The organism is Microbulbifer guangxiensis, assembly GCF_021729075.1.
Lineage (GTDB): Bacteria > Pseudomonadota > Gammaproteobacteria > Pseudomonadales > Cellvibrionaceae > Microbulbifer > Microbulbifer guangxiensis.
Genome location: NZ_JAJSAQ010000006.1, coordinates 1 through 57239 on the forward strand (window position 1 = coordinate 1; position 57239 = coordinate 57239).

General features: G+C 61.8%; 51 protein-coding genes and 1 tRNA gene (1 of these 52 running past the window's edge). 31 read left to right on the forward strand and 21 right to left on the reverse strand.

Annotation, left to right across the window (positions count from 1 at the left end; translation table 11 throughout):
• The first annotated feature begins 160 nt into the window (after positions 1 to 160).
• The 3 genes from LVD12_RS13200 (at position 161) to LVD12_RS13210 (ending at position 2413) form a co-directional block, all read left to right on the forward strand.
• Complete coding sequence (locus LVD12_RS13200; protein WP_237068204.1) at positions 161 to 691, forward strand: hypothetical protein; 531 nt, start codon at positions 161 to 163, stop codon at positions 689 to 691.
• 226 nt (positions 692 to 917) lie between these two features.
• Positions 918 to 1919, forward strand: coding sequence for a DUF1214 domain-containing protein (locus LVD12_RS13205; RefSeq protein ID WP_237068205.1), 1002 nt, complete (start codon positions 918 to 920; stop codon positions 1917 to 1919).
• Between the two features lie 80 nt (positions 1920 to 1999).
• The gene (locus LVD12_RS13210; RefSeq protein ID WP_237068206.1) at positions 2000 to 2413 is read left to right on the forward strand and encodes a hypothetical protein; all 414 of its coding nucleotides are present in this window, start codon (positions 2000 to 2002) and stop codon (positions 2411 to 2413) included.
• A 96-nt stretch (positions 2414 to 2509) separates the two neighbouring features.
• Here the strand turns inward: LVD12_RS13210 and LVD12_RS13215 are convergent.
• A tRNA-Ile gene (locus tag LVD12_RS13215) sits at positions 2510 to 2601 on the reverse strand.
• 480 nt (positions 2602 to 3081) lie between these two features.
• A complete protein-coding gene (locus LVD12_RS13220) occupies positions 3082 to 3516 on the reverse strand; it encodes a GNAT family N-acetyltransferase (RefSeq protein ID WP_237068207.1) in 435 nt (144 codons plus the stop codon).
• A gap of 2 nt (positions 3517 to 3518) precedes the next feature.
• Between LVD12_RS13220 and LVD12_RS13225 the strand changes: the two genes are divergently transcribed.
• On the forward strand, positions 3519 to 4112 hold the full coding sequence (locus tag LVD12_RS13225) for a tRNA-uridine aminocarboxypropyltransferase (protein ID WP_237068208.1): 594 nt from the start codon (positions 3519 to 3521) through the stop codon (positions 4110 to 4112).
• A gap of 45 nt (positions 4113 to 4157) precedes the next feature.
• On the opposite strand, the gene LVD12_RS13230 is transcribed toward LVD12_RS13225, so the two are convergent.
• Positions 4158 to 5276 (reverse strand): MipA/OmpV family protein, encoded by a 1119-nt coding sequence (locus LVD12_RS13230; RefSeq protein WP_237068209.1) that lies wholly within the window; start codon positions 5274 to 5276, stop codon positions 4158 to 4160.
• Between the two features lie 489 nt (positions 5277 to 5765).
• Between LVD12_RS13230 and LVD12_RS13235 the strand changes: the two genes are divergently transcribed.
• Entirely contained in the window at positions 5766 to 6839 is a 1074-nt protein-coding gene (locus LVD12_RS13235; protein WP_237068210.1) for an efflux RND transporter periplasmic adaptor subunit, read from the forward strand.
• 3 nt (positions 6840 to 6842) lie between these two features.
• Complete coding sequence (locus LVD12_RS13240) at positions 6843 to 9926, forward strand: efflux RND transporter permease subunit (RefSeq protein ID WP_237068211.1); 3084 nt, start codon at positions 6843 to 6845, stop codon at positions 9924 to 9926.
• On the opposite strand, the gene LVD12_RS16180 is transcribed toward LVD12_RS13240, so the two are convergent.
• From LVD12_RS16180 to LVD12_RS13260, 4 genes are all read right to left on the reverse strand, one after another.
• Positions 9884 to 10867: a CLCA_X family protein gene (locus tag LVD12_RS16180; RefSeq protein WP_237068212.1), complete on the reverse strand. Its 984-nt coding sequence runs from the start codon at positions 10865 to 10867 to the stop codon at positions 9884 to 9886. The genes LVD12_RS13240 and LVD12_RS16180 overlap by 43 nt on opposite strands.
• 127 nt (positions 10868 to 10994) lie before the next feature.
• Positions 10995 to 13523 carry an ATP-dependent DNA helicase gene (locus LVD12_RS13250; protein ID WP_237068213.1) on the reverse strand — a complete coding sequence of 843 codons (2529 nt, stop codon included), beginning with the start codon at positions 13521 to 13523 and terminating at the stop codon, positions 10995 to 10997.
• A complete protein-coding gene (locus LVD12_RS13255) occupies positions 13508 to 15178 on the reverse strand; it encodes a VRR-NUC domain-containing protein (protein ID WP_237068214.1) in 1671 nt (556 codons plus the stop codon). The genes LVD12_RS13250 and LVD12_RS13255 overlap by 16 nt, the downstream gene beginning before the upstream one ends.
• A gap of 268 nt (positions 15179 to 15446) precedes the next feature.
• Positions 15447 to 15809, reverse strand: a complete 363-nt coding sequence (locus LVD12_RS13260; protein ID WP_237068215.1) for a hypothetical protein — start codon at positions 15807 to 15809, stop codon at positions 15447 to 15449.
• Positions 15810 to 15814: 5 nt separating this feature from the next.
• Here LVD12_RS13260 and LVD12_RS13265 point away from each other — a divergent pair, with 5 nt between their 5' ends.
• The 5 genes from LVD12_RS13265 (at position 15815) to LVD12_RS13285 (ending at position 19082) form a co-directional block, all read left to right on the forward strand.
• Complete coding sequence (locus LVD12_RS13265; protein WP_237068216.1) at positions 15815 to 16471, forward strand: peroxiredoxin; 657 nt, start codon at positions 15815 to 15817, stop codon at positions 16469 to 16471.
• A gap of 134 nt (positions 16472 to 16605) precedes the next feature.
• Positions 16606 to 17052 carry a hypothetical protein gene (locus LVD12_RS13270; RefSeq protein ID WP_237068217.1) on the forward strand — a complete coding sequence of 149 codons (447 nt, stop codon included), beginning with the start codon at positions 16606 to 16608 and terminating at the stop codon, positions 17050 to 17052.
• Positions 17049 to 17984: an aldo/keto reductase gene (locus LVD12_RS13275; RefSeq protein WP_237068218.1), complete on the forward strand. Its 936-nt coding sequence runs from the start codon at positions 17049 to 17051 to the stop codon at positions 17982 to 17984. Before LVD12_RS13270 ends, LVD12_RS13275 begins: the two co-directional genes overlap by 4 nt.
• Entirely contained in the window at positions 17981 to 18670 is a 690-nt protein-coding gene (locus LVD12_RS13280) for a DUF6064 family protein (RefSeq protein WP_237068219.1), read from the forward strand. The genes LVD12_RS13275 and LVD12_RS13280 overlap by 4 nt, the downstream gene beginning before the upstream one ends.
• Positions 18660 to 19082: a DUF2784 domain-containing protein gene (locus LVD12_RS13285; protein WP_237068220.1), complete on the forward strand. Its 423-nt coding sequence runs from the start codon at positions 18660 to 18662 to the stop codon at positions 19080 to 19082. Before LVD12_RS13280 ends, LVD12_RS13285 begins: the two co-directional genes overlap by 11 nt.
• A 68-nt stretch (positions 19083 to 19150) precedes the next feature.
• Here the strand turns inward: LVD12_RS13285 and katG are convergent, their stop codons facing one another.
• Positions 19151 to 21466 carry a catalase/peroxidase HPI gene (gene katG / locus LVD12_RS13290; protein WP_255771926.1) on the reverse strand — a complete coding sequence of 772 codons (2316 nt, stop codon included), beginning with the start codon at positions 21464 to 21466 and terminating at the stop codon, positions 19151 to 19153.
• A gap of 258 nt (positions 21467 to 21724) precedes the next feature.
• On the opposite strand from katG, the gene LVD12_RS13295 reads away from it, so the two are divergent.
• The 8 genes from LVD12_RS13295 (at position 21725) to LVD12_RS13330 (ending at position 30772) form a co-directional block, all read left to right on the forward strand.
• Positions 21725 to 22276, forward strand: a complete 552-nt coding sequence (locus LVD12_RS13295; RefSeq protein ID WP_237068221.1) for an NUDIX hydrolase — start codon at positions 21725 to 21727, stop codon at positions 22274 to 22276.
• A gap of 98 nt (positions 22277 to 22374) precedes the next feature.
• Positions 22375 to 22800, forward strand: a complete 426-nt coding sequence (locus LVD12_RS13300) for a DUF4174 domain-containing protein (RefSeq protein ID WP_237068222.1) — start codon at positions 22375 to 22377, stop codon at positions 22798 to 22800.
• Between the two features lie 58 nt (positions 22801 to 22858).
• A complete protein-coding gene (locus LVD12_RS13305; protein WP_237068223.1) occupies positions 22859 to 23506 on the forward strand; it encodes an oxidoreductase in 648 nt (215 codons plus the stop codon).
• A 130-nt stretch (positions 23507 to 23636) separates the two neighbouring features.
• The gene (locus tag LVD12_RS13310) at positions 23637 to 24782 is read left to right on the forward strand and encodes an efflux RND transporter periplasmic adaptor subunit (RefSeq protein WP_237068224.1); all 1146 of its coding nucleotides are present in this window, start codon (positions 23637 to 23639) and stop codon (positions 24780 to 24782) included.
• A 26-nt stretch (positions 24783 to 24808) separates the two neighbouring features.
• A complete protein-coding gene (locus LVD12_RS13315; RefSeq protein ID WP_237068225.1) occupies positions 24809 to 27970 on the forward strand; it encodes an efflux RND transporter permease subunit in 3162 nt (1053 codons plus the stop codon).
• A gap of 109 nt (positions 27971 to 28079) precedes the next feature.
• Positions 28080 to 29456, forward strand: a complete 1377-nt coding sequence (locus tag LVD12_RS13320) for an MBL fold metallo-hydrolase (protein WP_237068226.1) — start codon at positions 28080 to 28082, stop codon at positions 29454 to 29456.
• Between the two features lie 58 nt (positions 29457 to 29514).
• The gene (locus tag LVD12_RS13325) at positions 29515 to 30090 is read left to right on the forward strand and encodes a Tll0287-like domain-containing protein (protein ID WP_237068227.1); all 576 of its coding nucleotides are present in this window, start codon (positions 29515 to 29517) and stop codon (positions 30088 to 30090) included.
• A gap of 79 nt (positions 30091 to 30169) precedes the next feature.
• Complete coding sequence (locus LVD12_RS13330) at positions 30170 to 30772, forward strand: exopolysaccharide biosynthesis protein (RefSeq protein WP_237068228.1); 603 nt, start codon at positions 30170 to 30172, stop codon at positions 30770 to 30772.
• Here LVD12_RS13330 and LVD12_RS13335 read toward each other — a convergent pair.
• Genes LVD12_RS13335 through LVD12_RS13345 form a run of 3 tightly spaced genes read right to left on the reverse strand, consistent with a single transcriptional unit; the run spans position 30741 to position 33231 of the window.
• Positions 30741 to 31349: a CPBP family intramembrane glutamic endopeptidase gene (locus tag LVD12_RS13335; RefSeq protein ID WP_237068229.1), complete on the reverse strand. Its 609-nt coding sequence runs from the start codon at positions 31347 to 31349 to the stop codon at positions 30741 to 30743. The genes LVD12_RS13330 and LVD12_RS13335 overlap by 32 nt on opposite strands.
• A gap of 29 nt (positions 31350 to 31378) precedes the next feature.
• A complete protein-coding gene (locus LVD12_RS13340) occupies positions 31379 to 31912 on the reverse strand; it encodes a GDYXXLXY domain-containing protein (protein ID WP_237068230.1) in 534 nt (177 codons plus the stop codon).
• Positions 31909 to 33231, reverse strand: coding sequence for a DUF2157 domain-containing protein (locus LVD12_RS13345; protein ID WP_237068231.1), 1323 nt, complete (start codon positions 33229 to 33231; stop codon positions 31909 to 31911). Before LVD12_RS13345 ends, LVD12_RS13340 begins: the two co-directional genes overlap by 4 nt.
• A gap of 255 nt (positions 33232 to 33486) precedes the next feature.
• Between LVD12_RS13345 and ahpC the strand changes: the two genes are divergently transcribed.
• From ahpC to LVD12_RS13380, 7 genes are all read left to right on the forward strand, one after another.
• Positions 33487 to 34053: an alkyl hydroperoxide reductase subunit C gene (gene ahpC, locus LVD12_RS13350; protein WP_237068232.1), complete on the forward strand. Its 567-nt coding sequence runs from the start codon at positions 33487 to 33489 to the stop codon at positions 34051 to 34053.
• An 84-nt stretch (positions 34054 to 34137) separates the two neighbouring features.
• Positions 34138 to 35727: an alkyl hydroperoxide reductase subunit F gene (ahpF, locus tag LVD12_RS13355; protein WP_237068233.1), complete on the forward strand. Its 1590-nt coding sequence runs from the start codon at positions 34138 to 34140 to the stop codon at positions 35725 to 35727.
• A 127-nt stretch (positions 35728 to 35854) separates the two neighbouring features.
• Complete coding sequence (locus tag LVD12_RS13360; protein WP_237068234.1) at positions 35855 to 37243, forward strand: M28 family metallopeptidase; 1389 nt, start codon at positions 35855 to 35857, stop codon at positions 37241 to 37243.
• Between the two features lie 249 nt (positions 37244 to 37492).
• Entirely contained in the window at positions 37493 to 37702 is a 210-nt protein-coding gene (locus LVD12_RS13365) for a cold-shock protein (RefSeq protein WP_237068235.1), read from the forward strand.
• Between the two features lie 437 nt (positions 37703 to 38139).
• Positions 38140 to 38742, forward strand: coding sequence for a YceI family protein (locus tag LVD12_RS13370; RefSeq protein WP_237068236.1), 603 nt, complete (start codon positions 38140 to 38142; stop codon positions 38740 to 38742).
• Positions 38743 to 38923: 181 nt separating this feature from the next.
• Positions 38924 to 40000, forward strand: coding sequence for an alkane 1-monooxygenase (locus LVD12_RS13375; RefSeq protein WP_237068237.1), 1077 nt, complete (start codon positions 38924 to 38926; stop codon positions 39998 to 40000).
• A 51-nt stretch (positions 40001 to 40051) separates the two neighbouring features.
• Entirely contained in the window at positions 40052 to 40876 is an 825-nt protein-coding gene (locus LVD12_RS13380) for an alpha/beta fold hydrolase (protein ID WP_237068238.1), read from the forward strand.
• Here the strand turns inward: LVD12_RS13380 and LVD12_RS13385 are convergent.
• The 3 genes from LVD12_RS13385 to LVD12_RS13395 form a co-directional block, all read right to left on the reverse strand.
• Entirely contained in the window at positions 40869 to 42611 is a 1743-nt protein-coding gene (locus tag LVD12_RS13385; RefSeq protein ID WP_369413390.1) for a SulP family inorganic anion transporter, read from the reverse strand. The two genes, LVD12_RS13380 and LVD12_RS13385, sit on opposite strands and share 8 nt — an antisense overlap.
• A 68-nt stretch (positions 42612 to 42679) precedes the next feature.
• On the reverse strand, positions 42680 to 43090 hold the full coding sequence (locus tag LVD12_RS13390; protein ID WP_237068239.1) for a protein tyrosine phosphatase family protein: 411 nt from the start codon (positions 43088 to 43090) through the stop codon (positions 42680 to 42682).
• 64 nt (positions 43091 to 43154) lie between these two features.
• Positions 43155 to 44033 carry an MBL fold metallo-hydrolase gene (locus LVD12_RS13395; RefSeq protein ID WP_237068240.1) on the reverse strand — a complete coding sequence of 293 codons (879 nt, stop codon included), beginning with the start codon at positions 44031 to 44033 and terminating at the stop codon, positions 43155 to 43157.
• Between the two features lie 102 nt (positions 44034 to 44135).
• Here LVD12_RS13395 and LVD12_RS13400 point away from each other — a divergent pair, with 102 nt between their 5' ends.
• From LVD12_RS13400 to LVD12_RS13420, 5 genes are all read left to right on the forward strand, one after another.
• Entirely contained in the window at positions 44136 to 44450 is a 315-nt protein-coding gene (locus LVD12_RS13400; RefSeq protein WP_237068241.1) for an ArsR/SmtB family transcription factor, read from the forward strand.
• Positions 44451 to 44459: 9 nt separating this feature from the next.
• The gene (locus LVD12_RS13405; RefSeq protein WP_237068242.1) at positions 44460 to 44894 is read left to right on the forward strand and encodes a YeeE/YedE family protein; all 435 of its coding nucleotides are present in this window, start codon (positions 44460 to 44462) and stop codon (positions 44892 to 44894) included.
• Between the two features lie 2 nt (positions 44895 to 44896).
• Positions 44897 to 45334 carry a DUF6691 family protein gene (locus LVD12_RS13410; RefSeq protein WP_237068243.1) on the forward strand — a complete coding sequence of 146 codons (438 nt, stop codon included), beginning with the start codon at positions 44897 to 44899 and terminating at the stop codon, positions 45332 to 45334.
• 344 nt (positions 45335 to 45678) lie between these two features.
• On the forward strand, positions 45679 to 47421 hold the full coding sequence (locus LVD12_RS13415) for a SulP family inorganic anion transporter (RefSeq protein WP_237068244.1): 1743 nt from the start codon (positions 45679 to 45681) through the stop codon (positions 47419 to 47421).
• 82 nt (positions 47422 to 47503) lie between these two features.
• Positions 47504 to 49732, forward strand: a complete 2229-nt coding sequence (locus LVD12_RS13420) for an ATP-dependent helicase (RefSeq protein ID WP_237068245.1) — start codon at positions 47504 to 47506, stop codon at positions 49730 to 49732.
• 29 nt (positions 49733 to 49761) lie between these two features.
• Here LVD12_RS13420 and LVD12_RS13425 read toward each other — a convergent pair whose 3' ends face one another.
• The 7 genes from LVD12_RS13425 to LVD12_RS13455 form a co-directional block, all read right to left on the reverse strand.
• Positions 49762 to 50448 carry a DUF4919 domain-containing protein gene (locus LVD12_RS13425; protein ID WP_237068246.1) on the reverse strand — a complete coding sequence of 229 codons (687 nt, stop codon included), beginning with the start codon at positions 50446 to 50448 and terminating at the stop codon, positions 49762 to 49764.
• A complete protein-coding gene (locus tag LVD12_RS13430; protein WP_237068247.1) occupies positions 50432 to 51697 on the reverse strand; it encodes a patatin-like phospholipase family protein in 1266 nt (421 codons plus the stop codon). Before LVD12_RS13430 ends, LVD12_RS13425 begins: the two co-directional genes overlap by 17 nt.
• 139 nt (positions 51698 to 51836) lie before the next feature.
• Positions 51837 to 52838 (reverse strand): YhdH/YhfP family quinone oxidoreductase, encoded by a 1002-nt coding sequence (locus tag LVD12_RS13435; RefSeq protein ID WP_237068248.1) that lies wholly within the window; start codon positions 52836 to 52838, stop codon positions 51837 to 51839.
• A 49-nt stretch (positions 52839 to 52887) separates the two neighbouring features.
• Complete coding sequence (gene sohB, locus LVD12_RS13440; protein ID WP_237068249.1) at positions 52888 to 54072, reverse strand: protease SohB; 1185 nt, start codon at positions 54070 to 54072, stop codon at positions 52888 to 52890.
• Between the two features lie 48 nt (positions 54073 to 54120).
• A complete protein-coding gene (locus tag LVD12_RS13445; RefSeq protein WP_237068250.1) occupies positions 54121 to 54771 on the reverse strand; it encodes a cation/multidrug efflux pump in 651 nt (216 codons plus the stop codon).
• A 19-nt stretch (positions 54772 to 54790) separates the two neighbouring features.
• Positions 54791 to 55603, reverse strand: coding sequence for an NAD(+) diphosphatase (gene nudC / locus LVD12_RS13450; RefSeq protein ID WP_237068251.1), 813 nt, complete (start codon positions 55601 to 55603; stop codon positions 54791 to 54793).
• Positions 55604 to 55616: 13 nt separating this feature from the next.
• Positions 55617 to 57239, reverse strand: partial view of a FimL-related protein gene (locus LVD12_RS13455; RefSeq protein ID WP_237068252.1) — the 3' portion only. 75 nt of this gene lie beyond the right edge of the window; only the last 1623 of its 1698 coding nucleotides appear in the window; its start codon lies off the right edge, out of view — the gene reads right to left on this strand; the stop codon is at positions 55617 to 55619.

Consider the following 57239-nt stretch of genomic DNA (forward strand, 5'->3'; position numbering starts at 1 on the left):
CCACACCGGTAACTTGTTCGTGGCAAGTTACGGGCCTCACCTTACCGGATTTTTAGGGAATTAGGTCATACAAGCGGTTGTAATCGCCGCGAAGACGCGACTGGGACGGCTTACGCTACACTCCAGCCGCCCCTAAACCGAGCGTTAGAGCCAGAAAAACATGGATGTGAAATCCTTAGCAGAAATTGGTGTACTTGAAGCCGCGTACGAAACCGGGGCTACTTCCCTGGGAACAGCAAAAGCGGCGCTTAAGGCGCGCTGGTCCGCCAATCTCCGAGACAATGAAACTTTCATTCGGCTTTTGTTTTTGAGTTGGTATTCGTGCAGCGAGCCGAACTGGCTAACCGGTTTAGAACCCTCCGAGGAAAATGAGTTCGATAATCTCGTAACAGAAGGAGGAGTCCTGGAGTCGGAGTCCAAGTTCATATTGGGTGTTCTCTCCAACTCATTTCCGTATTGCTGTGGCGAAGAAGGAAAATGGGAGCAGCGATCTCGCGTGCTGTTTCAAGAAGCAGAAGAGTCTGCTCCCTATAGTCTTGTTTTCCGAAATTGGGAGTATCTTCTGAGCCTTAGTGAAGAACCAAAAGATCCTCGAATTCATATCAAACCGGAGTTGTACGCGAGATTTCATGGTCGCGGGTACATGGGAACCTATTTGCTGCATATCCTCGGTCAGAGGGTGGGGCTCTAACAATGCGGTCAAGCCATTCATCGCTTTGCTCCTCACTCGGACGCTCAGCACTCCGCGGCTACTCGCGCATGCCTTCGACATTATTGCGCGATCAGTCGCTCCGAGCTGAGCGCCACTTACCTGGGCGTTCGGCCTCAAAAATCATACCACGCAACATGGAAGTTGCCCCCTCTGGAACGAGTAGAGTAATGAATACACAAACGAGAGCCACAACTAGGAAAAGCCAATGAAAAAGCTAATTCTGACCGCTCTGTTGCTCCCGACGCTCGCCTTTGCCGAGGACATCACGATCCAGAACCTCGTACGCGCCGAATCCGACACCATGTTCCGGTTGACCATGCAGGAAAGAAGCATCGGCATCGGCGAGCTCTTCCACGAGCGGGAGGTCGCCTCCGCCAACGCACAGCAGACGGTGATCCGGCCCAACCAGGACACGCTCTACTCCGCAGCGATCGTGGACCTGTCGAAGCCGGTGACGGTCACGCTGCCGAAAGGGGACGCGCGGTTTCAGTCGGTGCTGATCATCAGCCAGGACCACTACAGCTTCGCCTATGCTAAGCCCGGCGCGTATAAGTTGACCAAGGAGGAAGTTGGGACGCGTTTCGCGATGCTCCTGTTCCGCACCTTCGTCGATGCGGGCAATCCCGACGATGCTCCCCGCGCCCATGCCATGCAGGACGCGATCATCATCGAGGGCGGCGGAAAGGGACCGTTCGAAGCACCGAACTGGAACCTCGAAACCCTTGCCAAAGCACGGAAGGCAGTCAACGACCTCGCCGCAGCCGTCGGGCTTGATTCCAGCACGTCCTTCGGTCGCAAAGGCGAGATCGACCCGCTGGGCCACCTGATCGGGATCGCGGGCTGGGCGGGGCAGCCAGCAACGACGGCCCTCGGCATTGTCGATGCCGTCGACAAGAACGACGGCAAAACGCCCCATGTGGTCACGGTCCGTGACGTGCCGGTGGACGCCTTCTGGTCGATCACCGTTTACGACGCCGACGGTTTCCTTGCGCCCAACGATATCAATCGCAATAGCTACAACAACACATCGGCCACGCCGAACGATGATGGTTCCTACACGATCCATTTCGGCGGAGACCCTAAGGCCAAGAATTACCTGCCCATCACCGAAGGCTGGAACTACACGATCCGCCTCTACCAGCCGCGGGATGAGATTCTGGACGGCTCTTGGACTTTTCCCGCAATCAAGCCATTGACCGATCGCTGAACAGCGAGCCCAACAAGGCGCTTGTTAGGACGCCGCATCGCGGCGCCCCACAGCTTCAACGTTAGATTCAAGACTTACCCATGAAAAAAATTATCTACACATTATATTCTTCACTGATTATCACTTCCTGCAGCTCTTCTTACCACAACATCAATGAGAGAGGACCAAGTGCCTTAGGCGGCGGCTTTCAAGACCGAGAGGTGGAAACAGGGATGCACTTCATAATCGCCAAAACTAATTTTAAACCCTGGGTAGGTTTTGACGGCGCATACAAGACATTCAACCGCAGAGCAGCGGAATTATGCAGTGAAGAGAGCTACAAGGTATTAGAACAAGAAGAAGCCAGTTATCCGCATGCTTATTCACAGGGTGAACTCGATTACACGATCTCTCAAGTGAGCGGCTATGTTTTATGCACCTCAAGTCCTATCAATGACATAAAGGCAAAGGAAATCATTGTCTCTGACTCAAAGAATTTCTGGTTCACCGACTAGGCAAGTTTAAGCACCTCACAACAGGCGTGTGGATACCAGCAGTCGCAGTAACTTGTCTGCTCCGCGTCTAAAAATCCAAAATAGGAGAGTACATCGTGGTAGGGACGGTGGGACTCGAACCCACAACCTGCCGCTTATCTGGCGCTACGGGGTATAAACCCGCTGCTCTACCGTTGAGCTACGTCCCCAGCAGACTGAAACTGGTCTGCTGGGGATATTCGGAATTCGGGGAGATAGCGGCTTGCGGTGTTCATGCGTGCAATATTAGAAGCATGGGCCAATAGGGGCAAGGGAAAAATATCAAGAGGATCACCCCTGGCGCTCAAAGCATCGTTTCTCCACGGGAGTGTTCACTTGGCGAAAAAGAAAACTCCGGACTGCTATCACTACTTTTTTATTTGAGCTCAGCCCCAAATTAAAAAGCCACCAATGCTTCCGCATTGGTGGCTCCAGGCCAAACAGTAGCCAGAGGCTATACGTTACAGCAGCATATAAGCACGCATAGTCACCTGTTCGGTATGGCTACCTTCACTGCCTGCCATAACCACACGAAGGTGTACGAACTCTCCGGGAGCTGTGTCGTTAGGCACTGTGGCAACCCACTCTCCATCTACTGGCTTGACTTCAGCAGGTTCACCCGGCCGGGCGGTATCCATAGCGAACGAAGTTCAGTGGACATGGCGCATTATCACGATGTCCCGGCCCTGCTTTCGGTAGGTATCGAAGCGATCCAGAATTGCGCTGGGCTGGCCATCGGCGTCCACCTCCGCAAAGCCGAGCGACCGGTAAAACGGCACCAGGTGCCGGTAGGGAAAGGTAAACGTCTCCCCGTCAAACGCCTCTGCCATACTGTTCAGCAGCTGTCTGGCGACACCCTGACCCTGGAATTGCGGCGCGACGGCGACGCCGACAAGCAGTTTGGCACCGGTGAGTGGGCGCAGGCAGCCACAGGCTATGATGTGATTCTGCCCATCCCTGATTACTGCACAGGGCTCATGGCGTCGGGCTTTACCGCGGAACTTGTGGGTACGGTAGAATTTATTGGCCAGCGGCAGCTCCACGTCGGAGAGCCACTGGGCTGAAAACTCTTTGTTAACCGTCATCTATGCCGCGTCCAACCTGCCCGACCTGCCACCGCCCGCTGAAAGTCTGTTACTGCAGTGCGCTGGTCCATATACCCAATCAAATCCGGGTGTTGATCATACAGCACCCCCAGGAAGAGAAGCATCCATTCAACACCGGCCGCATCGCCCATCTCTGTCTCGACAACTGTGTACTGGTGATCGGGGAACAGTTTACCAAGGAGGACTGGGCAGAGATGCTGACACCCGGTTCTGCCCTGCTCTACCCGTCCCTCAGTTGGCTGCCGGATACTGACGCGGGGCAGTCAAAAGCAGCAAAGCCACGGAACGTAGATCAGCTGGTGGTGATCGATGCGACCTGGCGCAAATCCAAGAAGATCCTGCATCTCAACCCGGCCCTGCAGGCGCTGCCGCGCATCAGCCTGGAAGGCGATCTGCAGTCAAACTACCAGGTTCGCCGCTCTTCACTGCCCGACAGCCTGTCCACCGTGGAGAGTATTGCCATGGCAATGCAACAGCTGGAACCGCAACACGATTTCCAGCCCCTGCTGCGCCCGTTCGAGAAGATGATTGCGCTGCAGCAAGGCAGCGCTGCTGGCCGGGACTGCGGGGAGTGACGGGCCAGCACCTGTCCGCTGTACCCGCACCGCCCTGCCGCTGCATCAGAAGGTATAAGTGATCGCCGTAAAGCCCTTGATCACGTAGTCCTCGTCGACAATGGGGCTGTCGGTGATCTCGCTATCGAGGTTTTCCCAGGCGACGTTCAGCGCCACGCGCCAGTTCTCGGTCAGCTCCCACAGCGCGCCCACGCCGGCCTCCACGGTGATACTGCTGCCCACGTCATAAGCCGGCCTGCCCGGGAGGGCCGCCGATTGCGGTACGCCAAAATCGTAATCCGCCACGCTGCTGCTGGTCCAGTTGACCCCCAGGGCCGGGTTCAAGCGAATATTGCCGAACTGGAAGCCGCGGGAAACGCTGGCCGCTGCAATGCCACCGCCCCCGACATTGTCGAGCACATCATTCTGGTAGCCAAAATCCAGCTCAATGCCGTAAGGCCCCTCATAGATCACTCCCAGGCCGAGCATCACGGTGGAATCCCGATCGCCGAGTCCCTCGAGATTGGGGCTGTCATCCTCTTCATAAGCACCGACGCGATAAGAGGCAGTCACGGCAAGACGCAGCCGGTCACTGCCGGCGATGCCGTAACGGAGGTTGGGGCCGACCCACTGCAGCCGCTCACCAAAATAGGTGATGGCCGGAATCACCTGTACGACGTTGGTGTCGGAGCCCACATAGGGACTGCTGCGCCCCACTGCGCCCAGGCCGACACCCCACTGGCCGGCATCACCGAGCACGGAATAAAGCTCGATATCGACATAATTGGCCTGCCCCTCAGCCACGGGGAAACTCGCCCGCTGGAAACTCGGCGGCCCCTTGGGCTGGTAGTTGTTGGAGAGCCCCAGGGGTTCGCGGGGAATACCGATGAAACTCCGGTCCAGCGCACGGTTTTTGTTTTCATCCACGTAGGCCAGTACTGCCACCTGCCCGGCGGGTGCGTCGGGAATCACGTAAGCTTCACCGGGTTCACCGGGCTGGATCGCAAAGCGCATCTCGCGGGCCGGGCGGCGGAAATCCCCGAATGCATCCGCATTGTCATAAACCTGAATCACCAGATCCCCCTCGGGAGGCGGGTTCTGCAGCCGCACGGTAATGTCTGCGGCACTGGCAGGTGCAAACCTGAACAATGAGAGCAGTGCCACGACTACGAGCAGTGTTTTCATGGGTGTCAGTCTCCGCACTGAAAGATCAGTCGTCGAGGGTTCAATTTGATCGTTACGCCGGTCGAAACAAAACAGATGACAAAAAGGGCGCCCCATCATCGCTTGTCGCCCTCGAACTCTCTGCCCGCCGCGCCCTCTGGGCATATCGGCATCAGGGAAAACCCGAAGCAGGATTGCGACCTGAGCTTAACAGCCTAGCAGGATCGCTCCGGTTAACTTGCTCCCACGATGCCACTTTGGTTTACCCGGACCTGCGGTGCTGTCTGGTACTGGCTCTGGATCACCGCCAGGGAAAAGACTCTGCAAATAAAGGGGATTTTTCCACTCCCCGCAAACGGCTCATCCGTGACAACCCGGTGAGCGTAACTATTTCCCATAGCTTCCCATAGCGCTTATCCGCCCTGCGCCAGGATGACAATTGTGCCGGCTGACGGGTAAGCTGGGGCGCACAGAATTTCAGGCGACTTACCAGAGCGGGTGGGAGAAAACTTGAACTCAGTAATCTTGATGGCCAGTAGTTTCCGCCGGGGGGGCCTTCTGGGCATGGCCTTTATGATGCTCGGCACCCTGCCCGGTTGCGACAGCCGCGACCAGGCTGTAGGTAAAAACAAGAAAGACTGGGCACAGCCAGTGGTCATGGAGTCCGTCGACTGGAAGCCGCGCCAGGTGCGGATCGAAGCGGTGGGCACCTCCCGGGCGGCCAGGAGCGTGACCCTGTTCCCGGAGGTCACCGGCGAGGTAGTCGAAGTGACCCTGAAAGCGGGCGACCGGGTCAAGGCCGGGCAGACCATCGTGCAGCTGGACGACCGCGACCAGCGCCTGGCAGTCGAACTGGCACGGGTGGAGCTGCGGGATGCCGAACGGCGCTACGGGCGCTACCAGCGCACCCGCGAATCCGGCAGTGTCACCGAAAGTGCCCTCGACGATGCCCGCAGCGCGGTGGAGCGCGCGCGCATCAACCTGAACCGCGCCGAGGTGGCATTGGATTACCGTTCTATCGACGCCCCTTTCGATGGTCATATCGGCATTACGGATATCGACCCCGGTGCCCAGGTGGACCCCTCCACCGAAATCACCACCATCGATGACCGCAGCAACCTATTGGTATCGTTCCAGGTCCCCGAACTGTTTCTCGGCCAGATTACCGAAGGCCAGGCCATCGCGGTATCCACCTGGGCCAGTGGCAGCCCTCAGCACCAGGGTGAGGTGCTGGAAATCGACAGTCGCGTCAATCCGCAGACCCGCACCTTTACCGTGCGCGCGCAGGTGGACAACGCCGAAGACCGGTTGCGGCCGGGCATGAGCTTCCGCATTACCCTGGACCTGGCGGCGGGCCGCTACCCGGTGGTGCCGGAGGTCGCGCTGCAGTGGGGCAATGACGGCGCCTATGTGTGGGCCGTCGATGGTGGCACGGTCAGCCGCGTCCCCGTGACTGTGGTCCAGCGCCTGCAGGGCAGGATCCTGGTGGAATCCGATGCGCTGCCGGAAGGCATGTCGGTGGTAACGGAGGGTACCCAGCGGATGCGTGAGGGTCTGCCCGTTGCCAGCATCGCGGGGTTGTAAGCCATGACCGCCTCTGCCGACGACAAGCTCGCGAACGAACACTCCCGGAATGACCTGGCCGCCCTTGCCATCCGGCGCCCGGTACTGGTGCTGGTACTGAACCTGCTGATCGCCATCGCCGGTATCGCCGCCTTTACCGCGGTAGAAGTGCGCGAATTGCCGGATGTGGATGTTCCCGTGGTTTCAGTGCGGGGCGAGATGCGCGGTGCTTCACCGGAGACCATGGACGCCGAGGTCACCAGCATCGTCGAGGGCGCGATTGCACGGGTATCCGGTATCCGCACCATCGAGTCCTCCAGCGAAGAGAACAATTTCCGCATCCATGTGGAGTTCAACTCCAATGTCGACCTCGATACTGCCGCCGCCGATGTACGTGAGGCCGTCAGCCAGGCGCAGCGGGAGCTGCCCGATGACGTGGAGCGGCTGATGGTGGTCAAGGCCGCGGACCGGCCGGAACCGGTCATGCACCTGGCGGTGACCAGTGACCAGCTGCGCGACGAGGCCCTCACCTACATCATCGAGAAGGACATCGTCCCGGAGCTGATCTCGATTTCCGGCGTGGCCGATGTACCGATTTCCGGCCAGCGCCAGCGGGTACTGCGGGTAGTGCTGGATCCACTGCGGCTAACCAGCTTCGGGCTCTCTGTGAGCGATGTGGCTGCCGTGCTCGAGCAGGCGCCGCTGGATGTGCCCTCCGGTAGCTTCCGCTCCGAGGACCAGCAGTTACTGGTGCGCACCGACGCGTCGACGGTCACCGAGGAGCAGGTACGCAACATCATTATCAGCGGGCAGACCCGGGTGGGCGATGTCGCCCATGTGGCGTTCGGCCCCGAGGACGTACAGTCGCTGGTGTACCTGAACGACCGCCCGGTAATCGGGCTCGGTATCGTGCGCCAGGCACAGAGCAACACCATCGAGATCAGCGCCGCCGTAAGCCGGGCCGCCGAGCGACTGAACGAGCGCTTCGACAACCTGGATATCACCGTCACCGAGGACCGCGCCGTGTTCATCCGCGGCTCGGTGACCGAAGTGGTCATCAGCCTCTGTTACACCATCCTGATAGTGGTGGCGGCAATCTGGCTGTTCTTTGGCAATATCCGCACCACCTTGGTACCCAGCACCGCCATCCCGGTCGCCCTGGTCGGCACCCTGGCCGGTATCTGGCTGATGGGGTTCTCGATCAACATCCTCACCCTGCTGGCGATCGTGCTCGCCACCGGGCTGGTGGTGGATGACGCCATCGTGGTGCTGGAAAACATCCAGCGGCGCCGGGCCCAGGGCCTCGGTGCCCGGGCGGCCGCCGTGCTGGGTACGCGCCAGGTGATCTTTGCGGTGCTGGCCACCACAGCGGTGCTGGTGAGCGTCTTTATCCCCATTGCCCTGCTGCCGAGCACTGCCGGGCGCATGTTCCGCGAGTTCGGCCTGGTGCTGGCCACGGCGGTGGCGCTGTCTTCGGTGGTGGCGCTGACCCTGGTGCCCATGCTCACCGCCCGCCTTGCCGACAGCGATGGCGAGACCCGTACCCGGCCGCTCTACGATCGGCTGGCCCGGTTCGGCGAGCGTGTCGGTGCTGCCTACCAGCGCAGCCTGGTGCTGTGCCTGCGCCATGCCCGCCTGAGCTTTGCCATCGCGCTGCTGCTGGCCATCGGCGCCGGTGGCCTTTACCTGGTACTGGGCAAGGAATTGCTGCCGCCGGAGGACCGCGGTCTGATCCGTGTGGACGCCACCGGTCCGGATGGGGTCGGGCAGAATTACATCCGCCGCCAGGCTGAGCAGATTGAAGACGTGCTGCGGCCGCTGGTGCAGCGCGGCGATGCCACCGACATCCTCACGGAAATCGGCCGCTACGACCCCAACCGCGCCCGTGTCACCCTGCCGCTGGCGCCCTGGGATGCCCGGCAGACCTCGCAACAGGACCTCACAGGGGAAATCGCCGGCCCACTGGCAGAAATCCCCGGAGCGCGCATCCGTGTCAGCAGCCCCAACAGCCTGTCCCTGCGCGGCGGTGGTGGCGGCATCGAGGTAGCCCTGGTGGGCAACGATTACGACCGCATCTACCAGGCCTCTCGGGACATGGCCCGCGCCATCGAAGACCGCCTGCCGCACCTGGGCCAGCCTGATATCAGTTACCGGCCGACCCAGCCGCAGCTGTCGATCGAGATCGACCGCCGCCGCGCGGCGGACCTCGACGTCCCCCTGGAGAATATCGCCACTACGTTGCGCGCAGTGGTCGACGGCCTCGATGTGGTCGACCTGAACGTGGGCGACCAGGCGGTGCCGGTGATGCTCGAGGCCGCCAACACCACCGTCTCTTCACCGGAGGACCTGGTAAACCTGTACGTGAAGAGCCGCAACGGCGACCTGCTGCCGCTGTCGAGCATGGTCAGCCTGCGCGAGGAGAGTGTCGCCGCCGAGCTGGACCGCCTGGGCCAGCGCCGCGCCATCGAGATCGACCTGGGACTGGCTCCGGGCTACCCGCTGGCCAGTGCAGTGGACGAGCTGCGCGCGCTGGCAAAAGAGATACTGCCCGCTGACGTGGGCATCCTGTTCCTGGGTGAGGCCGAAACACTGGAAGAGAGCTCCCGGGAAGTGGCGATGACTTATGCCATTGCCGCCCTGGTGGTTTTCCTGGTGCTGTGTGCGCAGTTCGAGGGCTTCGGCAGTGCCGTGATCGTGATGACCACCGTGCCCTTCGGCCTGGCGGCAGCGGTCTACGCGCTGTTCTTCACCGGCACCACGGTCAATATCTTTTCGCAGATCGGGCTGGTGATGCTGATCGGGCTGATGGCCAAGAACGGCATCCTGCTGGTGGAGTTCGCCGACCAGTTGCGGGATCGTGGCCACAGTGTCTATGACGCCATTACCGAGGCGGCGCGGGTGCGCCTGCGCCCGATCGCAATGACCATGCTGTCGACGGTACTGGGCGGCCTGCCCCTAATCCTGAGCAGCGGCCCTGGGGCCGAGGCCCGCGCAGCCATCGGCTGGGTGATGTTCGGAGGTCTCGGCCTGGCAGCGCTGTTCACCCTCTACCTGACGCCGGTGGTCTACCTAACCCTGGGCCGTTTCCACAAGCCGCGCTCGGTGTAGTCCGCAAGGCTCGACGCGGAGTTGCAGGCGGCCCGCTGATCCATGCTCCGAGGCTCCCGCCGCTGACAACGGCGGTCGGGAGCAGCGGTGTGCCCTACCTGCACGGTGAAATGCCCCCAGGGATCCGGCTGCAACGGCTCTCGTTCCAGGCCCTCTTGTTCCAGTCGCGCCAGGTCCGCACGCAGGGCCCGGCCGAGCAGGGAAAAATACTCGCTGAAAGCGGCATTGATGCGCCGGCGGTGTTCGCCGCTCGGGTAGAGGCCCATCTTTGCCTCATCGGTGGCTTTGGTGCCGGCGACGAGGAAGTTGTTGCTGATACTGGCGTCCTGTACGAAGGCCTCGAAAGCCCGCGCACACAGCTCTGCCGGCTCGCTGTAGTAAACACAGCCATTGGCCCTGTCCACCCTGCTGGAAATCCGGAACAGCTCACTCGGCTCCTCACCCTCCTCATCCAGCATGATGGTGCGGAAGCAGGCGTACAGGCGGTCGTTGAGGGGATGAACGACCGGAGTGGCATCCCGCAGCCAGGCCTCGGAGGCAAACATGCGCTCCGGCGCATCCATAAAGGCCTTGCCGGCCAGGTAGTGGTCCAGCGCATGGAACCACTCATGGGCAATGGAGCCGGGGCCGGCATTTTTTGCCAGGGAGAAGCTCCGGGAGGCCGGCTCGTAGAAGGCGGAAATGCCCGGCCGGCCGCCGATACCGTACTGGAACGACAGGGTGCCGCGCAGCGAGATCAACAGCTCCGGCCCCTGCAGGATCGACATCAGGTCGATGAGGGCGTCATGGAAGAGCCCGGCCGCCCGGTCCCGCTCGGCCTGCGTCACCCAGCGGCCGATACTGATGGAGCGGAAGCCAAAGGTCCTGCGCACATCGGCAAAGGTCACCGGATGCCGGTGGCTCAGGCTCGGTCCGCGGCGATAGAACTGTCGGGATAACACGATAAGAGGCGCCGGCGTTCAGTGGTGAATGTGGGTGATTGTGGGTGGTTGGGTGGTTGTGGATTCCGACCTGTACATGGATACAACCCCATTGTGCAACAGTGGCCGGACAGTGGCCAGACGCCCATCACTCCTGCCGCTCCGCCCCGGAACCCCAGAAACGACTTAGCCCGGTCGAGAGGGCCTCGCCATCAGGGCACAGCTGCAGCTGCCAGTGCGCCGGGTAAAGGTTGCGGTAAAACGGGTCGGTAAAGCGGCTGTCGGCCAGGACCACCACGCCGCGGTCGGACTCGGTGCGGATGACCCGCCCGGCGGTCTGCAGGACCCGGGTCATGCCGGGGTAGCGGTAGGCGAAATCGAAGCCGCCGCCCCGCAGGTGATTACCATCGCTGTCGTAGGCCGCGCGCAAGAGTTCCTGCTCTTCGTTGAGCTGCGGCAAGCCCACCCCCACGACGATGGTGCCCACCAGCTGCTCCCCGACGTAGTCGACCCCCTCGCCGAAGACGCCCCCCATAATGGCAAAGCCCAGACTGTTGCGGGCCTCACTGAAGTGCGCGAGAAAGGCGACACGCTCCGCTTCGCTGGCCCCGGGCTTCTGCCGGACAACTTCATGCTGCGGAAACCGTGCGGCAAAGCGCTCGGCAACCTGTTGCAGAAAGCGATAGGAAGGGAAGAACACCAGGTAGTTGCCCGCCCGGCTGTGGTAAACACGGGCCACCATTTCCACCAGGGCATCGATGGCCCCATCCCGCGCCCGGTAGCGGGTGTCCACATAGGGACAGACAAAGACCCCCAGCTGCTGTGCATCGAATGGCGAAGGTAACTGAAGGTACGGCGCCCCCTGCTGCAGGCCCAGCTCCCGCGTCACATAGCTGGCGGGCCGCAGGGTGGCGGAAAAAGCGATCACCGCGTGGAACTGGCGGTAAACCTGGGCCAGCTGCCCGGCGGCATCCAGGCACAGCAGTTTCAGCTGCTGCTCCTGCCAGGGCGCGTCACGGTCATGCACCCGGGTCAGGCAACGATGGTGTTCCGACGCCAGCTGATCGATGGCGAGGTAGCGATAGAGCGCCTTCAGCCAGTCGGCAATCTCGTCGGGCGCGGACTGGCCCTGCTCCCACAACTGGCTCACCGCGGCCGCCACCTTGTCGGCGGCGCGGCTGACCGCTGCGGGGCGGGATTCCGTTTCGGTGAGCGATGTCACCCAGAGCTCTGCTCCTTCCGCCGGTCGCGCTGCCAACCCACTGCCTGCCTCCCGCCGCGTGACTACCCATTTGTCCAGCGCGCGCACCAGTGACTGGATACTCCGACCCAGGCCGACATGGGCACCCCGACAGGCCTTCGATGCACGGCGACTTTCCCTGCGGCTCAGTTCGGCGCTGAACATGGCACGCGCGCGGTCACCCAGGTTGTGCGCCTCATCGATCAACAGGCCGCGGCGCTGACTCTGATCCTGCAGGACATTCAGCCGCACCAGGGGATCGAACACGTAATTGAAGTCGCACACCACCAGGTCGGCCCAGGGCAGCATCTGCAGCGACAGTTCGAACGGGCACAGCTGCAACCGGTCGGCCACCCCTGCCACCACGTCCGCGGTCAGCAGAGGTTCCCCCAACAGCGTTTCCCGCGCCTCGGGCAGGCGGTCGAAAAAGCCCCGGGTGCGCGGACAGATCCCATCGGCGTCAAGGCTGCACAGGCCCAGCGAGCAGGCACAGGTTTTATCCCGCGCGCGGATTTCCAGCAGCGACAGCTGCAGACCCTGCTGCTGTAATCTCGACACAGTCTCGCGGACGACCCCGCGCCCGGAATTCTTTGCGGTCAGGTAAACCAGCTGATCCACATGGCCCTCCCCCACGGTCTTGATGGCCGGGAACAGGGTACTGACGGTCTTGCCGATGCCGGTGGGCGCCTCCACCACCAACTCACCGCCATCCCGCAGGCAGCGGTAGGCCGCCACCGCCAACTGCCGCTGGCCATCGCGATAATTCGCAAAGGGGAATGCCAACGTCCGCGCGGATTCACGCACCTGATCCCGGTGCTGCTGCCAGTGACGGTGCCAGCGCAGGTAGACCCCGAGGGCCTCATTGGTGAAAGCCTCCAGCTCGGGCCAGCCGAACTCCCGCAGCTCCGGATAAGTTTTCTTCTCTTTCAGGTTGTACCAGAGCATCTGCAGGGCGATGCGCCCGCCGTCGCCTGTCGCTTCGGTGCGCTGCTGCAACAGATAACAGAAACCGTAGACCTTCAGCTGCGCCCAGTGGAGCTGGCGGATCGCCTCCGGCAGTCGCTCCGGCGGGCAGTAGGTGGTTTTGATCTCCTCCAGCTGCACCGGCCGGTGCAGGTCAGTCTGCGGATGCTGGATATCGACGCGGCCGCGCAGAATGACGGTTTGCCCTTCGCACTGCCAGAACACCTGCAGCGGGTACTCGGCCTCGCTGCCGGGCGGGCGTTTCTTCTGCAGCTTCTGGTGTGCGCGGATGCCTTCCCGGGCAGAGGGGCCGCCGGGCCGTTCGCCCACCAGATCGCCGCGGCGGCAGGCGAAGGCCACCAGTGCCCCCACCGGGATCTCCAGGACAGGCAAGGCAATCTCTGCGGTCAAATCACACCCGGTCACCCCGGTCTCGCGCTCAGCCACGTCATCCATGGTCACGGCTGCTGCCACTCCACGTGCAGCACCCGGTGGGGAATGTGGTGGCGGGCGAAAAATGCCAGCCAGCGCAGCTGGTTCTGCTGCAGGCGGTCGCCGGGTCCCTTCACCTCCACCAGCTCATAGCTCCCCGCTGCCGGAAACAGGATCAGGTCGGGCAGACCATTGCGGTGGTGCTCGATATCGTTCAACAGGCGCCGAAACAGCAGCTGCCAGTGTTCAGCCGGTATGCGTTCCAGCGCCTGTGTCAGCAGCGGCTCCGACAGCACCTCCCAGGCCACCAGCGGGTTGGCGATGCCCCACTTCTCGTCATAGTTGGCCCGGACACGCCGTGACAGCGACCCGCTGTCAAGTTCGGCCAGGCGTCGCTCGAACGCTTGCCGGCGCATCCGGTAAAAATCGGGGCTGCGGAAATCACTGGGTGCGACCTGAAAGGGATTGAAGAAGGCGCCGGGAACGGGTGAGAACAGGATGTCCCACACATACAGGCCCAGCACGCCCTTGAACAGGCAGTTTTCCACGTAGAAACAGCTGTCCGCCTCACCCTGCAGGTAGGCTGCCGCCAGTCGTTCAACCCGCTCCGGTTCCGCTGGCAACGCGACCGTATCCGTGGGTGGCTGGTAACGGGTTGGCGCCTCCCAGTCAGCGAGGCGTTTGGCCCGTTTTGCTGTCCGGTAGCCGAAGCTCTCGGCAAACACCTGTTCGGCCTCGTTGTCCGGTGCCGAGAGGATCTCCGAGCAGAGCGCCAGGGCTGCGTCGAATTCACCGCACTGGGCCGCAATCCGCGCCCGGCGCTCCCGGGCCGGCGGCCGGCTGCACTGCCGGTACAGTTGATCGGCTTCTTCGAGGGCCTCCAGCCGCTCCAGCTGTCGCGCCAGGGTCAGGCGCAGCCGGTCCAGGCGCCGGTGGAGCGTCGCGTCCCCGCCGATCTCCTCCGGCAGCCGCTGTGCGAGAGACTGGATCGCCGCTGCGCCCCCATCCATGGCGGCGTCCAGCTCTCCCAGGCATTCGTAGTACTGCAGGTGCCGCTCGATCTGTGCCCGGCTCTGGAATGGCAGGTGCTGCTGGTCCAGTGGATAAGCCTCGAAGCGGTACAGACCGAGGTCCCGCAGCACGTAATCGGTGAGGTCCTGGCGGAGATTGCCAAAGAAACAGAGTTTGAAGGTTTCAAAGTGCTCGGCGCACTGCACGGCCAGGATCGTTTCATCGGCCAGCAGCAATTGCAGCAGGTCGCTCTCACTATCGCCGCCCTGATCCAGGAACGCCTGCTCCAGCGCCGGGCGTTTCAATGTCTTTGGCAGCGTAGCGGGACTGGCCGCCAGCAGCTCGGCTTTCGTAAACAGGGGCAGGAGTTCGGCGGCGGGCAATACCGGGTCACACGACAACAGTCCCGCTGAGGCCAGCTGCGCTGCCGCCGCGGCAAGGTCATCGATCTCTTCATAGGCGAGTTTGCCAAGGCGAAACAGCGCCCCGGCTGATGACGACACCCCCTTGCGGGACAAGAGGCGCACATACAGCCGCTGACTGTCACTGTCGAGCCCATGAAAAGCGCGGTAAAACCCCAGCTCCCCGCCAGACAAGAGCGGCTCATAGCGGGCGACCACAAAGTCCACCAGCGCGCAAAAATTGGTCAGGTAATAGTCTGGGGCCAGTTCGACGGAGGCGGACATTCTCGACTGCTCAGCGCTCGGGCTGCTATCTGGGCTGCGGACTCTGTAACAGGAGAAGACCCCAGCGGCACGGCCGGACCAGGATGCCCCCCTGAACGAGGAATTACTGCATATTTATACAGGAACCGCAGGACACGGACAAACCGGTGGGACGACTGCCCGGATACCCACGGTCGCAGGATCGACCGACGGTGAAACACCCCGGGGTGACCTCCACCCTTTCCGGGGATCCCCCATCCAGCGATCAAACTGTGCACTGCTTTCCCGCCTATCTTCGAATAAAGAACAGCTGAACGGGCATAACCGCCAGATCTTTTCGTTTGGGTGGAAAATTGCTGACCACGGTCAGCACTCGCCGCATCAAAATTTCCTGACCCGGCAATATGGCCGCAGGCAGCTTGCACACCATTCCATCGAGTGAACGGGTGTCCAGCGGAGATTGCCTGCCGATATTCACTCCCGACAGTCCAATAATAAAATCACCAGGAACGGAAATTCCGCCAGGTTCAGGCATTGACCACTTGACCGTTGAACTTCGCCCCCCGGAGAAATACCCTGAAATGTAGCTTCGCGTATGTTGAGGTGAGAAGCGACGGATCGACAAGTGCACCGACAACCAACCGAGGACCATGTTCGATGTCTTTACGCATCAATGACACCGCCCCAGACTTCAGTGCCGACAGCACCGCCGGCAAGATTTCCTTTCACGAATGGATCGGCGACAGCTACGCAATCCTGTTTTCCCACCCGAAGGACTTTACGCCGGTCTGCACCACGGAATTTGGTGCTGTTGCCCAGCTCGCGCCAGAGTTCGAGAAGCGCAACACCAAGGTGATGGGTGTCTCTGTGGACAGCGTTGAGGAACATCAGAAGTGGAAGCGCGACATCGAGAACTTTGCCGGCGCCCCGGCCAACTTCCCGATCATCGACGACACCTCGCTTAACGTTTCCAAGCTCTATGACATGCTGCCGGCGGATGCCTACCTCCCCGATGGCCGGACACCAGCCGATAGCGCCACAGTGCGCACAGTATTCATCATTGGTCCGGACAGGAAGATCCGCCTCACCATGTCCTACCCCATGTCAGTGGGGCGAAATTTTACCGAGATCCTGCGAGCGCTGGATGCCGTACAAGCCACTGATGGCGTACCAATCGCAACACCGGCGAACTGGGTACCCGGCCAGGACGTCATTGTCGCCCTGAGCCTGAATGATGCGCAGGCGAAAGAAAAATTCGGCAACATCGACATCAAGCTGCCCTACCTCCGCTATACCGCGGCACCGGCCAAGTAAGATCCAGGACCGGTCGGTGGCCGGCAGTGGGGCGTGGCGTGACCTGTCATACAGGTTCCGCGCCCCACCCGTACCTACCGATCGAAAGTGCCTGAATACTTTTCGTGGCTCCAGCTGACTTGCGGATGGGTCGAATGCCTCCAACGACGACAGCGCGCGCGCAACAGGGTGCACCCGATGCCTGGATATCCTTCCTTGCCCACTTCCTGTTTGTGCTCGCGGCCTGGTCCCTGTTTATCAAATATCTGTTCCCGATCGGCTTTTCCCTCGCCAATGCCGAGCCGTGGAACCGTTATATCTACTGGGATCTCTGGCCACTGATCCACCTGTGGCTCGGCTGGGCCCTGCTGGCACGTCCCCGTTATGTCTATCCACTGGCGGTCGCTGTCTCCGCCCTTGAGATCGTGATTATTGTCAGCTTTTTTGTCTGGTTTCTCTCTGATCCCGACTGGTCGATCTGGCGCACCAACTGGTTTATCAACAAGGTATTCGTCCTGGCATGTTTTGTACTGCTGCTGGGAACAGCTCTCCGACGCCCCGATACGATCCGCGGCAATGCCATTCCCCCGAGGATGCCATGACCCATCAATACAATCGCCGACATGCCCTGAAATTACTCGCTGCTGGCCTCACCGCACTCGCTTTGCCGAAGGCAGCGGTGCTTGCAGCGAGCACCGCCACGGTTAAAAAACCCATACCCGCCAGCGGTGAGCCGTTGCCGGTCATCGGGCTCGGCACCTGGCGCACGTTCAATGTCGGCAGTGATCCACAGCTGCTGGCCGAGCGCGCCCGGGTCGTCGATGCCTTCTTCCAGCATGGCGGTGGACTGATCGACTCATCGCCGATGTACGGTTCGGCGCCGGATGTCATCGGCTATGCCCTCAAGCGCCTGGGCAAGCCGGACACCCTGTTTTCTGCCGAGAAAGTCTGGAGCCCCGCCGGCGGCACGACACGGGAGCAGGTAGGGGAACTGGCCCGACGCTGGGGTGTGGAGACATTCGACCTGGTGCAGATTCACAACCTCACCGACTGGCGCGAGCACCTGGCAGCCCTGCGGGAGCTGAAGGCTGCCGGCAAGATCCGCTACATCGGCATCACCACTTCCCACGGCCGCCGCCACGCAGAGTTCGAACAGGTGATGGCCAGCGAGGAGATCGATTTTGCCCAGCTGACCTACAACATTACCCATCGTGAGGCAGAGCGGCGCCTGTTACCGTTAGCCAGAGAGCGGGGTATTGCCGTCATCGCCAACCGGCCCTATGACGGTGGTAACCTGATCAAGGGACTCAAACGGCGGGGAAAACAGGTGCCGCAGTGGGCGGTAGAAGAATGCGGCTGCAAAACCTGGGCCGACTTCCTGCTGAAATTCATCGTCAGTCACCCGGCCGTGCATTGCGCCATCCCCGCGACCACCCGGGTCGAACACCTCAATGAGAATATGCGTGCCGGGCACTCGCCGATGCCGTCCGCTGTCTGCAGGGAGCGGATGGCTAGAACTATCGAGACCCTATGAGTGACTGGTCCAGCTATCGTCTGCAGGACCTCATCCCTTTCACACAGGAGGTCTACCTGCGCCTGCTGCAGCGGGTCAGTGAAGACACCTGGCCACTGCAGATAGCCCTGCTGGTCCTCGGACTTGCCGCCTTTGCGCTGGCGCTTGCGCACCGCAACCGGCTTGCCCTGATCTTCCTCGCCCCTGCATGGATCTGCAGCGGGCTGGTTTTTCACCTGCAACACTATGCAGAACTCAACTGGGCAGCACCTTACCTCGGCCTGGCCTTTCTGGCCCAGGGCGTCATTCTGTCACTGCTCGGATTGACGGGAGTCGGAATAGATCGCCAGAAGAGCTTCGGCAACCTGCCCGCCCTGATCGGCTTGTCGAGTGTCTTGATCGGTGTGGTCGCTTATCCGCTGATCGCCCCACTTGCGGGTTTCTCATGGATGCAGGCGGAAAGCTTCGGTGTTCATGCCGATCCAACGGCCCTGACCACACTGGGCTTTTGCCTGGTCGTATTGAGACGGACGGCACTCTGGCTTGCCAGCATCATCCCTCTGTCAGGCGCCCTGCTTTCCGGGCTGACACTGCTGGCACTGGCACTGCCCTGGGCGTCTGCATTGTTAGGCATGCTCGGAGTGATCCTGACCGCACTGGTCTGGAAAACCGTCGCGAGCGCCCGCGGAGTCAGCGATGGATCGTAACGCGCTGTACCTGCTGGCGGCGGACCTGATCCTGGTCACCCACGTGCTGTTCGTTGCCTTTGTCGTATGCGGGCTACTGCTGATCCTGCTTGGCAGACTCCGCAAGTGGCACTGGGTCCGTAACCCCTGGTTCCGGCTTTTGCATGTCGTCGCCATTGGAGTGGTCGTGCTGCAATCGTGGCTCGGCGCCATCTGTCCGCTCACGATCTGGGAGATGGCGCTGCGGGAGCGCGCGGGAGAAGCGACTTATTCGGGCAGTTTTATCGCGTACTGGCTCGGCAGCCTCCTGTATTACCGCCTGCCGGACTGGGTCTTTGTGCTCTGCTATACCGTCTTCGGTGCCCTGGTTGCCGGCAGCTGGTTCTGGGTGCCCCCGCGCCCTTTCGGCCGGCGACACCACGACCATAACTAACAACAAAAAAAGAGCGACCGGTGGTCGCTCTCTTTGAAAGCTAATGGGCCTTCTGCTTCCGGGTGGGATTATCTCGCGGCAGTCTGCGACCCTTGGGACTGGGGCACATCGAAACGGTCCAGGTTCATGACCTTGACCCAGGCGCCCACGAAGTCATTGACGAACCGACCTTCACCGCCCTTGCTCGCGTAGGCCTCGGCCACCGCACGCAACTCGGAATTGGAACCAAAAATGAGGTCCACGGTGGTGGCCGTCCACTTTGATTTACCGGACTTGCGATCCTTGCCCTCGTAGACACCCTGGCCTTTCGACGATTTCTCCCACTGGGTGGACATGTCCAGCAGGTTGACAAAGAAATCATTGCTCAGGGTCCCCGGCTTGTCCGTCAACACGCCGTGCCTGGAGCCGCCGGTGTTGGCATTCAGCGCGCGCATGCCGCCGAGCAGCACGGTCATCTCAGGCACCGACAGCGACAACAGGTCGGCCCGGTCTACCAACGCCTCCGCCGGAGGCATGGTGCTGCTGCCCTCCATGTAGAAGTTGCGGAAACCATCGGCTTTGGGCTCCAGGAACTTGATGGATTCCACTTCCGTCATCTCCGCTGTGGCATCGGTCCGCCCCGGCGTGAACGGCACCTTGACGTTGTGACCACCCTTCTTGGCCGCCTCCTCAATTGCGGCAGAGCCAGCCAGCACAATCGTATCGGCAAGAGACACCTTTTTGCCACCGGAAAGGGACTTGTTGAAATCCTGCTGCACGCTTTGCAGCTTGCCCAGGACCTTGGCCAGTTCCTGCGGGTTGTTCACCGGCCAGCTCTTTTGTGGCTCCAGGCGGATGCGGGCACCGTTTGCGCCGCCGCGCAGATCACTCCTGCGGAAGGTCGAGGCGGAGGCCCAGGCGGTGCGCACCAGTTCAGGGATCGTCAATCCGGAAGCGAGGATCTTGGCCTTCAGTTTTTCCGCATCCGCATCCGTAATCAGCTTGTGATCCACCGGCGGTACCGGGTCCTGCCAGATCAGGTCCTCTTTCGGCACCTCGGGACCGAGATAGCGGGATTTCGGGCCCATATCACGGTGAGTCAGCTTGAACCACGCCTTGGCAAAGGCTTCCTCAAGCTCCTTCGGGTTGTCCTTGAATCGCTCGGATACCTTGCGGTAAGCGGGATCCATCTTCAACGACAGGTCCGTGGTCAGCATGACCGGTGCATGGCGCTTCTTCGGATCGAACGCATCCGGCACCAGGTTGGCGGCACTGGGATCCTTGGGGATCCACTGGATCGCACCGGCCGGGCTCTTCACCTGCTTCCACTCGAAGTTGTACAGGTTCTGCAGGTAATTGTTGCTCCACTGGATCGGGCTCACTGTCCAGGCGCCCTCCAGGCCACTGGTAAAGGTATCCGGCCCCTTGCCCTCGCCGCACTTGTTCTTCCAGCCGAAACCCTGCTCCTGAATCGGCGCGGCCGCGGGCTCCGGCCCGACACAGTCTGCCTTGACTGCACCGTGGTTCTTGCCAAAGGCATGGCCACCGGCAATCAGGGCCACGGTCTCCTCGTCATTCATGGCCATACGACCGAATGACAGGCGGATTTTTTCGGCGGCAGCCAGCGGGTCGCCACTGCTGTTGGGGCCTTCCGGGTTGACGTAAATAAGACCCATCACGGTAGCGGCCAGAGGGTTCTCCAGCTTGCCACCCTTGAAGCGTTTTTCCGCATCGAGCATTTTGGTCTCCGGCCCCCAATAGACCAGGTCCGGCTCCCAGTCATCCACCCGGCCACCGCCGAAACCAAAGGTCTTGAAGCCCATGGACTCCAGCGCCACGTTGCCGGTCAGCACCATCAGGTCGGCCCAGGACAGGGCCTCGCCATATTTCTGTTTCACTGGCCACAGCAGGCGGCGGGCCTTGTCGAGATTCGCGTTATCGGGCCAGCTGTTGAGCGGATCGAAACGCTGCTGGCCGCCGCCGGCACCACCACGCCCATCCGCTACCCGATAAGTACCGGCACTGTGCCAGGCCATACGGATCATCAGTGGACCATAGTGGCCGTAGTCCGCCGGCCACCAGTCCTGGGATGTCTTCAGGGTTGTCTCGATATCCTTTTTGACCGCCTTGAGGTCGAGGCTGTTGAAGGCCTTGGCGTAGTCAAAGTCGTCACCGAGCGGGTTGGATTCAGCGCCGTGATCCCGCAAGGGCGAAAGATCCAGCTGGTCGGGCCACCAGAATTGGTTGGACTTCGGTTGCCCTCCGCGCTGCATTTTTCCCCCGTCACCGGGATTGCCGGTGGCCTCCAGTGGAGGCTGCTCCTGAGCCTGGGTCAGGCCCGGCAGAAACAGCAGCGATGCTGATAGCGCCAGGGCGGCGCAAAGAGAATCTTTATTGTTAGGCATGTCAGTAGCTCCAGGAGATAGGGAACGCAGGATAAGCACAAAGATATAAGAGATTTTGCCCCGTGCAGCGCAGACGCGAAGAACGAGGCGACCCGTAGGAGTGCTGATGTGCCAATCTATCCCCAATTCAGCACAGGGGAATAATATTGGACCGAAAAGCTATATCGCGGGAGCAGGACGGGCTGGCAGCGTTAACCACCCGATCCTGCTACCATTGAACCCTGGTCCTATGCCGTTACCGCGGGATACCCTGGGGAAATGCGATCCATCCTGAAAAAAACTGCACTCGCCCTGTTTCTGTTGGGGGGCTTCACCGCCCTGCTGTTTGTCCTTTTCCCGGGCCTCAAGTACGAGGTCTATCGCAGGCTCTCCCCTGCCATGCGCTGGGATATCTCCTATGCCGTTGCCGACAAGTTTGTGGTTGGCATGATCTATTTCGTCGAGCGAGGCGACGAACTGCTCCTGGTGAAACACTCATATCAGGATAAGTGGGCGTTGCCCGGGGGCTGGCTCGACCGATACGAGTCCTTCGAGGAATCCGCACAGCGTGAATTACAGGAGGAACTGGGGATAGAGCTCGCGGACTTTGAAGTGCTGGAGGTAACCAAGGTGCCGCGATCAGAAATCATCAATGTTGCCATCCGCGGCCGGCTGGGCGGTGATCGGGTAGAAATACGGGATGCGGAAATCACCAGCTACCGATTCTTCCACCGGGACGCACTGCCGGAAGACATCCTCTACCCCCATAAACCCTATATCCGGCGTTACCTCAACCAGACTACCAGGGAAGACAGGTCTGTCGAGCCCTGAGGACCGTACTGAGTCCTTTGAGCGGGGACACAGGCAGCTGTTCTCTCACTGCGTTCGAATCATCGCTATTCCTGCATGACAGGTCCGGGACCCGTACCATGAAGCTTCTGTTTTCGATGCCCTTCTGGCTGTTTCTGCTCGTCCACCCCCTGTGCGCTGAAGACCGCGGAATGGAAAATCTCGATTCATTGCAATGGAAAAACCGCATACTGATCGTGCGTGCGCCAGTCGCAGGCAGCGACGCCGAGAAAACCCTGCGTGCTGCCGCAACGGAAATCTCCGAGCGCCATCTGGTCTGGTTCCTGATCACAGCCGAGGGTATGACCAGCAACTATACCGGCGCCATCGCCGGAGGATTCAGGGAAATGTTGCTGCAGCGCTATTTCACCGATGGGGCAACGAATGTCGTCCTGATCGGGAAAGACGGGGGCGTCAAGGCCCGGGAAGCCTCCCTGGATCTTGAAGCGATCTTCAAGCGCATCGACAGCATGCCCATGCGCCAGGAAGAAATGCGCCGCCAGTGAGTACGGGTTTCATCGACCACAACCAGGAACAATTGTTATCACCGGGCAGACTCAAACCATGACAAAGCAGGCCCTTATCATCGGTGCCAGCGGACTGGTCGGCTCGCACTTGACCGACCAGCTTGTTGACTCCCCCCACTTCAAGCAAATCGTTACCCTCGCCCGACGGCCACTCTCACACACGTCAGCAAAGGTGCAAAATGCCGTTGTGGACTTCGATCGGCTGGAGGATTCGGCGCCACTGTTCCAGGCCGACGTGTTTTTTTCCTGCCTGGGCACCACCCGGCGGCAGGCCGGTTCACTCGAGGCTCAGCGCAGGGTGGATGTGGAATACCAGCTTCGTGCAGCGAAACTCGCCGCACAGGCAGGAGTGCGACACTACCTGCTGGTCTCCTCCAGCGGTGCCAACCCCGATAGCCGCAGTGCTTACCTGAAGATGAAGGGAGAGCTGGAGCAGGAAGTGATGAAACTGCCTTTCGAACGCATCAGTATCCTGCGCCCTTCCCTGCTGCTGGGTGAGCGGGATCATTTGCGCGTGGGGGAGAAGCTCGGCAGCTGGATACTGCCCGCCGTCTGTGCCCTGCCGGGACTGCGCCGCTACCGGCCGATCGCCGGGCGGCAGGTCGCCCGGAAAATGGTGGAGCTGAGCGTCAGCGAAGGCTCGGGCCTGCAGATATTCACCCTGGACGAAGTATTCCCGCACTGAACGCACCGCTGCAACCGGGTGCTCCAACGCGCCCGCGGCCGGGTACTGCAGAGAAATGGCTAGACTTACGCAGACCGCGCCACCAGCCCGGCTGCGGTGCAGACACCATAACACCCGGTCACGGATGCCGATGCCCCGCACTGCCTGCCAGTTACTGGCACTGTTTTACAGGCCCCTCACCGCAGCACTTCTCGCGGTCACCATCACTGTGCCTTTCACCCAGGCGCAGGATCCCGGGACCGCGATTACCGTAGAGGGCGTGGCTGCCACCCAGCGACCGGTGGTGGAAACGATCCCCGTTACCGGCACCCTGACGCCCCCGCGCCAGGCAATGCTGTCGGTAGAAGTTGCCGGCATGGTGAACAAGCTGCACGTGGATGTGGGGGACCGCGTTGAAGCGGGCACTCCGCTGCTGGAACTTGACCGGGAACTGAATGGCATCGCTCGCGACGCAGCACTGGCCGGCGTGGAACAGGCCCGCGAAGCTCTGGCGGAGAGCCGCAGGCGGCTGGGTGAGGCGCAGGCCCTGGTCGGGGACAACTACATCTCGGAAACCGAGGTGCTGGCACTGACTTCCCAGGTGCGGATCCGCGAAGCGGAATTGCGTGCTGCCCAGATCGAGGCTGAGCGGCAGTCCGCCCTGCTGCGCCGCCACCGGGTCAAGGCGCCGTTCACCGGCGCCATTGCCCAGCGCATGGCGGAGCTCGGGGAGTGGGTGGAGCCCGGTGTGGCCCTGTTCGAGCTGGTCGATGCCCGTCGGCTGCGTGCGGATTTCGAGGTACCGCAGCGTTTCTATGGTCGTATCGGCGAGCAGACACCACTGCAGGTACAGTTCGATGCCAGTGGCACCCGCCGCTTCCCGGCCCAGGTACTGCACAAGGTGCCACTGAGCCGCAGCGGCGCACGTACTTTCCTGCTGCGCACGGAAATCACCGGCGAGCGTACCCCGGAACTGATCGCCGGTATGTCGGTGTCGGCGACCCTTCGCCTCGGCACCGAACGCACCGCGGTAGTCGTACCCCGGGATGCGGTCATCCGCTACCCGGACGGACGCGTCACCGTATGGATGGCCGCAGAGGCAAACTGGGGCGGGGAGACTCCGGTGCGGGAGCAGCCTGTCAAAACCGGGCTGGGATTCGACGGCCTGATAGAGATAGAGGAAGGCTTGGGACCTGGCACAGTTGTCGTGACCCGAGGCAATGAAGGTCTGCGCGACGGCCAGCGGGTCATCCTTCAGCGGGCAGCCGGGCAGGATCGTGAATCCACACCAGGCTGAAAACACCGGAGGCAATCACCGCTAGCATGTTCGAGCAGATCATCCGCAACGGTATCCTGGTCACGGTGACCGCGCTGATCATCGTGATCCTGGGCGTGGTGGCGGCGCTGCGTATTCCGGTGCAGATGATTCCCGACCTGGAGGTGCGCACAGTCACTATCCAGACCAGCTGGGCCGGCACCACACCGCAGGATATCGAGAAGGAAATCCTGATCGAGCAGGAGGAATACCTGCGCAACATTCCCTACCTGCAGGAACTGCAGGCTACCGCCGACCTGGGCAGCGCAGAAATCGAGCTGGAGTTTCCCTTCGGGGTAGATATCACCGAGACCCTGATCCGCGTCAACAATGCCCTCACCCAGGTGCCGCGCTATCCACTCAACGTGGACGAGCCGCGGGTCTACGCCACCTCGTTTTCCGCCAACGCTTTCATGTATTTCCGCATCTCGCCGTTGCCGGGCAATCCGCGCAGCCTGGATATGGACATGATGCGGGATTTCGTCGAGGACAATGTGCGCCCGCGCATGTCAGGCGTGCCCGGGGTAGCGCAGGTGGATGTCTGGGGTGGTGCCGAACGGCAGATCCAGATCCGCCTGATTCCCGAGCGCCTGGCGGAGCGCAACCTGACTCTGAACGATGTACGCCTGGCCATTACCCTGCGCAACCGCGACGTGTCCGGTGGTGAAGTGGAGAGTGGCAAACGCCGCTACCTGCTGCGCACCCTTGGGCGCTTCCAGGACCTGGATGACCTGCGCCAGATGGTGCTGCAGCGCAGCGGTGACGGCATCGTGCGGCTCGGTGACGTAGCGGAGGTGAGTCTCGACCACTTCAAGATCCGCAGCAGTTCCTATGTGGACGGTCTGCCGTCAATCGGCCTTTCGGTCCGGCGCGAGAGCGGCTCCAACGTCATCGCCATCAAGCGGGCGATGATGAAAGAGATGGAGCGTATCAACGCCGAGCTGCTGCATCCGGAGGGCATGGAACTGGCGCTCACGGCCGACGACGTAGGCTACGTGCAGGATTCCGTGTTCAACGTATGGAAGAACCTGCTGCTCGGTGCCCTGCTGGCAACCGCCATCATGTACCTGTTCCTGCGCTCGCCGCGAGCCACTGCGTTGGGTGTGGTGGGCATTCCCGTCTGTACCATTGCGGCATTTATTGGCCTGCTGGTCACCGGCCGCACCATCAATGTGATTTCGCTGGCCGGGGTGGCTTTCGCCATCGGCATGACCCTCGATAACAGCATCGTGGTACTGGAGAGCATCGAACTGGAGCGGCGCCGCGGGCTCGACCGCCTCAAGGCAGCGGTTGCAGGAGTGCAACGGGTGTGGCCGGCAGTGCTCGCCTCCACACTGACAACCGTGATGGTGTTCCTGCCAGTGGTGTTTATCGCCGAGGAAGCGGGCCAGCTTTATTCCGATATCGCCATCGCCATCTCCGCGGCCATTCTTACCTCCATGCTGGTGGCCATCACCGTGATTCCCACCGCCGCTGCGCGGCTCGGCTTCGGCGGTGACGATGCCCTCCGGCAACCGGATAGCACACTGAGAAATGCCGTGCTGGGTAAAATCGACTGGCTGATCGCGACCCCCATGCGACGACTCTACTGCATCGGTATCACAGTATTCACCAGCCTGGCCATCGTGTTGTTGCTGACACCGCCGGCGGAATACCTGCCCGAGGGCGAGGAAGCCAAGACCTTTGCCAGCATGAACGCCCCACCCGGGTACAACATGGACACCATGGAGGCCATTGCCCGCGAGTTGCACGAGTACTTCCTGCCCTTTGTGCAGGATGAACCGGCGGCATTTGACCGGGGTGAGACCGACGTGCCGGCCATGAAGTACGTCAACATGCGTGTCTCACCACAGAGTATCCGCATCATCTCCGAGACCAAGGACCCGCGCCATATCGACGAACTGATGGAAGCCATCGTCAAAAAATACGAGAGCTACCCCGGCATGCGCGCCTTTGCCACCCGCGGCTCCATCATCAGCAGCAACGACGGCGGCACCCGCAGCGTCAACCTGGATATCTCCGGACCGAACCTGGCCGATCTCTACAAGGTGGCACGGGCGGCCTATGCTCGCGCCGAGGAGATCTTCGACAACCCCAGCATCCAGACCCGCCCCTCCAGCCTTGCCCTCGCCCAGCCTCTGCTGCAGGTGCGCCCGCGCTGGGACCGCGCCGCGGAAGTGGGTATGACGGCGGAGGACATCGGCTTCACCGTTGCAGCACTCACCGACGGAGCCTTCGTCAACGAGTTCTTCCTCGACGACGACAAGATCGATATGTACCTGTACAACCGGGAAGGCCCGGCAGCCACCGTCGACACCCTGCAGAATATTTTCATCTACACACCGGTGGGTACCGTGCTGCCGCTGTCCGAGCTGGCGGAAACCGTCGAAACAGTGGACACAAGTACCGTGCGTCGGGTGGACGGCCGCCGCACCGTAACGCTGAACATCATCCCACCTCGATCGGTGGCACTGGAAACCGGTGTCGAGCGCGTGCGCAGTGAACTGGTGCAAACCCTCAAGGACACCGGTCAGGTGCCCGCCGGGGTGAGTCTCACCATCTCCGGTGCAGCAGACCAGCTGGATGCCACCCGCGAATCCCTGGGCAGCAATTACGTGGTGGCGCTGCTGATCGTCTACCTGTTGATGGTGGCGATCTTTTCCCACTGGGGTTATCCACTGCTCATCATGACCACCATCCCGCTGGGCATCGCCGGCGGCATTGCAGGCCTGGCCCTGATGAACCTGGTCGGGGGAATACTGCGTGGTATGGGCCTAGAGGGGTTTCACCAGCCCTTTGACATGATCTCCATGCTGGGCTTCCTGATCCTGATGGGCACGGTGGTCAACAACCCGATCCTGATCGTGCACCGGGCCATCAGCAACCTGAAGGAAGACGGCATGCCCCCGGTGGAGGCTGTACAGGAGGCCGTCAGTTCGCGGCTGAGGCCCATCGCCATCTCCAGCATTACCACCATCTGCGGGCTCGCGCCGCTGGTGTTCCTGCCCGGTGCCGGCACCGAACTGTATCGCGGCGTCGGCATCATCGTGATGAGCGGTATTATCGGCGCCACCTTGGTGACATTGACCATGCTGCCCGCCCTCACGGTGATCGCCCTCAACTGGCATGAGCGACTGCAGTCCCGGCAAGCGGCGCGCTCCAGCAGCTAACTCACCGGAGTTGAAATCTGCTGCCCTGACCTTCAGGGACTAAGGTTGAAAGGTAAAGTGCCCTGCTGGCCGTGCCCTGCCCCTCAAACAGCACAACCGAGGAGATCCGATGTTTGTCGAATCCATCAAGTCGCCCGGACTCGCCCAGCTCTCCTACCTGATCGGCGATGGCAGTGAAGCCGCCGTCATCGATCCCCGCCGCGACTGTGAAATTTACGCCCAGATGGCGCGGGAGCGCGGCTGCCGGATCACCCATATCTTTGAGACCCACCGCAACGAGGACCTGATCTCCGGCGCGCCGATCCTGGCCGAACTCACCGGTGCCGCGGTGCACCACGGTCCCAATCCCGCCGGCGAAGTCACCTACGCTGATACCGTGCGCGAGGGCGACGAGTTCAGCTTCGGCTCGATGCAGCTGAAAGTGCTGGAAACACCCGGTCATACCGATGACAGCCTCTCTTTTGCCATTTATGACGGGGACTTCGGCGACCAGGCCATCGGTGTTTTCACCGGCGATGCCCTGTTCGTCGGCGATGTCGGTCGCACGGATTTTTATCCGGATCGCAGCGAGGAGGTGGCCGGTCTGCTCTACGACAGCCTGCAGAAAATCCTCTCCCTGGGTGACCAGGCCATTCTCTACCCGGCCCATGGGGCCGGTTCGGTCTGCGGCGACAATATGGCCGACCGGGACTTTTCCACCCTCGGTTACGAGCGGGCCAACAATCCCATGCTGCAGATCGAAACCCGGGAAAAATTTGTCGCCAGGAAAGTGGCCGAGCACCACGAACAACCACCCTATTTCCGCCATATGGAGCAACTCAACCTGGATGGCAGTGCCCCGGCGGCCCGGGTAGTAACGCCGCAGGTGCTGGATGCCGATGACGTCTACCGGCTGCTGGAAAAAGCGGAAGTACTCGACGTGCGCGGCGTCAGCGCCTACCAGGGCGCCCACTTACCGGGCAGCCTCGCCATCCCCTGCGACATGATCCCCGCATTTGCCGGCTGGTACCTGGATGCAACGGATGAAATCATATTGGTCGCCGACAGTGCCGCGCAGGCAGAATCAGCGGCCCGCCACCTGGCCCGTATTGGTTTCGACCGGGTTCTGGGTTTCACGAATACCGCCCTGCCCGGCTGGGCCGCCGGCGGTCGACCGTTCAGCAACGTGCCCGTGGTGGATGTGGAAACCGTGAAAACCCGGGTGGAAGGCAATAAGGACGGCTGGCAGCTGCTGGATGTGCGCGGCGTGAAAGAAGTCGATGGGGGGATTATTCCAGGTGCTCAGTGTGTTTACGTGGGGCACCTGCCGGATCAACTGGAAAAGCTGTCGCAGAATACGCACTACACCGTCATGTGCGCCAGCGGCGCCCGCGCCACGATCGCTGCCTCCATCCTGCGGCGGAGCGGTTTTGACAACGTCGATATCTTTCTCGGTTCCATGGGAGCCTGGAAGGCCGGAGGCCATGACGTGGTCGCACGGAATTGAAGCGATTGGCTGACAGCCGTCACCGGCCAAAAAACCATTGAACCAGGCACGTGTACCAATGAAGCACCTCAAACTGTTTGCCCTTCTCCTGCCGGCGGCCGCGGGCGTCACCTGGGCTGCGCAACCGGATGACAGCATCCAGCAGGCGCGCCTGGCGGCAGCAGCCCTGGGCAAGACACTGAAACAGGAGCTGGTCTCGGCCATGCAGCAAGGAGGCCCCGTTGAGGCCATCGCAGTGTGCAACCTGAAGGCCATGCCGCTGGCAGCACAGGTTTCCGCAGAATCCGGCTGGCAGGTGGGCCGGACCAGCCTGAGGGTTCGAAACCCGGCCAACACGCCAGATGACTGGGAGCGCGCGCAGCTTGAGAAATTCCAGGCTGAACTGGATGCAGGGGAAGACCTGGCCTCTCTCGAGGCGACCACAACCGAAACCCGCAACGGGCAAAGGATCCAGCGTTATATGAAGGCCATCCCGGTGGAGGGACCATGCCTGGCCTGCCACGGCAGCGCGCTCGCCCCACCCGTACGAACGAAACTGGATGCACTGTATCCCGATGACCAGGCCCGGGGATATCAGCTCGGCGAATTGCGCGGCGCTTTCACGCTGGAAAAAACCCTGTCTCCTGATAACTGACAACGGCCAAAACCCGATTTGCGCCAGATGCCCCCCGGCACAGTAGAATGGTGACCCGGTTTCACAGACACGTCCTCTTATGCCCCAGGAATTTACCAGCTTGCAGCAGATGCTGGATCATATCGGCCGGGAAGCCGCCTCGCAGGAGCGGGTCACACTGGACCTGGTCATCCGGGCAGTGGGCAGGCGTTCGTTTGCACCGCTGCTGTTGCTCGTCGGATTGATTCTTTTCTCGCCCCTGAGCGGCATTCCTGGCGTGCCCACCATCATGGCCATCCTGGTGTTGCTGGTGGCAGTGCAGCTGTTGCTGGGGCGCCAGTATTTCTGGTTACCGCAGTGGCTGCTGCGGCGCTCCATTTCGGAGAAAAGCCTGCAGCGGGCATTGCACTTCCTGCAGCGACCGGCACAGTGGAGTGACCGCTGGCTGCGCCCCCGCTTCCGTTTGCTGGTGCATCGCACCGGTACTTATCTGATTGCCGCGATCTGTGTCGTTATTGCGCTGGCACTGCCGGTGATGGAAGTGGTGCCCTTCTCCGCCTCGCTGGCGGGTGTGGCACTCACCGCTTTCGGCCTGGCGCTGGTGGCCCACGACGGGTTACTGGCCATCATTGCGTTCGTGCTCACCGGCCTTACCGCCGGCCTGATCCTGTTCAGCCTGCTCTCAGGGTATTTTGCGGCTTGATACCCAGCAGGTGTGGATACCGGGCCAGCATCCCGATTGCCAGCAGGTCGTACAGGCCGTGCCAGACGATCACGCCCAGCATGCTGCCGGTCGACCAGTAAAACCAGCCCAATAACAGGCCCATGATGAGTGTCACGGTGAAATACAGCACCGAGGCAAAATGCAGCAGGGCAAACAGCACCGAGGCGGCGAACAGGCCCCACAGGGGGCTGACGGTCTCCATCAGCCAGCTCTGCAGGAAAACCCTGAAGAACAGTTCCTCACAGATACCCGCGGCTGCCGCCACCACGGCGATTTTCGGCCAGGAGAAGTCCGCAAACAGGGGGTGCAGCATGACACACAGGCGACGCAGGGAAGCGCCGAGAGTTCCGGGCAACCGGGTCAGGAAAACCGCCAGGGCATAAGTCGCTACACCAGCGACAGCCCCGGTAAACACCCAGGTGACCTCACTGCCGCGCGGCAGCGGTAATTCGAATGTCAACAGCCAGAGTCCCAGCAGCCCGAGTAACAGTATCACTCCCTGGGACAGCAGGGCCACGCGGAAAATGTGCGCCGGTGTCATTGTTTTTTCGGACAAAAGTATTCCCCATTCTGAATTGCTAAAGTTCAGTTTCGCTCTGGCAGCACCTCGGCCAACCGCGCCCTGCCGGACCCGGATACCCGCAGCACGGCCACGCCACCGTCGCGCAGCTCAGCCTCCAGTGCCAGCGCGCGCTCTTTGGGCGCAAAGAAAGCCTCGATGCCGTAGCGGATCCGGTAGACGTTGCCTTCGCTACGCCACCACTGGCCGCTGACCCGCCCCCGCAGGAAAACACCTTCGTCCGGTTTATCCAGGCTGACGCCGGCATAACGATAAAGCCCGTTTTTTCCCGGCACCAGCCGCACATAGACCTCCTCACCATTGCGCAGGGGCCTGTCAGTGTCGAACTGGTCCGCACCCAGTTCCGAGATCGCATATTGCAGGCGGGCATAGTTCCCGCGAAACAGCGAGCGGGGATCCACCGGTGTGGTCTCCATTTGGATCTCTTGCCCCGTCCACAGGGGGATCTGCGCCAGGACCACCATACCGAACAGGACCAGCGCCTGGAAAACGATGGCTGCAGCCAGTGCCAACAGCTGCCGGGCTGTACGTTCGCTCATGCCCCACCCTCCACTTTCGGATCACGCACCCGTTTCCAGAAGCGCGCCGCGAGCAGTAACAGCAATGCGAACAGGGTAAACAGCGCGGCGCCGCCGAGATAATCGCCGATCAGGTCGATATAGCGCAGGAATGCCGTGACCAGTATCGCCGTCACTCCGAGAAAGAAATAGTGTGAGATACCACTGCCGATACCGCGCACGATCAACCAGATGCCGGTGCCGAGCAGGGCGAAATTGGCCACCAGCTGGAAGGCGACCGCATGGCGGGGCTCGCCGTCGATAATGACCGCAAGCATCACGATGACCAGGGTGGCAAACAGCAGCGCAACGGAGGGCAGTCGCTGCGCGCGCCGGGCGAGCCACAGGCTTGCCGCGCCGAGCACAATCAGCATCAGCCACATGCCGAGCTGGTGCGGCCATTCGTAGTCCAGCAGCGCTCGCCACGGGCGGGCAAAACTCATCACCAGCATCAGTACCAGGGCAAAGCGCAGGCTCCAGATGGAGAGCAAAGCCGCGTAGTCCCGCGGCTTTGAATCCGGTCGCCTGGACAGCCAGTGGCTGAATGCAAACAGCAGCAGGAACAGGCCCGCGGCCACTACCAGGTTCTCGCCATGCATGTCGAACAGCAAGCCGCCTCTACCGTCATCCCACAGCCACGACAGCGCGTATTCCAGCCATAGTCCGACACTGCCCACCGCCACCAGCAACAGCAGCGCACTCTGCGGACCGCGCCAGAGGATGTAGCCAGACACCAGGAAGAACAGCGGGAACAGAGCCGGCAGGTAGCCGGTGAATACCTCGAGGAGAAACCACACCAGGGCCAGCAGGTTGGCCTGCAGCGCCAACCAGGGATTGCGGGTAATCAGGGCAAATGGCAGGCAGCCCAGCGCCCACCAGAAGATGCCATCCGGCATGTGCTCGCCCAGGTGGTAGATCTGGGCAATGAGGATGATCGAAGCCCCGAAAAACAGGTTCCCGAGCAACATGAGCCCGATACCGGCACTGCGGTCACTGCGAAGGTAGCGGTGGACTGCCAGCCCATGGGTGCCCAGGGTGAGCAGTACCAGCCCACCCATGCGCAGCCATCGGGGAATATCATCCCAGTTGGCCCCTAACAGGGTGATCAGTGCCAGTCCGAGGAACAGGTAGGCGAGTCCCACCAGTACGGTGTAACCCTGGGCGCGGCTGTTGGCGGCGTGGTAGTCCGCCCCGTAACGGCGGCAGATGCCCTCGGCCTGCGTCTCGCTGACCAGGCCCTCCTCGACCCATTCAGCCGCCTCCCGCGCCAGCTCTCCTTTCAGTAAGCGAATCAGTCGCATTCCCCTTCTCCCCCTTTGTTCGACCCCCTGTTTGGCAAGGGGCGGTTGCGAGCAGTATCCGTGCAGGTACCGGTGCATGCAATCATGGGGCGCCCCTCACTCAGCGCCCCCCTACGCAGCTGTAACCCAGCCGGTTTGATAACCGCTCTCAATCGGCGCCATTAAAATAGATTATTTAAATTAATTATGGCCAACCAATAGTATTTCACCCGTACCAGACAGCAACGCAATTCATGCACAACAAGGAGCACTTCTATGTCTCGTTATATTGGCAGCGAAATCAAACCCTTCCAGGCCAAGGCTTACCAGTCCGGTGACTTCTTCGACGTCAGCGACGCCGACCTCAAGGGCAAGTGGTCCGTGGTGTTCTTCTACCCGGCGGATTTTACCTTCGTCTGCCCGACTGAACTCGGTGACCTGGCTGACAACTATGAGGAATTTCAGAAGCTGGGCGTGGAGATCTACTCCGTTTCCACCGATACCCACTTCACCCACAAGGCCTGGCACGACACCTCTGAAACCATCGGCAAGATCCAGTTCCCGATGATTGGCGACCCGACAGGCACCATCACCCGCAACTTCGGTGTGATGATCGAGGAAGAAGGCATCGCGGACCGCGGCACCTTCGTCATCGACCCGGAAGGCCGTATCCAGATCGTCGAGATCAATGCCGGCGGTATCGGCCGCGATGCCCAGGACCTGCTGCGCAAGATCAAGGCGGCACAGTATGTGGCTGCGCACCCCGGTGAAGTCTGCCCCGCCAAGTGGAAAGAAGGCGAAGAGACGCTGGCGCCTTCCCTGGACCTGGTCGGCAAGATCTAAGCCGACACCGTCTCCCAAGACCATCCTTCTGGCCCACCCACGGGTGGGCCCTTTTTAACCCCCGAATACAGACAGGACACACCGATGTTGGATGCAAACCTGAAGAAACAACTGGACACTTATCTGCAGAATATCGTCAATCCGATTGAGATCCGTGTGTCCAGCGACAACAGCCCCAAGTCTGCAGAGCTGGAATCCCTCGCAGACGAGATTGCCGGACTGTCACAAAAAATTGAAACCCGCCAGGGCAGTGCCAGGCGCACGCCGAGCATGGCCATCGCCCCGGCAGGGGAAGAGCCGCGGGTGAGCTTTGCCGGCATTCCCCTCGGCCACGAATTTACCTCCCTGGTGCTGGCACTGCTGCAGAGCGGCGGCCATCCGTCCAAGGCCGACCCGGCAGTTCTCGACCAGATTCGTGCACTCGAGGGCGAGTACCATTTCGAGACTTATATTTCGCTGTCATGTCAGAACTGCCCGGATGTGGTGCAGGCACTGAACCTGATGGCAACCCTGAACCCGAACATCACCCACGAGATGATCGACGGTGCCCTGTTCCAGCAAGAGGTGGAGCAACGCAGTGTGATGGCGGTGCCGACCGTCTACCTGAACGGCGAACACTTTTCTCAGGGACGCATGACGCTGCAGGAGATCGTCGACAAACTGGATACCGGTGCCGCAGAACGCAAAGCGGCCGAACTCAACGAGCGTGAGCCCTACGACATGCTGGTGGTTGGTGGCGGGCCCGCCGGTGCAGCGGCTGCCATCTACGCTGCACGCAAGGGTATCCGCACCGGACTGGTGGCCGAACGTTTTGGTGGCCAGGTCATGGATACCGTGGGTATCGAGAACTTTATCTCCGTGCCCTACACCGAGGGCCCGAAACTCTCGGCGGGGCTGGAGCAGCACGTAAAAGAGTACGGTGTGGACATCATCACCGAGCAGCGCGCCGCCGCCATACTGCGCAACAGACTGATCGAGCTGGAACTGGAGAGCGGCGCTACACTGGCAAGCCGGGCCGTGGTACTCGCCACCGGTGCGCGCTGGCGCGAACTGGGCGTGCCCGGCGAGGCGGAATATCGCACCAGGGGCGTGGCTTACTGCCCTCACTGCGATGGCCCCTTCTTCAAGGGCAAGCATGTCGCGGTCATCGGTGGCGGTAATTCCGGTATCGAGGCGGCCATCGACCTAGCCGGTATCGTCAAGCATGTCACCGTGCTGGAATTCGCCGATAGCCTGCGCGCAGACGAGGTACTGGTGCGCAAGGCCCGCTCCATGGGCAACGTGGATATCATCACCAATGCCCAGACCACCGAGATTCTCGGTGACGGCAAGCGAGTCACCGGTCTGCGCTACACCAACCGCGTGAGCGGAGACAGCATCGATGTGGAACTGGCCGGTGTGTTCGTGCAGATCGGACTGGTGCCGAACACCGAGTTCCTGAAGGAAAGTGCCATCGAGCTGAACCGCATGGGTGAGATCGTCATCGATGAGCGCGGTGCCACCTCCCTGCCCGGCGTCTTCGCCGCAGGCGATGCCACCACTGTGCCATACAAGCAGATCGTCATCTCCATGGGGGCCGGCGCCACTGCGGCACTGGGGGCCTTCGACTACCTGATCCGCCACTCCGAAGACGTGGATCAGGAGCAGAAACCCGACCTGGCCAACATTGCCTGATCGGCCTCCCCGAAACCGCACCCGGCACTCTGCCGGGTGCGGTCTTTTATGTTGGAGAGACGCCCGCCCGTTTATGCATTAGCATGCACCCATAACACCGATAACACTGCACGAACGGAGGTTATTCGTGACCCGCTTGTCCCTGATTCCCGCGTTTTTCCTGGCCCTGGCCTCTTCCGCTCCCGCCCTGTCCCAACCCGCCACCAACGCGGCACTGCTCGAGCAGATCCGGCAGGATGTCTCCCCACAGCGCATTGAAGACGATATCCGCACACTGGTGGGTTTCGGTACCCGACATACCCTGTCGGAGACCGACTCCGAAACCCGCGGCATCGGTGCAGCGCGGCGCTGGGTCTACGAGGAATTCCAGCGTATCAGTGCCGCCTGTGGCGGCTGCCTGGAGGTCTCTTACCAGTCCGGCTTTGTCGAGGGGGAGAAACGGATTCCCGAGCGCACGGAAATCGTCAACGTGATCGCCATCCAGCGCGGCACGGAGGATCCCGGCCGTTACGTGATCATGTCCGGCGACATCGATTCGCGGGTCTCAGATGTGATGGATTACACCTCCGACGCCCCGGGGGCCAATGACAATGCGTCCGGCCTCGCCGGTGTTCTCGAGGCGGCGCGGGTGCTGAGCAAGCACAAGTTCGCCGGCTCCATCGCCTACGCCGCACTCTCTGGCGAGGAACAGGGGCTGTTCGGTGGCAGGATCATGGCCGCCCAGGCCAAAGAGGACGGCTGGCGGATCACCGGTGTGCTCAACAATGACATGATCGGCAATATCGAGGGCATCAACGGAGTGATCAACAACACCACCGCTCGGGTATTCATGGAAGGCACGCGTATGAATGAGACTGCGGGGGAAGCCCGTGCGCGTCGCTTTTACGGAGGCGAAGTGGACTCGCCCTCGCGCAACCTGGGCCGCTATGTGCACCGGATCGCCGAGGAGCATATCCCCAACCTCGACGTAATGATGGTGTACCGCCTGGACCGCTTCGGTCGCGGCGGCCATCACCGGCCATTCAATGACCTGGGGTACCCCGGTGTTCGCATCATGGAAACCAACGAAAACTACAACCGGCAACATCAGGACCTGCGCACCGAGAACGGCATCCGCTATGGTGATGTGATCGACGGGGTGAATTTCGATTATGCCGCCAAGCTGACCGGCCTCAACGCCCTGACCATGGCTGCCCTGTCCAGGGCGCCGGCTCCGCCGACGGACGTCACCATTGAGGGGGCAGTTTCTGCGGATACCACACTCAAGTGGAAACAACCCACCACGAGCGGAGACAAGTCCCTGGCTGGCTACAGGCTCTATTGGCGCCTTACCAGCGACCCCACGTGGACCAACAGTCGCTACGTGGGCAAGACCGACGAGTACACCCTCGAGAATATCGTGATCGACAACTACTTCTTCGGCGTTGCCGCGGTCAGTGACGATGGTTTTGAGAGCCCGGTCGTGTTTCCCGGCCCTGCGGGAGACTTTTATCCGCACCAGGAGAAGGCAGAATAACGCCCTTCCGCTGCCATTCGGGCAGCCGGCGCGGGGCCTCCAATGCCCCGACGCCGGCGTCAAAAGATGTGTTGACTTATTGACCAGCCTCTATAGACTGGCTGCAGCTAGAAAATCAGCTCCTGTTGACCACTCCGGTTTCGAACTTTTATTCATAATTTTCGTTCTGTAGCACCGCAATATCAGCCAATTTTCCGGCTTCCCCCGACTTCACGGGGCATCGACAATTTCTTTTTCAGGACTCAAATTATGTCTAATGCAGTTACCGGCACCGTCAAGTGGTTTGACGAATCCAAGGGCTTCGGCTTCATCGAGCAGCAATCCGGCCCGGACGTGTTTGCCCACTACAGCGCTATCTCCCAGCCGGGCTTCAAGACCCTTCTTGAAGGCCAGAAGGTCGAGTTCAGCGTTGCCAAGGGCCCGAAAGGCCTGCAGGCCGAGAACATCACCATTCTCTGAATGATGATCGGCTGCACATGCCCACGGGGCTGTGCAGCTGCATAAGCGCTCACAGCGCGTGAAAAAGCAAAGCAGTCGCTTTGCTTTTTTTATGCCCGGACTCTGTGCCCTTTCGGGGCTTCCGCCTGTCTTATTCCCACTCCCACCATCAGCACTGGCGTATCCGCGTGTATCCCCTGATGTGCCGGTTCCATGGTCTGCGGACGATAGCGCTTGTATCGATAATCCACGTAACCTGCCTCCCCTGCCTCGTATTGACAGCCCTGTACCTCCGCACATGGGGATCTATACTCCGGATCCAGGCAATCGTCCCTGGAGCCCGGCTGGGCCGCCGGTCGGAAAGGGATTGTCATTACCCTATCCTTACGCCTGCCGGCTGACGACTTCTATTGCAACCGTGCCGACCAGTAACGGCCCAACAGGACGGATGAACTCTCATGGTCAAGAAAGCCAATTGCAGCCCGCTGGGCCACCTACTCGCAGCCGCCCTGCTCCTGTCACTACCTTTCGCGGCCTCCGCGGACTGGATTCTCGACAGCAGCGCCTCTGAGATCACGTTTCTGACCGTCAAGAAAAGAACGGTGCCGGAGCTCAATCACTTCCGCGACCTCCAGGGCTCGGTGAACACCAAGGGCTGGGCTTCGATTTCGATTCCACTGGACAAGGTGGATACCAAAATCCCCGTACGCGATGAGCGTATGCGCACCCTGCTGTTTGAGACGGCCAAATTCTCGGAAGCGCGCATTACCGCACAGGTGGACGCAGAGAAACTGGAAGCGCTGGAACCCGGAGAGACCACCTTATTCGATACCCGCATTAGCCTGACACTGCGTGATGTAAAGCATGAAGAAGACGCACGACTGCAGGTCACGGCCCTGAAGGGTGGGCGCATCCTCGTCAGCACCGTGAAGCCTGTGGTGATCAACGCCAGTGATTACCAGTTGCTGGACGGCCTGGAGAAACTGCGGGAAATCGCGGGGCTCGACAGTATCAGTCCCATAGTACCGGTCACCGTCAAACTGTTATTCGAGGAAAAATGACCGCAGGAGATGTTGGCGGTCCCCTTCAAAAGACTGGCGTCTCTCTCCACATCGTATTGGTGCCTTTGATTGCCACAGGTGGCCGTATCCGCGTTAATACAGCCTGTGCCTGACCAGATTGAATGGTTATAACAACAAAAACACAGGGCGATTCTCTGCATAGCGCCCGGGAGAGCCTTCGATGCGCACCCGTCCCCTGCGATATCTGCTGGCCTACAGCCTGCCGGCTCTGGTCCTGCTGGGCTTCTGGCTACAGGGCTGGTGGCTTTTCGTGCCACTGCTCTACCTCTACGGCCTGTTGCCCCTGCTGGAACTGGCCCTGCCTGCCTCAAGGGCGAACCTGAGCCCGGCGCAGGAAGAGGCCATCCTGCAGACGCCCCTCTACGACTGGTTGCTGTATATGGCAGTACCAGTGCAATTCGGGGTGTTGTTCTGCTTCCTGTTGATTGTGCCCACAGTGCATGGGGCAGAACTGCTGGGCGCGGTGCTTTCCATGGGCCTCATGTGCGGCAGCTTCGGTATCAACATCGGCCACGAACTGGGGCACCGCAGCAGTCCCGCGGAGCGGTTGCTGGCCAAACTGCTGTTGCTGACATCGCTGAACATGCATTTCTTTATCGAACACAACCGCGGTCACCACCGGCGCGTCGCCACCGGGGAGGACCCGGCCAGTGCGCGGCTGGGGGAACCGCTGTATCTTTTCTGGTGGCGCTCGATACGGGACGGCTACCGCTCGGCCTGGCACCTGGAAGCCGAACGCCTGGAAAAGCGCGCGCAAAACCGGGTCAGCCTCCACAATGAAATGCTGGTTTTCCAGCTGGTACAGGCGGGGTTTGTCATCGGGATTGCTCTGGCGTTTGGACTGAAAGCTGCGCTGTGTTTTATCGCCGCGGCAGTGCTCGGCATCCTGCTGCTGGAGACAATCAACTACATCGAGCATTACGGCCTGCGTCGCCGGCGCCAGGAGGGTGGCCGTTACGAGCGGGTGATGCCGGCCCACTCCTGGAACTCGAACCATTTGATCGGACGCATGACGCTGTTCGAGCTTTCGCGACACTCCGATCACCACTTCCGCGCGAGCCGCAAATACCCGATCCTCCGCCACCACAACGACAGCCCGCAGATGCCCACCGGCTACCCCGGAATGATGCTGCTGGCCTGTGTGCCACCCCTCTGGTATCGAATCATGCACCCGCGGCTGGAAGCCCTGGCTGAAACCGCCCGGGGCGCGCAACAATCCAATTCCACCGCAGGCTAGCGACCAGCAGACAATCCCAACCGGGAGTCCGACAGAGCGAGGAACCGAAATATGGCGATCATCGAGCGCGAGGGAATACCGTTGCATTACACCGTCACGGGCAGCGGCCCGGCCATCATACTGGTGCACAGTTTCCTGGCCTCCAGCGCCATGTGGGCGGCCCAGGTTCCCGCCCTCAGTCGCGAGTACACCGTGATTGCGGTGGATCTTCGCGGCCACGGCAGCTCGGGCCCGATGGAGCGGGAGATCAGCATCGACGATCTGGTGGATGACGTGCTCGCAGTGCTGGACGCGGAAGGCATCGACAGCGCCGTGTGGGCCGGGCTGTCCATCGGCGGCATGATCACGCTGCGGGCTGCCCTCAAGGCATCGTCACGTGTATCTGCACTGGTACTGCTCGACACGCACGCGGGCGCCGAGCGACCACTGAAAAAACTCCGCTATCGCGCCATGGTGCTGGCCGCCAGGCTCTTTGGCATTCGCCCCCTGCTGCCCCAGGTGTTGAAGCTCATGTTCGGCCGTCACACGCTGGCCCATAACAAGGCGCTGGTGGACGAGTGGCGCAACCGTCTCGCCACCGTGCCCTTCCCCACCATTGCCCACGGTGTCTCTGCACTCGCCCGCAGGGAACCACTGCAATCACAGCTCGGTCGCATCGACCGCAAAGCACTGGTCGTCGTCGGCGACGAGGATATGGCGCTGCCGCCAGCCTGCTCCCGGGAAATTGCCCGGTTGCTGCCGCGGGCGTCACTGACAGAGATACCGCGCTGCGGGCACCTCTCGGCGCTGGAACAGCCTGAGACCGTCACCGCGGCCATGCTCTCCTTCCTGCGCGACTTGCAGTCGGCGCCGCAACCCAGGGTTGCGGCTACCTGACAGACTGCTGATCCGCCGCCTGTGCGCCGCGCGCCTCGTTGAACGCCTGGAACTGGGTCAGGTAGACCTTGCCCGTCAGGTGCTGCAGGAAACCGGTGCGCTGCAGGGAGTCCATCACCGGGCCTTTCACCTCGGAAAGATGCAGGGTGATACCCAGTTCGCCGAGGCGCTCATTCAATGCCTCGAGCACTTCCAGGGCACTCCAGTCGATTTCATTGATGGCACTGCACATGAGAATCACGTGACGCACCCGGTCGTTGCTGGCCAGGTCACCGTAGACACGCTCTTCCAGAAAAGCGGCATTGGAGAACATCAGGCTCTCATCCACACGGATGGTCAGTACCTCCGGCACCGTCAACACCTGGTGCCGCTTGATATTGCGGAAGTGCTCTGTGCCCTCGACCAGCCCTACCTCGGCGATATGCGGCTTTGACGTGCGGAACAGGAACAGGGCGATGGATGCCGCCACACCGCAGGTCACACCGGCCTCGACGCCGAACAACAGCGTAATCACAATGGTGATCATCACCGCAAAGAAATCACTGCGGGAAAAGCGCCAGGTTTTTTTCAGGATGGAGAAATCCACCAGCGAGAGCACGGCCACGATAATCGTCGCCGCCAGTGTCGCCTTGGGCAGATAGTAGAGGAATGGCGTCAGGAAAATGGACGCGAGCGCAATCCCGAACGCCGTAAATACGCTCGCCATCTGCGTTTCCGCACCCGCATCGAAATTCACCACTGAGCGGGAAAAGCCTCCCGTTACCGGAAAGGCGCCGGAAAAACCGGAACCGATATTGGCCACTCCCAGGCCGACCAGTTCCTGGTTCATGTCGATACGCTGGCGCCGCTTGGCCGCCAGGGTTTTCCCAACCGAGACAGACTCCACGTAGCCGATGATCGAGATCATGATCGCCGCCGGCAGCAACGCTTCAACCAGGGCCCAGTCGATACTCGGCAGGCGCAGGCTGGGTAACCCGGCCGGCACGGCACCGACCAGGTCCACGTCCCGGGACTCGAAATCCAACAATACGGCAGCAGCAATGGTGGCAATCACCCCCAGCACCGGTGCCGCCTTGGTCAGCATGGCGGCCGTGTGTTCGGGGACACTGAAGTTGCGCAGAAGGCGCGCAGCACCGCTGCGGGACCAGTAGAGAAATCCCATGACGGCGAGACCGGTCACCAGGGTATAGAGATTGAGTTCTGCCGCATTCTCAAGGAGCCCCGTCACCAGCTCCAACAGGGTGTCACCATGGGCGCCGACACCGAGGATATGTCGTACCTGGCTGAGCGCGATGAGAATTCCGGATGCAGTAATAAACCCGGAAATCACCGGGTGGGAGAGAAAGTTCGCCAGGAAACCCAGGCGCAGCACCCCCATCAACATCAGGAACAGGCCTGACAGCAGCGCCAGCAGTGCTGCTGCCACCAGGTAATCCGTCGTGCCCTGAATGGCCACCTCGCTCAGTGCCGCCGCACTCATCAGGGAAGCGACCGCTACCGGGCCGACGGAGAGGGTGCGGCTGGTACCGAACACCGCATACGCCAGCAGCGGAACGATACTCGCATACAGCCCCACCTCCGGCGGCACACCGGCCAGCAGGGCGTACGCCAGGGACTGCGGAATGAGCATGATGGTGACGATGGCCGCCGCCATCAGATCGCGGGTGAGGGCCACGCGATCGTAAACCCGCAACCAGGAAGTGATGGGAAAGAGATTAGCCAGCGATTGCATCATCCAGATCCGTTACCTCACCCCCGGACATTCCGGGGCTGCCAAAGAGCAGCCGACAATGCCGATGGCACTCACTTCGTGAATGCGACCACGACACCGCTGACATCAAAACCCGCAGCACGCGCACCGGTGACAATTTCGCCGGACTCGAGGCCCTGCAGGGAACGGGCACCCGCCCACATGTTGCAGGATCGGTTGCCCGTGCGGCAGAACGCGTGGATGCGCTTGCCCGAAGCGAGCAACCGGGCAAACTGCTCACAGTGCTCCCGAGTCATCTGGCCACGGGCAAAAGGAATCGAGACGAACTCCAGCCCCGCCCTGTCGGCAGCCGCCTGCATGGCTTCGTAGGTCGGTGCAGTGCACTCGGCTTCCGGCCGGTTGCAGACCAGTATCTCAACGCCGGAGTCTGCCAGGGCGTCAAACGCGTCGGTCTCCAGTTGTTCGGAAACACTGACCTGCTTGTCCAGATTTTGGATATTCATGTTTTACCCTCTTTCAATCTCTAGCGGCAATCCGTTGCCCGGTATAGATACACCACCCCGTGGATCAGAGTGCGTTGATCGGCACCTTCAGGTAGACGGTGCCATTGTCCTCTGCCGGCGGCATCTGACCCGCACGGATATTGACCTGGATGGAGGGGAGGATAAGGCGCGGCATCGGCAGTGTCGCATCCCGCTTGGAACGCATGGCCACGAACTCCTCTTCACTCACGCTGTCACGCAGGTGGATGTTGCTGCGCTTCTGCTCCGCGACTGTGGTTTCACACTGGTGCTCGCGCTTCCCGTTGGGGGGATAGTCATGACACATGAACATGCGGGTTGCATCCGGCAGTGACAGCAGCTTCCTGACCGAGCGGTACAGGGTCTTGGCATCCCCACCGGGGAAGTCACAACGGGCACTGCCCACATCCGGCAGAAACAGCGTGTCACCGACGAACAGCGCATCACCGATCAACCAGGCCATGTCTGCCGGGGTGTGCCCCGGGGAGTAAATGACCTGTCCTTCCAGCTCGCCGATGGTGAAGGTGTCGCCGTCGTGGAACAGGTGATCGAACTGGCTACCGTCTACCAGGAACTCTTTCTCCAGATTGAAGACATCGCGGAAAATGGTCTGTACCTGGCGGATATGATCGCCAATAGCGGTCTTGCCACCCAGTTGCTCGCGGATGAAGGGTGCCGCAGAGAGGTGATCGGCATGGGCATGGGTCTCCAGCACCCACTCCACGGTCAGGCCCTCGGACTTGACGAACGCGATGATTTTCTCGGCACCGTTGGTGCTGGTGCGGCCGGAAGCGGCATCGTAATCGAGTACCGGGTCGATGACTGCAGCGCTGCCACCGGAGCGGTCATAGACCACGTAGCTCCAGGTTTCGGTATCTTTGTCCAGGAAAGGCTGGACCAGCGGCTTCTGCTTGCTGACTGACATGGTTTGTCCTCCGCTATTCATGCTTGGCAACAATATACTTGCCGATAATATATAAATCAATATAATGTTTTCTTGTAAAACATCCCAACGATGGATACATGCATGCCCGATACGTCGGAAATCAGCCTGGAGAAGATGCGCGCCTCGGCGGACACTGCCTCGGCAATGCTGCGCTCACTCGGCAACCAGGACCGCCTGCTGCTGCTCTGTCAGCTGAGCCAGGAGGAGCTGTGTGTGAGCGAACTGGAGGAACGGCTGGATATCCGCCAGCCGAGCCTGTCCCAGCAGCTGGGGGTCCTGCGTCGCGAGGGACTGGTTGCTACCCGCCGCGAGGGCAAGCATGTCTACTACCGAGTTGCCGACCAGCGGGTGCTGGCGCTGCTACAAACCCTGTATGAACTCTACTGTGCGGAGTAAACCCAAACCATGACCATTGACTGGACTGCCTTTACCCCCTGGTCGGCGCTGGCCGGCGGGGCGATGATTGGACTGGCCTCAGCATTGCTGTTGCTGCTGAATGGCCGTATCGCCGGTATCTCCGGCATTCTCGGCGGACTGATCAGCCGCACCCCCGGGGAGACTGGCTGGCGCGCGGCATTTGCTGTCGGCCTGCTGATCGGCCCCGCCCTGTGGGCACTGTTCCACGCCCTGCCGCCCATTCGTATCGAGGCGGGCTATCCGATGCTGGTGGCCGCCGGCCTGCTGGTGGGTATCGGTACCCGCTATGGCTCCGGCTGCACCAGCGGTCACGGCGTATGTGGCCTGTCGCGCCTGTCGCCCCGCTCACTGGCAGCAACCCTGATTTTCATGGCCGGCGGTTTCGCAACCGTCTACGTCGTACGCCACCTGCTGGGAGTATGAAAATGAACAAATCAATCCTGTCCGCATTCGCTGCCGGCCTGATTTTCGGTCTCGGCCTGCTGGTTTCCGGCATGGCCAATCCGGAGAAAGTACTGGCCTTTCTCGACCTGTTTGGTAACTGGGATCCCTCCCTGGCGCTGGTAATGGTGGGCGCCATCGGCGTGGGACTGCCATTCTTCTACTTCGCCAAGGGCCGGGATGTGACCGTGCTGGGCAAGCAGATCCAGATGCCCAGCCGTCGCGACATCGACCGTCCGCTGGTTGTGGGCAGCCTGCTGTTCGGCATCGGCTGGGGCCTGGCCGGCTTCTGCCCCGGGCCCGCAGTGGTCGCCACTGGCGCCGGCGAGATCAAGGCCATCGTGTTCACCATCGCCATGCTGGCGGGGATGGGACTCTTCGCCCTGGTCAACCGCCCCGGCGCAGCCAGGGCCGCTTCCTGATCAGCGATTGAGGGCCGGCCGGCATAGCCGGCCCTCACCACCGAAAGCTCCGCTGCCTGCCCCTCCGGCAAGAAATTTTCCGCGGGCACACTGAAGTGCTTGTCACCGATGCAGCCGGAGCTTGCCATGCTCCATGCACAGCGCACCGTGCCCCTGTCCGGCTGCCCGGCGACCCGCCCCTTTCCTCCACAGCATTTCTCCTCCCTGTTCCGCATTGCTGCCTGCCCCCGCCGACGCCATCGGTCTGCGGAGACTATCTTCTTCCCTAGCGACCCGGTCCCGCGAGCCTACCCGCCAAGCTGGTAATATCGACGTAGGGATCCCCCAGCAGAATGATGGCAAGGATGCGCGCAAGCAATTTTCTCCCCAGTTGGCTGAAGCGCTACCGGGCCCAGTGGCTCGGCAGGGACGCTGTGGCTGCGCTGGTGGCCACCATGATGCTGGTGCCGCAGGCGCTGGCCTATGCTGCCCTCGCCGGACTGCCACCCCATCTCGGCCTCTATGCCAGCCTGTTGCCGCTGGTGGGTTATGCCATGTTCGGTTCCAGTTCGGCCCTGTCGGTGGGACCGGTGGCCGTGCTGGCGCTGATGACGGCCTCGGCCCTGTCGTCCATTGCCGCCCCGGGCACCGCCGATTACATCACTGGTGCGGTCATACTGGCCGCGCTCACCGGCGTTTTCTCTTTCGCCATGGGCTTGCTGCGCCTCGGCGCCCTCTCCAACCTGCTCAGCCACCCGGTCATCAACGGCTTTGTCTCCGGCGCCGCAACCCTGATCATCATCGGCCAGATCGGGCCCCTGCTCGGCGTCCCCACCGATGGCGATACCGCCTTTATCATCCTGCTGCATTCCGTCGAGGAGCTGCCGGAGTCGAGCCCCCTCACCAGCGCCATCGGGCTGACATCCCTGGCATTACTGCTCGGCGCCCGCCTTGGACTCGCCCCACTGCTGGTGCGGCTGGGTTCTTCCGCGGGCACTGCTCGGCTGCTGGCTCGGCTGGCGCCGATGCTGCTGGTGCTGGGCGCCATCGCCCTGACCTACTTCCTGGAATGGGACCGGAAGATCGACGTCGTGGGTGCCATCCCCTCCGGCCTGCCCGAATTCGGTCTGCCAACCTTCGAGTGGCGTCTCACCTTCCCGCTGCTGCTGCCAGCGCTGATCATCGCCCTGCTGGGCTTCGTGGAAAGCCTGTCCATTGCCCACGCCATCGCCCTGCGCCGCCGTGAGCGGCTGGACGCCAATGCGGAACTGCGTGGACTGGGCGCCGCCAACCTGTTCAGTGCCGTGTCCGGGGGCTTCACCGTCACCGGCAGCTTTGCCCGCACCGCCATCAACGAGGAAGCCGGGGCGAAATCGCCCATGAGTGGGATTTTCGCTGCCGGGCTGATGGTCCTGGTGCTGATCTTCCTGACCGGACTTTTCCAGCAATTGCCGCTGACGGTACTGGCCGCCACCATCATCGTGGCCTCCCTCAGCCTGATCGATGTGCGGGGCTTTATCCGCAACTGGCGCTACGACCGCACGGATGGCATTGCCATGGCCGGGACCTTCCTCGGGGTTTTGCTGTTTGGTGTGGAAGCAGGTATCGGCATCGGCATCGGGCTCTCTTTTGCCACCCTGATCTGGCGCAGCAGCAGACCCCACATCGCGGTGGTCGGGCGCCTGCCCGGCACAGAACAATTCCGCAATGTGCTGCGGCACACGGTCAAGACCCAGCCGGGCCTGCTGTTCCTGCGCATCGATGAGAGCCTGTTTTTCAGCAACATCAGCGCTGTGGAGGATCGCCTGCTGAGCGAGCTGAAGCGCCACCCGGATACCCGTGAGCTGGTGCTGATCCTGTCTTCCGTGAGCCGTATCGACGGCACCGCCCTGGAGCGCCTGCAGCAGATCAACCGGGACCTGGCCGAACGGGAGATCCGCCTGCACCTGGCCGAGGCCAAGGGGCCGGTACTGGATCGGCTGAGTCGTTCCAGGTTCCTGAGCGAGCTCACCGGCCGAGTGTTCCTGTCGTCCTATATTGCCGAACTGGCCCTGAGACACGAGGAGCAGGAAAACCGCAACCCGGGCCCAGCGGCGGGGCAGGCCTGAACCCCGGGATCCGGTTTGCAGTCCTGTACCCATGGGAGCGATACTGGCAAAATATACAGTATTTGAGCGACCCCCACGGACCATGGCCGAACTCACCCCCACACTCACCGATGAGCAGCAGGCAATCGCCGATCACCCCGGGGGACATGCCAAGATCATCGCCGTGGCCGGCTCAGGCAAGACCACGGCGCTGCTGCATTATGTGAAAAACCGGCTCGCCGCCGGAGTAGCGCCGCAACGCATACTGGTGCTGATGTATAACCGCAGCGCGCGGGAGGACTTTGCCCGACGGCTGGGCGCGCTGGTGGACGGCCCGGCACCCACGGTGCAGACATTCCACAGCCTCGGCTACCGGCTCTACCAGCGCATGATCGCCAACGGCCATATTGCACCAGCGAAGCTCTCACCCCTGCCCCAGTCCGTGATCCAGCTGCAGATATGGCGCGCCATCGAGGCCTGCGCACCGCCGGAGGAGCTGGAGGATATCCGCGCGCGCAAACAGTCCGAAGTGGAAGCAGCTGAGTTCTTCATCGACTACACCAAGACGATCCTGAGTGGCGACCTGAGCGCCTTTCAGGAATTGAAACTCGGCGACGAGTACCTGTACTTCCTCAAGGTCTTCCGCGCATTCGAGGACTGGCGGCGCAGCCAGCAGGCAGTGACCTACGCCGATCTGATTTACGACCCGGCCATCCTGCTGAGCCTGTGCCCCGACATTGCCGAACAGTACGGCAGTTACTTCGAGGACATCCTGGTGGACGAGTACCAGGACATCAATGCCATTCAGCATTTCCTGCTCCAGGTGATCTATGGCAAATCCGGCAATGTCATCGCCATCGGCGACCCGGACCAGACCATCTACGAATGGCGGGGCTCCAAACCGGCCTACCTGTTGCGCTACTTCGATGGGGATTTCCCACCTTCAAACGTATACCAGCTGAGCCGCACCTTTCGCTATGGCCACGAGCTCTCGCTCGCGGCCAACCACTTCATCCAGCACAACCGCGAGCGCGCGGACATTCTCTGCATTTCGCCCGAAAACGGGCCGGAGACCCGGGTGCAGTTACAGGCGACCGACAATGAGCCGCGCTGGCTGGTGGAACACCTGCGCCGCATTCAGAAACAGGGCGGCAAACTGGCAGGCGTCGCCATCCTGGTGCGGCTCTGGTCGGTGGCAGCCCCCATCGAACTGGCGCTGCTGGCGGCGAATATTCCCTACCATTCCGCCAACCGCAACACGGTACTGTCGCGCCGGGAGCTGCGGCCACTGTTCTGGAGCCTCAACATCGCCTCTGGCCGCTTCGCCGAATTGCCCCCGCAGCGCCGTCGCATCGGGCTATACGAGTGGCTCACAGCCCCACACATCCGCATTCCCCGCCGGGTGCTGGAACCCCTGTGCGAAACACTGGCCCGGCAGGACAGCGACTGGGGCCAGCGCCTCTATGAACTGGTCCCGGCGGACCTGAGCCAGGCCCAGGCCAAACGCCTCAAGCAGCGGGCGGCACTGCTGCGGGAGTGCGAGCGCTGGCGTGGTACCGCAGGGGAACTATTGCGCCGGCAACTGGGGGAGCTGGATTATATCAGCGGCATTGCCGACGACAGTTTCACGAGGCAGCAGGGGGAGGAACGCCAACAGACGGTGCTCGCCTTCTGCCAGTTTCTGGACCGGCTGCGGCAACCGCCGGCAGAGGCGCTGGCACACCTGCAGGAGTTACAGCGCCAGCACCGGGAGGGCGAACAGGGGGCAGCGGATGCAGTCCAGATCACCACCATGCACCAGGCCAAGGGGCTGGAGTGGGACCGGGTCATCCTTCCGTCCCTCAACCAGCACAACATGCCCTACCAACCCCAGCGGGATTTCTCCACCCCCGCCTCACTGGAGAGTGAGCGCCGCCTGCTCTACGTGGCCATGACCCGGGCCAGGCGGGAACTGCTGCTGCTCACGCCCGCCACAACCGCAAAACCTGCCAGTGAGGACGATGCCCAGCGGCCTTCCCTGTTTATCGGGGAGATGCAGTTACCGCTCTGCCGCAACCTGAGTTCAGCACTGGCAGAGCGGCCGGAAACCCTGCACAGCCAGGTACCTGTGAGCCGGCTCGGGCTGCGCTATCTGGAAACGCTGGGTTACTCACCGGAAGTAGAAGCTCCGATGGCCCAGGCGCGCCGGCCGGAGAGCGGAGAGAGCATCCGTCACCGCAAGCTGGGTCACGGGCGGGTGGTGAAATGGGAGGGCGAGCGGCTGGTGATCCTGTTCAGTGACAGTGTCACGCGGCGCTTTGACTGGGACCGCCTGCAGCCGTTTTTGATCTGAGTGCAGGCGGGTCGACTGATGCTGCCGGTTTACTCCAGCGAGGCACTCTCGTTTTCCACCGAGTGCGCAAACTGTTGGCTAACATTGAAAAACAGCGGGTACTCACTGCCGGATTCGGGGTCGCGCACCTGCATCTTGTCATAGACACCCTGCTGGTCGTAAACGATGGACTGCTCCAGCACTTCCAACCCCTTCAGGCGCACGAACGCCCGCAACTCGGAGGTGGTGATGGTGTGGTAGGCACTTTCCTGGGTGCGGCCGTCGCCACTGCGCTCGATGGAGTCCATCAGGCCTTCGACCATGTAGCGGTGAAGATCCTCGCGGTCGTGCGCTTCACTTCTGCCACTGCAGACCACACCGATCATATGCGCCTCGAGGCTCATGTAGTTGTTGGCCAGTACCTCATCCACGTAGCGCAGACAGCGTTCATAGTCCGACTGCTCCACCGACTGATAGGCTTCCGGCAGTCCGGTCAGCCGGATACCGCCGTGGGGGTTGTACTCTTCAGACTCACTGTAGGCCCTGCGCAGGGCATCAAAGTCCAGCGTAAAAGAGAGCGTCTGAGCCTCCGTTAGCAGGCGCCGGTACTCGCTTGCGGGCACAGGCGGCTGGCGATCGGCCACCGTGGATTCCGGTCCCCCTGTCGGTGCCCCGGCACAGGCAGTGAGCAGGACTGCCATGGCGATGATTGCGACCGGTTTAATGATTGGGGTCATGCGTTGTTATCTCCGTTGCCGGTTTTTTTCGGATGCCGAACAATCCTCTGCGCTCGGACTCCTGAATTTCCACTTGCGGACGCAGGAACTCACGCAGCCGGTTCTGTTCCCACATCGCATCCTGATACCCAAGTTCGATCAGTTCGCCCAGGAAAGGTTTCTCAAAAAGGAGGTAACTGGCCGCCGATGCACCGCCTCCGGCGGTTGTTGCACCCGTTGAGCGAAACAACCAGCGCACAGCCGGGGGCAGGTAGCGCACTTTTCGACCGGCCAGCCGATCGAGGCTCTGGGAGGGCTCGATCACCGCGGAATCCACCGCGCGCAGGGGGGACAAGCCAGCCAGCTCCTTCTCGTGTACCGAATCCAGCAGCAGGTTGACCCGATCCAGGTGCTCCAGGTCACCCTCAAGACTGTCGATAAAAGCGGCGTTGAACAGCTGCCCCGCGATCTGTGCCAGTGACGGCGAGTGCCGTGGCGCCTTGGAGCGTTTCTTGCCCCAGTGCACCGGTGAGCGGTTGTCCGACACCCCCACCACGAATACCCGGTTGGCGCCCAGGTGCAGGGCCGGACTGATGGGTGCCAGCTGGCGCACAGCGCCGTCCCCGAAGTAGTCGTCACCGATCTTGACCGTGGCGAACAGCGCCGGGATGGCCGAGGAGGCCATCAGATGGTCAGCGGTAATCTCCGCGCGGGTGCCATAGCGCCGGAAACGGCGCCATTCTTTCAGCTCCTGAGCGCCCTGGAAGAAGCTGACCGACTCCCCCTTGTTGTAGGACATGGCGTTGACACACACCGCGCGCAACCGCCCCTCGTCGATATTGCGCTGAACATTGGGAAACTTGATCGCCTCTTCAATCAATGCCCGCAGCGGCGAATTGTCCAGCAGGGCCAGCGGGCGCTGGCGGCTGACGCCCTGGTGAAACAGCGAGCGGCCGATGGTGAACATGTTGCCCAGCAGGCTGTGCCAGCTGCTGCGGTAGATACTGTCAACGGTCAGGTCCAGCCAGAGGCGGCACAGGGTATCCACCGCCTCTCGGAAAGTGCCGGGGTGGGAAGCGAGCAGCAGTGCATTGACGGCACCGGCCGAGGTGCCGCAGATGATCTGGAACGGGTTGGGGTTGGTTTCCGGGGTCAGCTCCGCCAGTGCCTTGAGCACACCGGCCTGATAAGCCGCACGCGCCCCTCCCCCGGAAAGGACCAGGGCGCTGGACTGATGGGTCAGCTTGGGAATTTCTTTCTCTGCGGTCAATGTTTCTTACCGGGAAGCGGCACCGGAGGGGCCAGGCCCTGTCCTCCAATGGTATCTTGCCCCTGCACTGTGACAAAGCCGTGCGGGGACCTCAAGGATAGCAGTCGAACGGCGCGGGCATCTGTCCGGCACCCTGCTCTCACCGGGCCATATCCACGACGTAGCGGCCGATACCGTGGCCCCGGTGCAGGCGCGCGAGGAATTCCGGCGCCTGTTCCAGGGCGATATCTTCGGCGATACGATCGAGCTGTTCACCGATATACCAGTCCCCTGCCAGTTTCTCCCACACTGCCGCCTTGCGCTCGAGGGGCAGCTCCACACTATCCACGCCCAGCAGGCTGATACCGCGCAGGATGAACGGGAACACATTGGCCTGGAACTGGGCCCCCGCGGCCATGCCACAGGCAGCCACCCCGCCGCCGTAGGCGAGGGACTTGATGACATTGAACAGGGTGTCGCCGCCAACGGTATCCACCGCCCAGGCCCACAGGGGTTTGGCCATGGCCTTGCTGGCAAATGGCGCCAGGGTCTCTCGATCCAGCACTTTCCAGGCCCCGAGCCCGGTGAGGAAGTCCGCCGATTCCAGTTTTCCGGTGACTGCCGCCACCCGGAATCCCAGTTGCGCCAGCAGGGCCACGGCAATCGAGCCTACGCCGCCGGTGGCACCGGTCACCAGGACTTCGCCATCCTCGGGCCGGGCACCCGCCTCCAGCAGTTTCTCCACACACAAGCCGGCGGTGAGTCCGGCAGTGCCGAGAATCATCGACTCCCGGGCAGTGAGCCCCTGTGGCAGCCGCAGGGCCCACTGGGCCGGAATCGCAATGCGCTCGGCCAGCCCACCGGCAGTATTCATCCCCAGGTCATAGCCGGTCACCAGCAGGATTTCGCCCGGGGCGAAAGTGCCGCTGCGATCCGCCACCACCGTGCCGACAGCATCGATACCGGGGGTGTGGGGGTATTCCCGGGTAATCGCCCGGTTGCCAAAGGCGGACAGGGCATCCTTGTAGTTGAGCGAGGAGTGGGAAACCGCCAGCATCAGAGGGTTGTCCGGCAGCTGTGCCACCGGCCGCTCGACAATCTGCTGGTCGAACTTGCCGGCTGCCACTTCCTCGACCCAGACTGCGCGAAATGTCTCTGCCATCATCCTGCTCCCTGTCCGGTCCCCTGCCCGACTCACAGTCGCTGCGGGTTTACTGCGCCTGGTGCCGCCAGGCCGCCAGCCGGGAGAAGAATCGCATCAGTGCCGACTCCACTCCGGCCTGGGCCGCGAGACCCATTTTCTTGGCAATATTCTTCCGTTCCTTGTACTCCACCTGGTACAAGTCCGCATCCACGGCACGGCTGGTGAGGTATTCGTCGGAAGTTTTCAGTTCGTCCACCAGCCCCAGTTCCACCGCGCGCTGGCCGAACCACACCTCACCGGTAGCAACTTTGGCGATATCCAGCTGCGGCCGGTACTCGGCGACGAAATGCTGGAACAGTGCATGGATTTCCTCCAGGTCGCTCTGGAATTTTTCCTTACCCTGCTCCGTGTTCTCCCCAAACATGGTTACCGTGCGCTTGTACTCACCCGCGGTGAACAGTTCGAAGTCCACATCGTGGCGCTTCAGGAAACGGTTGAAATTCGGCAGCTGTGCCAGCACACCGATGGAACCCAGCATGGCAAACGGGGCGGCAAGAATCCGGTCACCGACACAGGCCATCATGTAACCCCCGCTCGCGGCCACTTTGTCGACGGCGATGGTCAACTGGATACCCGCGTTGCGCACACGTGCCAATTGGCTCGCCGCCAGACCATAGTTCGCCACCATGCCGCCGGGACTCTCGATGCAGGCCACCACCTCGTCACCGGGTTCGGCCACCTGCAGGATCGCCGTGATCTCTTCCCGCAATTGCGCCAGGGCACTGGCCTTGATGTCACCGTCAAAATGTACGACGAACAGGCGCGCACGTTCGCCCTCCGGCTTCGCGGTAATGACGGCGTGCGAGTGGGTCTCCCCCGCCTCTGCATCGGCTTCACCCTGTTCCGGCACCGGCGTGTCGGTGGGCTCCAGGTCCTTGCGCTGCACTTTTTCCGCGGGCTTTTGCTTTTTCTCCGCTTTGTGTTTTTTTACCAGGGCTTTCTCCCGGGCTTTCTTCTCCTTCACCATCTGCTTCTGTCGATGGGCAAACTCGTGTTTGTCCATGACCGCCTGCAGCAGGGTCTCTTTCATCTGCTCATAACGATCGTTCAGGCTGGTGACGGTGATGTGCCCCTGGATACGCTCCTTGAGCTGCTCCCGGTTGGCGACCACGAAGCCCACAACCACCAGCAGCGCAACCACGATGGTGACAACCTTGGCGAGAAACAAGCCGTATTCAATAAGAAATTCCACTAAAGCTCCCTGTCTGTTTCTGGAGAGGTAAAAACGGTGCCGCCCGCGTCAGCGCCACTCCTCGAGAGCCGAGGTCGCCTGCTGGTTGAGAGGGCGGGCCAGCAGCCCAGTGTGACTGATGCGCACCTCGTAGACGGCACCATCTTCCATCGGCAGGAAAGTGGCACTGCCATAGACTGCATCGACAAACGGCAGGCGCTTGCTCACGTCCCGGAGTGATGCCCATACATCGACACCGTAATTGCTGCCGTTCAGCTGGTGCACCGTACGCTCCTGATTCCGCTCGTCCTGCAATGTCAGGTAACGGCCGCTGACCCGGTCAAGGCGATAGGCGGGCTGTATTCCCCAGCGCGCCAGAGGTCCTTTCCACTTCAGCAGGCGCGCGTCCAGCTGCCACTGGTCACCACGCAATTCAAAGGTCTGGGCAACCCCGGCATCATCGGCGAATTTGGCCTCAAAGTGCTGTTCATCCAGCTTGCGGAAAGAGAGAGTCCCGACGCTGTGCTCCTCGGCGAGGTTGCGGTAGCTGTATACGTCGGCCGCCACCAGCACGATCAGCAATGCGGCGCCCAGCAGAATCAGGCCGACGCTGCCGCGAATGAATCCGAGCAGCCAGTTGCCACCCACCAGCACGCGGCCACCCCAGAAAACCAGCAAGAGTGCCAGCACGGCAATCAGAAAGGTAATGGCGATGTACATGCAGATCTCCGGTTTATTATCACGTTTGCCGGCTGGCGCACTGCGCTGCAAAAGTACGGATCAGCTGGCCGGAAAGTGTCTGTGGGGGCGGGATCTCCGGCAAACGGTCGTACCGGAACCAGGCGGCCTCGGAGATTTCCTCCTCCTCCGGCGAAACCTCGCCCGCGGCCCAGTCGGCCAGATACCCCAGCATCAGCTGGCCGGGGAACGGCCACGGCTGGCTGCCCACATAGTGCGCTGCCCCGACCCGGACCCCCACCTCCTCGTGGACCTCCCTGGCCAGGGCTTCCTCTGCGCTCTCACCGGCTTCGATAAAGCCCGCCAGAGCAGTAAACAAGCCGTGACGGTGGCGAGTGTGCCGGGCCAGCAGGCACTCCTCTCCACGGGTGACCAGCATGATGACACAGGGGGAGATTCGCGGATACACCACGAACTGGCAACGGCTGCAGCAGCGGGCGCGCTCCCTGCCGTAAAATTCGGTGGGACCGCCGCAGCGGCCACAGTAGCGGTGATCGAGGTCCCAGTTGATCACCTGGACCGCGCGCCCGGCGAGGGAGAACTCCAGTTCACTGACCTGGCCCAACAGGCCGCGGAGACCGTGCCAGCCACATCCCGGCACGTCCAGCTGCCTGGACAGGAAGTGCACCCCGCAGGGGTCCCCACCCAGATCACCCAGATAATGACTGGCCGTCACACTGCCCCCCTCGACCGGAAGGCGCGGATGCAGCAATCCCTCGCCATGGAGCAGCAACATACCATCAGCGATCACAATATGGCGCCGCAGCGCCGGCAGCGGTCGCACGCCTGTGGCGGGTACAAACAGCTCGCTCAAGCCTCCCTCCGCCTCAGGTCGTTTCCACGGGATAGCCGAGGGCATCGAGGCTTTCTATGGCCAGGTCCAGGGACTGCTTATCGGCCTTGCGGTTGAGTTTCACCTCACCCAGGTAATACTCGAGGCTGATGATCGCGTCGGCGAAGGTATCGAGGGTCTGCTCGATGGCCGGCGCGGTGTCACGCTGCTCCATCACCGACTGCACAAAGGCCACCAGCCTCTCGACGACTGCCGCAGCGCGGCTCAGGTTCAGCACAATGAGCCCGCCACGGACCGAGTTGAGCGTTGTGGCGACATTGCGGATGTGGCCGTGGTCGAAATCCGACTCCGCGTAGGAAGCCAGTGCCCGCTTGATCAGCGCAAGTCCGGCCACCGCCTCTTTCAGGACAGCCAGCTCCGCCTCTGCCAGCTGGCTGCGCTCCAGGGCCAGGTCGGCGTGGCCGTGCTCGTCCACATCGATACTGGAAGTCTGGCGCAGAGCGCGTATGGTGCTGTCGACCATCAGGACCTGGCTGGTGAGTTTCTGCAGGGCCTCGGCTGCAGCCTGGCCACCGGCGCCGGCACTGGAGCGGAACTCGTGCACCGCCCTGCGCAGGCCGTCGGCCACGCGGCGGAAGTTCAGCAAGGTGAGGGTGCTGGCGATCCGCTGCAAGGTGCCGAGCAGCCCATCGTCTCCATCCAGGCCGGAAGCGCCGATCAGCTCGGCGTCGTCCAGCATACGGCGCACTCCGGTCAATTCCTCGTCCAGGGCAGTTGCCACAGCCGTGATCGCCGTGGCACCCGGCCCGCCGAGACTGGCACGCTCACGCTCGAGTTCAGCTTCGCTGTAACCGAGCGGCCTGGCCGAAAAGGCCTCCAGTATCGGGGTCGCCTGCTCCGAGGGCCCGGACAGTGCCAGCCAGTACAGGCACTCTTTTACCAGCACCGGCGGCGAGGGCTGCTCCAGGGCTATGTCACCCTGCGCCTGCAGCGTCCGCAGGCGCCGGTCCAGCATGCTGAACACCATCACCCTGGAACGATTACTGTGCATCTCCCGCGCGGCCATTCCGCCCAGAGCAGCGCCCGCTACAGCCCACAGGGTTCCCGAAGGGCGCCCGGCGGAAATGCTTGCAACACGCTGCAGTGCACGGGACATCATGGTAAAGGCCGGCCTGGCGGGCTTGCCCTTCAGCAGGGCCAGCAGGCCCACCTGGTACATATGCCGGAAGCGGCGTACGAAATTGCGCAGGTCCTCGGCCATCACCGCCGAAGAGACGGCTCCAGGCACGGTGCCATTCAGGCGGCAGCGGAAGAAGTGGCTCTCGGGCACTGGAGCCAGCCCCCGCGCAGTGCGGAGGTTGTTGATGTAGGGGATCAGCAGTTCGGGGCGCGCGAAGCCGCGGTTCTGGACGAAGTCCAGGTAGCGGGTCAGCACATAGAAGGCGGTACTGAGCGCCTCCATCAGCTCGTTCACCGGCTCCTGCCGCCCCTCCTGCAGATCCAGCAGGGCACTGGACATCTCCTGCCCCAGCAACTCGGCCGCCTGCAGCTGCACCATTTGCAGCACACCGGTGATCTGGCGCAGCAGGGCCAGGCACAGGTCCAGTGACTGCCGGTTGTTACGGTCCGCGGCATACTGATCCAGGTGCGCCGCCGC

What these genes read in the sequence shown, in the direction of transcription:
- LVD12_RS13240 (WP_237068211.1), top strand. Translation starts at nt 6,843, where the DNA reads ATGACCGCCTCTGCCGACGACAAGCTCGCGAACGAACACTCCCGGAAT.
- LVD12_RS13280 (WP_237068219.1), top strand. Translation starts at nt 17,981, where the DNA reads ATGAGTGACTGGTCCAGCTATCGTCTGCAGGACCTCATCCCTTTCACA.
- LVD12_RS13270 (WP_237068217.1), top strand. Translation starts at nt 16,606, where the DNA reads ATGCCTCCAACGACGACAGCGCGCGCGCAACAGGGTGCACCCGATGCC.
- LVD12_RS13415 (WP_237068244.1), top strand. Translation starts at nt 45,679, where the DNA reads ATGCGCGCAAGCAATTTTCTCCCCAGTTGGCTGAAGCGCTACCGGGCC.
- LVD12_RS13265 (WP_237068216.1), top strand. Translation starts at nt 15,815, where the DNA reads ATGTCTTTACGCATCAATGACACCGCCCCAGACTTCAGTGCCGACAGC.
- LVD12_RS13380 (WP_237068238.1), top strand. Translation starts at nt 40,052, where the DNA reads ATGGCGATCATCGAGCGCGAGGGAATACCGTTGCATTACACCGTCACG.
- LVD12_RS13400 (WP_237068241.1), top strand. Translation starts at nt 44,136, where the DNA reads ATGCCCGATACGTCGGAAATCAGCCTGGAGAAGATGCGCGCCTCGGCG.
- LVD12_RS13285 (WP_237068220.1), top strand. Translation starts at nt 18,660, where the DNA reads ATGGATCGTAACGCGCTGTACCTGCTGGCGGCGGACCTGATCCTGGTC.
- LVD12_RS13210 (WP_237068206.1), top strand. Translation starts at nt 2,000, where the DNA reads ATGAAAAAAATTATCTACACATTATATTCTTCACTGATTATCACTTCC.
- LVD12_RS13365 (WP_237068235.1), top strand. Translation starts at nt 37,493, where the DNA reads ATGTCTAATGCAGTTACCGGCACCGTCAAGTGGTTTGACGAATCCAAG.
- LVD12_RS13255 (WP_237068214.1), bottom strand. Translation starts at nt 15,178, where the DNA reads ATGTCCGCCTCCGTCGAACTGGCCCCAGACTATTACCTGACCAATTTT.
- LVD12_RS13305 (WP_237068223.1), top strand. Translation starts at nt 22,859, where the DNA reads ATGACAAAGCAGGCCCTTATCATCGGTGCCAGCGGACTGGTCGGCTCG.
- LVD12_RS13425 (WP_237068246.1), bottom strand. Translation starts at nt 50,448, where the DNA reads ATGACCCCAATCATTAAACCGGTCGCAATCATCGCCATGGCAGTCCTG.
- LVD12_RS13345 (WP_237068231.1), bottom strand. Translation starts at nt 33,231, where the DNA reads ATGCGACTGATTCGCTTACTGAAAGGAGAGCTGGCGCGGGAGGCGGCT.
- LVD12_RS13260 (WP_237068215.1), bottom strand. Translation starts at nt 15,809, where the DNA reads ATGGTCCTCGGTTGGTTGTCGGTGCACTTGTCGATCCGTCGCTTCTCA.
- LVD12_RS13220 (WP_237068207.1), bottom strand. Translation starts at nt 3,516, where the DNA reads ATGACGGTTAACAAAGAGTTTTCAGCCCAGTGGCTCTCCGACGTGGAG.
- LVD12_RS13390 (WP_237068239.1), bottom strand. Translation starts at nt 43,090, where the DNA reads ATGAATATCCAAAATCTGGACAAGCAGGTCAGTGTTTCCGAACAACTG.
- LVD12_RS13225 (WP_237068208.1), top strand. Translation starts at nt 3,519, where the DNA reads ATGCCGCGTCCAACCTGCCCGACCTGCCACCGCCCGCTGAAAGTCTGT.
- LVD12_RS13200 (WP_237068204.1), top strand. Translation starts at nt 161, where the DNA reads ATGGATGTGAAATCCTTAGCAGAAATTGGTGTACTTGAAGCCGCGTAC.
- LVD12_RS13330 (WP_237068228.1), top strand. Translation starts at nt 30,170, where the DNA reads ATGCCCCAGGAATTTACCAGCTTGCAGCAGATGCTGGATCATATCGGC.
- LVD12_RS13325 (WP_237068227.1), top strand. Translation starts at nt 29,515, where the DNA reads ATGAAGCACCTCAAACTGTTTGCCCTTCTCCTGCCGGCGGCCGCGGGC.
- LVD12_RS13395 (WP_237068240.1), bottom strand. Translation starts at nt 44,033, where the DNA reads ATGTCAGTCAGCAAGCAGAAGCCGCTGGTCCAGCCTTTCCTGGACAAA.
- ahpC (WP_237068232.1), top strand. Translation starts at nt 33,487, where the DNA reads ATGTCTCGTTATATTGGCAGCGAAATCAAACCCTTCCAGGCCAAGGCT.
- LVD12_RS13385 (WP_369413390.1), bottom strand. Translation starts at nt 42,611, where the DNA reads ATGATGCAATCGCTGGCTAATCTCTTTCCCATCACTTCCTGGTTGCGG.
- LVD12_RS13320 (WP_237068226.1), top strand. Translation starts at nt 28,080, where the DNA reads ATGTTTGTCGAATCCATCAAGTCGCCCGGACTCGCCCAGCTCTCCTAC.
- LVD12_RS13340 (WP_237068230.1), bottom strand. Translation starts at nt 31,912, where the DNA reads ATGAGCGAACGTACAGCCCGGCAGCTGTTGGCACTGGCTGCAGCCATC.
- LVD12_RS13370 (WP_237068236.1), top strand. Translation starts at nt 38,140, where the DNA reads ATGGTCAAGAAAGCCAATTGCAGCCCGCTGGGCCACCTACTCGCAGCC.
- LVD12_RS13275 (WP_237068218.1), top strand. Translation starts at nt 17,049, where the DNA reads ATGACCCATCAATACAATCGCCGACATGCCCTGAAATTACTCGCTGCT.
- LVD12_RS13205 (WP_237068205.1), top strand. Translation starts at nt 918, where the DNA reads ATGAAAAAGCTAATTCTGACCGCTCTGTTGCTCCCGACGCTCGCCTTT.
- LVD12_RS13230 (WP_237068209.1), bottom strand. Translation starts at nt 5,276, where the DNA reads ATGAAAACACTGCTCGTAGTCGTGGCACTGCTCTCATTGTTCAGGTTT.
- LVD12_RS13315 (WP_237068225.1), top strand. Translation starts at nt 24,809, where the DNA reads ATGTTCGAGCAGATCATCCGCAACGGTATCCTGGTCACGGTGACCGCG.
- LVD12_RS13295 (WP_237068221.1), top strand. Translation starts at nt 21,725, where the DNA reads ATGCGATCCATCCTGAAAAAAACTGCACTCGCCCTGTTTCTGTTGGGG.
- LVD12_RS13420 (WP_237068245.1), top strand. Translation starts at nt 47,504, where the DNA reads ATGGCCGAACTCACCCCCACACTCACCGATGAGCAGCAGGCAATCGCC.
- LVD12_RS13445 (WP_237068250.1), bottom strand. Translation starts at nt 54,771, where the DNA reads ATGTACATCGCCATTACCTTTCTGATTGCCGTGCTGGCACTCTTGCTG.
- LVD12_RS13435 (WP_237068248.1), bottom strand. Translation starts at nt 52,838, where the DNA reads ATGGCAGAGACATTTCGCGCAGTCTGGGTCGAGGAAGTGGCAGCCGGC.
- LVD12_RS13375 (WP_237068237.1), top strand. Translation starts at nt 38,924, where the DNA reads ATGCGCACCCGTCCCCTGCGATATCTGCTGGCCTACAGCCTGCCGGCT.
- ahpF (WP_237068233.1), top strand. Translation starts at nt 34,138, where the DNA reads ATGTTGGATGCAAACCTGAAGAAACAACTGGACACTTATCTGCAGAAT.
- katG (WP_255771926.1), bottom strand. Translation starts at nt 21,466, where the DNA reads ATGCCTAACAATAAAGATTCTCTTTGCGCCGCCCTGGCGCTATCAGCA.
- LVD12_RS13405 (WP_237068242.1), top strand. Translation starts at nt 44,460, where the DNA reads ATGACCATTGACTGGACTGCCTTTACCCCCTGGTCGGCGCTGGCCGGC.
- LVD12_RS13300 (WP_237068222.1), top strand. Translation starts at nt 22,375, where the DNA reads ATGAAGCTTCTGTTTTCGATGCCCTTCTGGCTGTTTCTGCTCGTCCAC.
- LVD12_RS13410 (WP_237068243.1), top strand. Translation starts at nt 44,897, where the DNA reads ATGAACAAATCAATCCTGTCCGCATTCGCTGCCGGCCTGATTTTCGGT.
- LVD12_RS13310 (WP_237068224.1), top strand. Translation starts at nt 23,637, where the DNA reads ATGCCCCGCACTGCCTGCCAGTTACTGGCACTGTTTTACAGGCCCCTC.